The sequence below is a fragment of the Massilia arenae genome (genome assembly GCF_008014745.1).
Taxonomy (GTDB): domain Bacteria; phylum Pseudomonadota; class Gammaproteobacteria; order Burkholderiales; family Burkholderiaceae_D; genus Telluria; species Telluria arenae.
The window spans coordinates 1-57,671 of record NZ_VPFD01000018.1 but is presented as its reverse complement, the minus strand read 5'-3'; the positions used below and the strand labels follow the sequence as shown (position 1 = coordinate 57,671).

46 protein-coding genes and 3 pseudogenes (1 of these 49 running past the window's edge) are annotated in these 57,671 nt (G+C 65.0%); 19 read left to right on the top strand and 30 right to left on the bottom strand.

Annotation, left to right across the window (positions count from 1 at the left end):
• The 6 genes from FVD38_RS16985 to FVD38_RS16960 form a co-directional block, all read right to left on the bottom strand.
• Window positions 1-785, bottom strand: the beginning of a protein-coding gene (locus tag FVD38_RS16985; RefSeq protein ID WP_147935909.1) for a 2Fe-2S iron-sulfur cluster-binding protein. 1,018 nt of this gene lie to the left of the window's left edge; 785 of the gene's 1,803 nt are visible here — the first part of the coding sequence; its start codon is at window positions 783-785; the stop codon falls past the left edge of the window.
• On the bottom strand, window positions 782-1,474 hold the full coding sequence (locus FVD38_RS16980) for a PepSY domain-containing protein (protein ID WP_147935908.1): 693 nt from the start codon (window positions 1,472-1,474) through the stop codon (window positions 782-784). Before FVD38_RS16980 ends, FVD38_RS16985 begins: the two co-directional genes overlap by 4 nt.
• A 102-nt stretch (window positions 1,475-1,576) precedes the next feature.
• Window positions 1,577-4,285, bottom strand: a complete 2,709-nt coding sequence (locus FVD38_RS16975; protein WP_147935907.1) for a TonB-dependent receptor — start codon at window positions 4,283-4,285, stop codon at window positions 1,577-1,579.
• A 290-nt stretch (window positions 4,286-4,575) separates the two neighbouring features.
• Window positions 4,576-4,905, bottom strand: coding sequence for a four-helix bundle copper-binding protein (locus FVD38_RS16970; RefSeq protein WP_187271628.1), 330 nt, complete (start codon window positions 4,903-4,905; stop codon window positions 4,576-4,578).
• Between the two features lie 85 nt (window positions 4,906-4,990).
• On the bottom strand, window positions 4,991-5,731 hold the full coding sequence (locus FVD38_RS16965) for a copper resistance protein B (RefSeq protein ID WP_229493742.1): 741 nt from the start codon (window positions 5,729-5,731) through the stop codon (window positions 4,991-4,993).
• 497 nt (window positions 5,732-6,228) lie between these two features.
• On the bottom strand, window positions 6,229-8,094 hold the full coding sequence (locus FVD38_RS16960) for a copper resistance system multicopper oxidase (protein WP_147935905.1): 1,866 nt from the start codon (window positions 8,092-8,094) through the stop codon (window positions 6,229-6,231).
• A gap of 50 nt (window positions 8,095-8,144) precedes the next feature.
• Here FVD38_RS16960 and FVD38_RS26535 point away from each other — a divergent pair, with 50 nt between their 5' ends.
• A complete protein-coding gene (locus FVD38_RS26535; RefSeq protein ID WP_187271627.1) occupies window positions 8,145-8,282 on the top strand; it encodes a hypothetical protein in 138 nt (45 codons plus the stop codon).
• Window positions 8,283-8,987: 705 nt separating this feature from the next.
• On the opposite strand, the gene FVD38_RS16955 is transcribed toward FVD38_RS26535, so the two are convergent.
• From FVD38_RS16955 to FVD38_RS27220, 7 genes are all read right to left on the bottom strand, one after another.
• On the bottom strand, window positions 8,988-9,413 hold the full coding sequence (locus FVD38_RS16955; RefSeq protein ID WP_147935904.1) for a copper-binding protein: 426 nt from the start codon (window positions 9,411-9,413) through the stop codon (window positions 8,988-8,990).
• 58 nt (window positions 9,414-9,471) lie between these two features.
• Window positions 9,472-12,648 carry an efflux RND transporter permease subunit gene (locus tag FVD38_RS16950; protein WP_147935903.1) on the bottom strand — a complete coding sequence of 1,059 codons (3,177 nt, stop codon included), beginning with the start codon at window positions 12,646-12,648 and terminating at the stop codon, window positions 9,472-9,474.
• Window positions 12,645-14,240, bottom strand: coding sequence for an efflux RND transporter periplasmic adaptor subunit (locus tag FVD38_RS16945; protein WP_147935902.1), 1,596 nt, complete (start codon window positions 14,238-14,240; stop codon window positions 12,645-12,647). The genes FVD38_RS16950 and FVD38_RS16945 overlap by 4 nt, the downstream gene beginning before the upstream one ends.
• Window positions 14,237-15,571, bottom strand: a complete 1,335-nt coding sequence (locus FVD38_RS16940; RefSeq protein ID WP_147935901.1) for a TolC family protein — start codon at window positions 15,569-15,571, stop codon at window positions 14,237-14,239. The genes FVD38_RS16945 and FVD38_RS16940 overlap by 4 nt, the downstream gene beginning before the upstream one ends.
• Before the next feature lie 76 nt (window positions 15,572-15,647).
• Window positions 15,648-16,058 (bottom strand): hypothetical protein, encoded by a 411-nt coding sequence (locus tag FVD38_RS16935; RefSeq protein WP_147935900.1) that lies wholly within the window; start codon window positions 16,056-16,058, stop codon window positions 15,648-15,650.
• Window positions 16,059-16,192: 134 nt separating this feature from the next.
• Entirely contained in the window at window positions 16,193-17,308 is a 1,116-nt protein-coding gene (locus tag FVD38_RS16930) for an acyltransferase family protein (RefSeq protein ID WP_147935899.1), read from the bottom strand.
• A 170-nt stretch (window positions 17,309-17,478) separates the two neighbouring features.
• On the bottom strand, window positions 17,479-17,739 hold the full coding sequence (locus tag FVD38_RS27220; RefSeq protein WP_222706935.1) for a helix-turn-helix domain-containing protein: 261 nt from the start codon (window positions 17,737-17,739) through the stop codon (window positions 17,479-17,481).
• A gap of 48 nt (window positions 17,740-17,787) precedes the next feature.
• Here FVD38_RS27220 and FVD38_RS16920 point away from each other — a divergent pair, with 48 nt between their 5' ends.
• The 3 genes from FVD38_RS16920 to FVD38_RS16910 all read left to right on the top strand — a co-directional run bounded on the left by FVD38_RS16920 (window position 17,788) and on the right by FVD38_RS16910 (window position 20,698).
• Window positions 17,788-19,026 carry a hypothetical protein gene (locus tag FVD38_RS16920; protein WP_222706934.1) on the top strand — a complete coding sequence of 413 codons (1,239 nt, stop codon included), beginning with the start codon at window positions 17,788-17,790 and terminating at the stop codon, window positions 19,024-19,026.
• A gap of 423 nt (window positions 19,027-19,449) precedes the next feature.
• Window positions 19,450-19,890 carry a phosphohydrolase gene (locus FVD38_RS16915; protein ID WP_308616958.1) on the top strand — a complete coding sequence of 147 codons (441 nt, stop codon included), beginning with the start codon at window positions 19,450-19,452 and terminating at the stop codon, window positions 19,888-19,890.
• Complete coding sequence (locus FVD38_RS16910; protein ID WP_147935897.1) at window positions 19,883-20,698, top strand: SIR2 family NAD-dependent protein deacylase; 816 nt, start codon at window positions 19,883-19,885, stop codon at window positions 20,696-20,698. Before FVD38_RS16915 ends, FVD38_RS16910 begins: the two co-directional genes overlap by 8 nt.
• A 267-nt stretch (window positions 20,699-20,965) precedes the next feature.
• On the opposite strand, the gene FVD38_RS16905 is transcribed toward FVD38_RS16910, so the two are convergent.
• Window positions 20,966-23,062 (bottom strand): ATP-dependent helicase, encoded by a 2,097-nt coding sequence (locus FVD38_RS16905; protein ID WP_147935896.1) that lies wholly within the window; start codon window positions 23,060-23,062, stop codon window positions 20,966-20,968.
• A 378-nt stretch (window positions 23,063-23,440) separates the two neighbouring features.
• The gene (locus FVD38_RS16900) at window positions 23,441-23,659 is read right to left on the bottom strand and encodes a hypothetical protein (RefSeq protein WP_147935895.1); all 219 of its coding nucleotides are present in this window, start codon (window positions 23,657-23,659) and stop codon (window positions 23,441-23,443) included.
• A 178-nt stretch (window positions 23,660-23,837) separates the two neighbouring features.
• On the opposite strand from FVD38_RS16900, the gene FVD38_RS16895 reads away from it, so the two are divergent.
• From FVD38_RS16895 to FVD38_RS16870, 6 genes are all read left to right on the top strand, one after another.
• Window positions 23,838-24,464, top strand: a complete 627-nt coding sequence (locus tag FVD38_RS16895) for a chromate transporter (RefSeq protein ID WP_147935894.1) — start codon at window positions 23,838-23,840, stop codon at window positions 24,462-24,464.
• Window positions 24,461-25,051: a chromate transporter gene (locus tag FVD38_RS16890; RefSeq protein WP_147935893.1), complete on the top strand. Its 591-nt coding sequence runs from the start codon at window positions 24,461-24,463 to the stop codon at window positions 25,049-25,051. The genes FVD38_RS16895 and FVD38_RS16890 overlap by 4 nt, the downstream gene beginning before the upstream one ends.
• Before the next feature lie 63 nt (window positions 25,052-25,114).
• Window positions 25,115-25,957: an S-formylglutathione hydrolase gene (gene fghA / locus FVD38_RS16885; protein WP_147935892.1), complete on the top strand. Its 843-nt coding sequence runs from the start codon at window positions 25,115-25,117 to the stop codon at window positions 25,955-25,957.
• 124 nt (window positions 25,958-26,081) lie between these two features.
• A complete protein-coding gene (locus tag FVD38_RS16880; RefSeq protein ID WP_187271626.1) occupies window positions 26,082-26,735 on the top strand; it encodes a phosphoribosyltransferase in 654 nt (217 codons plus the stop codon).
• A gap of 38 nt (window positions 26,736-26,773) precedes the next feature.
• Complete coding sequence (locus tag FVD38_RS16875) at window positions 26,774-28,096, top strand: SRPBCC family protein (RefSeq protein ID WP_147935890.1); 1,323 nt, start codon at window positions 26,774-26,776, stop codon at window positions 28,094-28,096.
• Between the two features lies 1 nt (window position 28,097).
• On the top strand, window positions 28,098-29,435 hold the full coding sequence (locus tag FVD38_RS16870; protein ID WP_147935889.1) for an erythromycin esterase family protein: 1,338 nt from the start codon (window positions 28,098-28,100) through the stop codon (window positions 29,433-29,435).
• Window positions 29,436-29,444: 9 nt separating this feature from the next.
• Here FVD38_RS16870 and FVD38_RS16865 read toward each other — a convergent pair whose 3' ends face one another.
• Entirely contained in the window at window positions 29,445-31,427 is a 1,983-nt protein-coding gene (locus tag FVD38_RS16865; protein WP_147935888.1) for a diguanylate cyclase domain-containing protein, read from the bottom strand.
• A gap of 181 nt (window positions 31,428-31,608) precedes the next feature.
• On the opposite strand from FVD38_RS16865, the gene FVD38_RS16860 reads away from it, so the two are divergent.
• The gene (locus FVD38_RS16860; protein WP_123068930.1) at window positions 31,609-32,088 is read left to right on the top strand and encodes a (2Fe-2S)-binding protein; all 480 of its coding nucleotides are present in this window, start codon (window positions 31,609-31,611) and stop codon (window positions 32,086-32,088) included.
• Entirely contained in the window at window positions 32,085-34,328 is a 2,244-nt protein-coding gene (locus FVD38_RS16855) for a xanthine dehydrogenase family protein molybdopterin-binding subunit (protein ID WP_147935887.1), read from the top strand. Before FVD38_RS16860 ends, FVD38_RS16855 begins: the two co-directional genes overlap by 4 nt.
• Window positions 34,329-34,339: 11 nt before the next feature.
• Here the strand turns inward: FVD38_RS16855 and FVD38_RS16850 are convergent, their stop codons facing one another.
• Window positions 34,340-34,678, bottom strand: a complete 339-nt coding sequence (locus tag FVD38_RS16850; protein WP_147935886.1) for a hypothetical protein — start codon at window positions 34,676-34,678, stop codon at window positions 34,340-34,342.
• An 88-nt stretch (window positions 34,679-34,766) separates the two neighbouring features.
• On the opposite strand from FVD38_RS16850, the pseudogene FVD38_RS16845 reads away from it, so the two are divergent.
• A pseudogene (locus FVD38_RS16845) lies at window positions 34,767-35,581 on the top strand (APH(3')-I family aminoglycoside O-phosphotransferase).
• A 79-nt stretch (window positions 35,582-35,660) separates the two neighbouring features.
• On the opposite strand, the gene FVD38_RS16840 reads toward FVD38_RS16845, so the two are convergent.
• From FVD38_RS16840 to FVD38_RS16825, 4 genes are read right to left on the bottom strand one after another with little or no spacing between them, the layout of a single operon-like run.
• The gene (locus tag FVD38_RS16840) at window positions 35,661-36,074 is read right to left on the bottom strand and encodes a RidA family protein (RefSeq protein ID WP_147935885.1); all 414 of its coding nucleotides are present in this window, start codon (window positions 36,072-36,074) and stop codon (window positions 35,661-35,663) included.
• A gap of 19 nt (window positions 36,075-36,093) precedes the next feature.
• Window positions 36,094-37,248 carry an acyl-CoA dehydrogenase family protein gene (locus tag FVD38_RS16835; RefSeq protein ID WP_147935884.1) on the bottom strand — a complete coding sequence of 385 codons (1,155 nt, stop codon included), beginning with the start codon at window positions 37,246-37,248 and terminating at the stop codon, window positions 36,094-36,096.
• A complete protein-coding gene (locus FVD38_RS16830) occupies window positions 37,248-38,102 on the bottom strand; it encodes an enoyl-CoA hydratase family protein (RefSeq protein WP_147935883.1) in 855 nt (284 codons plus the stop codon). The genes FVD38_RS16835 and FVD38_RS16830 overlap by 1 nt, the downstream gene beginning before the upstream one ends.
• Window positions 38,103-38,126: 24 nt before the next feature.
• Complete coding sequence (locus FVD38_RS16825) at window positions 38,127-40,508, bottom strand: bifunctional salicylyl-CoA 5-hydroxylase/oxidoreductase (RefSeq protein WP_147935882.1); 2,382 nt, start codon at window positions 40,506-40,508, stop codon at window positions 38,127-38,129.
• Window positions 40,509-40,695: 187 nt separating this feature from the next.
• On the opposite strand from FVD38_RS16825, the gene FVD38_RS16820 reads away from it, so the two are divergent.
• From FVD38_RS16820 to FVD38_RS16795, 6 genes are all read left to right on the top strand, one after another.
• The gene (locus FVD38_RS16820; protein WP_147935881.1) at window positions 40,696-41,859 is read left to right on the top strand and encodes a pyridoxal phosphate-dependent aminotransferase; all 1,164 of its coding nucleotides are present in this window, start codon (window positions 40,696-40,698) and stop codon (window positions 41,857-41,859) included.
• Entirely contained in the window at window positions 41,856-44,105 is a 2,250-nt protein-coding gene (locus FVD38_RS16815; RefSeq protein ID WP_147935880.1) for a hybrid sensor histidine kinase/response regulator, read from the top strand. The genes FVD38_RS16820 and FVD38_RS16815 overlap by 4 nt, the downstream gene beginning before the upstream one ends.
• 176 nt (window positions 44,106-44,281) lie before the next feature.
• On the top strand, window positions 44,282-46,162 hold the full coding sequence (locus FVD38_RS16810) for a putative bifunctional diguanylate cyclase/phosphodiesterase (protein WP_147935879.1): 1,881 nt from the start codon (window positions 44,282-44,284) through the stop codon (window positions 46,160-46,162).
• A 73-nt stretch (window positions 46,163-46,235) separates the two neighbouring features.
• Window positions 46,236-47,882 (top strand): Na+/H+ antiporter, encoded by a 1,647-nt coding sequence (locus FVD38_RS16805; protein ID WP_147935878.1) that lies wholly within the window; start codon window positions 46,236-46,238, stop codon window positions 47,880-47,882.
• A 104-nt stretch (window positions 47,883-47,986) separates the two neighbouring features.
• Complete coding sequence (locus FVD38_RS16800) at window positions 47,987-49,165, top strand: DNA topoisomerase IB (RefSeq protein ID WP_147935877.1); 1,179 nt, start codon at window positions 47,987-47,989, stop codon at window positions 49,163-49,165.
• A gap of 21 nt (window positions 49,166-49,186) precedes the next feature.
• Complete coding sequence (locus tag FVD38_RS16795) at window positions 49,187-50,242, top strand: L-dopachrome tautomerase-related protein (protein ID WP_147935876.1); 1,056 nt, start codon at window positions 49,187-49,189, stop codon at window positions 50,240-50,242.
• On the opposite strand, the gene FVD38_RS16790 is transcribed toward FVD38_RS16795, so the two are convergent.
• The 9 genes and pseudogenes from FVD38_RS16790 to FVD38_RS16750 form a co-directional block, all read right to left on the bottom strand.
• Complete coding sequence (locus FVD38_RS16790; protein WP_187271625.1) at window positions 50,223-50,645, bottom strand: DUF4019 domain-containing protein; 423 nt, start codon at window positions 50,643-50,645, stop codon at window positions 50,223-50,225. The genes FVD38_RS16795 and FVD38_RS16790 overlap by 20 nt on opposite strands.
• Window positions 50,646-50,748: 103 nt before the next feature.
• Window positions 50,749-51,945: a nicotinate phosphoribosyltransferase gene (gene pncB / locus FVD38_RS16785; RefSeq protein WP_147935874.1), complete on the bottom strand. Its 1,197-nt coding sequence runs from the start codon at window positions 51,943-51,945 to the stop codon at window positions 50,749-50,751.
• 48 nt (window positions 51,946-51,993) lie between these two features.
• A complete protein-coding gene (locus tag FVD38_RS16780) occupies window positions 51,994-52,500 on the bottom strand; it encodes an SET domain-containing protein (RefSeq protein WP_147935873.1) in 507 nt (168 codons plus the stop codon).
• A 73-nt stretch (window positions 52,501-52,573) separates the two neighbouring features.
• Window positions 52,574-53,065 (bottom strand): annotated as a pseudogene (locus tag FVD38_RS16775) (VOC family protein).
• Window positions 53,066-53,090: 25 nt separating this feature from the next.
• A complete protein-coding gene (locus tag FVD38_RS16770; protein ID WP_147935872.1) occupies window positions 53,091-54,770 on the bottom strand; it encodes an AMP-binding protein in 1,680 nt (559 codons plus the stop codon).
• A 93-nt stretch (window positions 54,771-54,863) separates the two neighbouring features.
• On the bottom strand, window positions 54,864-56,540 hold the full coding sequence (locus FVD38_RS16765; RefSeq protein ID WP_147935871.1) for a 4Fe-4S binding protein: 1,677 nt from the start codon (window positions 56,538-56,540) through the stop codon (window positions 54,864-54,866).
• Window positions 56,537-56,986, bottom strand: coding sequence for a DUF3306 domain-containing protein (locus FVD38_RS16760; RefSeq protein WP_147935870.1), 450 nt, complete (start codon window positions 56,984-56,986; stop codon window positions 56,537-56,539). Before FVD38_RS16760 ends, FVD38_RS16765 begins: the two co-directional genes overlap by 4 nt.
• On the bottom strand, window positions 56,983-57,426 hold the full coding sequence (locus FVD38_RS16755) for a DUF3305 domain-containing protein (protein ID WP_147935869.1): 444 nt from the start codon (window positions 57,424-57,426) through the stop codon (window positions 56,983-56,985). Before FVD38_RS16755 ends, FVD38_RS16760 begins: the two co-directional genes overlap by 4 nt.
• Before the next feature lie 10 nt (window positions 57,427-57,436).
• Window positions 57,437-57,671 (bottom strand): annotated as a pseudogene (locus FVD38_RS16750) (hypothetical protein); the annotation flags it as partial.

The window sequence follows — 57,671 nt, the reverse complement described above, 5'->3', positions numbered from 1 at the left end:
AGCGCCTGGAACACCGTGTCGCCCTGTACAGCATCGATCGAACGCTGCGGCCTCCCGCTAGTGGCGACCAGGTTCACGGTCCGGCTTCGACGCCAGCGGCTGGGGATGAACTCTGCCAGGCGGACGCTCACGAACAGCAGCCATACGCCCGTCAAGGCCATCCACAAGCCGCCGATCGCGCTCGCGACCAGCAAGGGATTGTTGAAGTTTGTCCGCTCGCTGTAATCCATGATGTGGAGCATCCAGAACAGGTCGAAGAGGCGCCAGGTACTGTTCCGATGTTCGAGCACGGCGCCCGACCTGCTCGACACATAGACCGACGTCTCGTCGGCATCATCGAAGTCGATGCGCCAGACCGGTTCCTTATGGCTGCGGGCTTCCAGCGTATACGAAAGAAGCCGAGGCGCGCCGGCTTTGCCGGGGCCGGAGTAAGACGCCCGCGCGATCTTTGCGGCGAGCTGTGCGTCGACTACGATGGCGGCTCCGTCGCTCGCGCTCACCAGCCAGCTGCGCTTGTCGTTTTGCAGGCGGTAGACCGGCTGGTCGAGCACCCAGCCTGAACCGATGGTCATGATGTTTTCTTTGGTGGCAGCCAGCACCGCGTCCGTGCTCATGACATCGCGCGGCCATGCCGGCGGCGCCGGCGGCTTGACGCGAAATTCGCGTCCGGCGACTTTGTCCGCCTCGAGCAGGCTCATCATGACCCCGCTGGACATCCACAGGACGAACTGAATCGCCAGGATCAGTCCCACCCACTTGTGGAGGCGTCGCATCCAGTGACTCATACCGCCTTCCTCCGCGTGAAACTGTAGAAGAGCAGCCAGGCTCCACTCAGCGCGAACGCCAGCCCGGAGATCGAGGCGACGCGCAGGAGCGTGTTGTTCACGTTCTCTCGTTCTTCATAGTCCATGATGTGGAACATCCACAGGAAATCGAACCACCTCCAGAGTTCATGGCGCCGCGCGACGAGGTCACCGGTAAAAGGCGAAAAATACAGCGTCGTCTTGCCCGGCTCGTCGTAATGGACCGCCCACAGGGGCACAGGTCGTGCACCGACTTCCTGGGGTGCCTTGGTGACCCACTCCACGCCGCGGATGCTGCCTTCGCCGACATAGGCCGCATCGGCGAGCGCGACGATGTCCTCCCGGCCGAGCGGGCTGAGCTTTTTGCCGTCGGCGGCGTCCACCAGGGTGGTCTGCTGGCCCTGCTTGATTTCATAGGCTTCCTTCCCGAGCAGGCTCTTCATGCGGAGGGAGGTAATGCCAGGGTAGAGCTCGTGCAGGCGTGCCTGCGTGATGCGGGTTGCCGACGGGTTGAGCCGTTCAGTGGGGACGTGCGCCAGATGGTCGCCGTGGACGACCTCGAGCGGGACGACGACCATGTACAGGCCACTGATCATCCAGAGCAGTGCCTGCACCCCAATGACAAGTCCGATCCATTTATGGGCGCGTCGCACCCAGAAGGCTAATTGCATAGTGTTCGTGTTTGAGTTGTGTTACCCGGCAGGGCAGACTGTCCACCGCGCGGCCGCCGCGCATTATGCACGCGCAGCGGCCTGCGTGGTGTCACCCAGTGCCTAGAACTTGTAGCCGAGGCGAACGTGCCAGCGGCGGCCAAGCAGGTCGTAGGTCATCGTGTCGGTGTTTCCGTCTGTCCAGCTCTGGATATACGGAGGGCGCTTGTCGAACAGGTTGTCGATGCCGACCGACAGGGCAATCGCCTTATTGAATGCATATTTCAGGCTGGCGTTGTGGTAGGCGATGCTCGGCGCGCGGGAGCCGATATCGCTTGGGGCAGCGTTGATGTCGTCAGCCTTGCCGATGTACTGGACCGTGTAAGACCCCGACCACGGGCCGTTCGACGTGGTCAAGGACGCTGTCGACCGCCATTTAGCGTAGCTGCCGCGGCCGCCAGTTATCTTGCCGGCATACTCGATGACCTCGCCGCCAGGGAACGGCGTCACGTCGAACTCGCTAAGACGGGAAACGTCCGCCGTAACTGACGACGACCACCCGAACAGGTTGAAGTCATACATGGCGCCAAGGTCAATCCCGGCGACGCGCTGCTGTGCCGCATTCTCGGGCTGGGACGACAGGAAGTTGATTTCACCCGTACGCGGATCGCGCGTAAAGCTCTGCGGCCCGCAGAAGATGTGTGCCAGCCCCGGGGAGTTGTAGCAGACCGAGAGTTTGGTCGAGCCGGGGACGGTTTCGATCGCGTTGTTGATCTTGATATTGAAATAGTCGAGCGTCAGGGTCAATGCCTTGGACGGCGTCCAGACGGCGCCGACGGTGAACGTGTCCGCCTCTTCCGGTTTCAGGTTCTGGTTGCCACCGCCTGTCGTCAGGATCGACGGTCCGAATTGCCTGAATCCGGCAGGCAGGCCGGACGCCTGGCAGTTCTTGTAGACCGCGGAGTTCGCATCTAACGTATTCCAGTTGTTGCATGGATCGGTCGTCGTCAGGTTACCCTCGGAGACACCGCCGAAGAGTTCAGGGACATTCGGCACGCGGAATGCGGTCGAGCGGTTAGCGCGCATTTTCAACGTCGGGATGACCTGCCAGTCGAGACCGAGCTTGTAGGTGGCCTGCGACCCGAACAGGCTGTAGTCGGAGTACCGCGCCGCGGCGTTCAGGGTCAGGGAATCGACCAGGGGCAGCTTGGCCAGCAAGGGGACGGCCAGCTCTGCGAAGACCTCGCGCGCGCTGTACTCGCCGGCGATCGCATCCTGGGCAGGCGTATTGGCGGCGCCCGACACGATCAGGGCGTCCGGGTCACGCCATCCGCGCTCCTGCCGGTACTCGAAGCCGGATGCAAAACCGACCGGCCCCGCTGGCAACGAGAACACCTCGCCACTGATGCTTGCATTGAAGCTCTTCTGGTCGTTCCCACCATGGTCGCGGGTCGTAAAGTGGATGTATTCGAGCACCGCCGGGCTGAGGTTGCCGTAGCCAAGATAGTTGCCGCATGGGGCTGCGGCCGGCCCCCTGCCGCAGGTTGCGGCGTTGAGGGTCGCGTCGACGCGATCGAGGTTGATGATGTTCGTCATCCCGTCAACGCCGGTGTTTCGTCCCCAGTTAATGGACGCGGACCAGTCCCATTTCTCTCCGATCTCACCTTTCAGGCCGGCAAGCACCCGGAAGGTGTTCGTCTCCTGGAAGAAGTAGCGCGGGCCAACTTCGGCCACGCGGCGGCGCTCCAGCGTCAGGTTCTGCCCGGTCGGATTGGTGGGATGGTTTGCAGCGATTTCAATCGGCCGATAAACACCAATCGCGCCGGGCGTTGCAAGCTGCCTGGACTGGCGGTTGGTGAACATGAGCTCAGTGAACAGGTCGACCTTGTCGTTCAAGCGCACGTTGCCGAAGGCGCTGGCGCCGACGCGCTTGATCGGGTTCACCGCATTGAGGAACGGGTTGCTGTTATAGGCGTGCCTGGCCGCGCTGTAGGCCTCGAAACCGCGCGGATTGCCGCTGGGGTCCTGGTTGAAGTTCACCCGGCGGCCATCCGCCAGCCGCGCACGCCCGCCGATGGTGGACGAACTGCCCGAACACACCAGCTCTCCCTCGTCCTCGAAAAGTGAGCAAGGCGCGCGCGAGGCAAGGTTGACCGCTTCGCTCTCGGAATAGTTCAGGGATGCCATCAGCGAACCGCGCTCGCTCCTGGTTCCCCAGACGACGTCCGCCGACTTCTCGGCGCCGTCGCCGCGCTCGGTCTTCCCGTAGCGCACCGAGGCTTCGACGCCGTCGAAGGCCTTTTTGGTGATGATGTTGACGACGCCGGCCACCGCATCGGCGCCGTAGATGGCCGAGGCGCCGTCTTTCAGGACCTCGATCCGTTCGATCATCGCCACCGGAATCATGTTCAGGTCGACCGAGCTGTTCGCCCCCGTCCCGCCGGACACGACCCGGCGCCCGTTCAGGAGTACCAATGTCCGGTCGATTCCCAGGCCGCGCAGGTTGACCTGGGTGGTGCCGTAGCCGTTGCTGGTCCAGTACGCACTGGTCTGGCTGCCCGCCGTGCCGGCAGAGGACGGAAGCCGCTGCAAAAGTGTTTCGATCGAGATCGCACCGGAGCGCTGGATGGTTTCCGCATCGATCACGGTGACGGGACCCACCCCGGAGACTTGTTCCTGCCGTAGGTTGATACGGCTCCCGGTGACCTGGACGCGCTGCATTCCTGCCGGTTCAGCGGTATCGCCTGTGGCTGGCTGTTGTGCATATGCGCTCTGCTGCAGAACAATCATTGCAAGCGCGGCAGTCGTTCTTGGGACGTACTTGTAAGCCATTTACCCTCCGGGTTTATTTTTGTAGGAGCTATTGAACTGAAGCTGACACATTTCCGAGGCTGCGGGACCAAGCCGGAGCGGGAGAACCGACAGCCAACATGTCTATACATATTGCCGCCTTTCCAATGTAGCCAGAAGTCTACACGTTGGCAATAAAAATGTGTTTTTACAACACCCGGCCATACAAGATTCTTTTGCGCGCAAAAAGGCCGACGCATATTCGCGTCATGCATTAGTGTGAAGAAGCGCTTAACGACTGCCGAGGACAGCGGCAGTCGCCTCGCTTCAACTCAAGCGGATGCCATCTGACGGCACTCGGCGGCACACTTGCGGCATGCGGCAGCGCATTCCTGGCAATGCTGCATTTGATGCTTGCCGCACTCTTCCGCACACATGTCACAAAGCGACACGCACGCCTCGCAAACAAGCTTTGCAGCTTCGCTGCCCCTTGCCATCATTGCCGCAGCCAACCGGCACAGCTGCGCGCAATCGATGTCCAGGGCGATACAGCGCGCCATCATCTTTACGTCATCCTCCTGCAGACACGCTGCCGCACACATGTCGCATGCGTTAGCACAATCGTTGCACGCTTCAATACAGCTCTCGTAGTGTTGATGCATGATGCTCTCCTAAAAAAAGTTGGTTTCAGTGTCGCCCACAGGACATCCCTTTCCCTGGGCTGCTAACGCCTCACCCTATATAGACTCAAAACCACAGCCGCAGTCCAGCTACTGCCTGCGTCTGGCTACGTTGGCCGCCGCGCAAACGCGTGTAGTCGGCGGTTTCCCCGAACTGCCGGCCCCAGGTAACACCGATGTAAGGCGCAAATTTGCGCGTTATTTCGTACCGAAGTCGCAGTCCGAAGCCGAGATCGGAAAGGCCTTTTCCAGTGCCCCGCTCGGGATCGGCCCGGCTGTACAGGTTTGCACCCAACTCTGGTTCGAGAATCACCCTGGAAGTGAACAAGATCTCGTACTTCACCGCAAAGCGCGCCGCAAGCTCGCCTCCGGACCGCCAATACGCTGTCGCCTCGGTCTCGAACCAGTACGGCGCGAGGCCCTGCACCCCGAAGGCGAGCCAGTCCCTTCCGCCGCCTTCGCCGGCGTCGTGCCGTATGCCCAGCTGGGTGCTCCAGAACGGCGCGAATGCGCGGTCCCAGAGCAGTTCGGTACGGGCCGCTTCGAGCGCCCCGCCGCGGCGCTCGCCTTCGAGCTTCACCCAAGCCTTGTTGTAGTCGTTGCCGTACCACGCCTCGACTTCCAGGTTTTGGCCGCGTTCGCCATCGCCTTTCGCCACCTCAGCCTTGTCGACCAGCACTTTCCCGAACGGGGCGTTGTCGTGCATCTCGTGGTTGCCGAAATTGGCGTGCCGCGCCCCTTCGTTGTAGGCGTTCGGATCGCGCGCATCTGGAGGAGGCTTACCTCCCTGCATCGGTCCCATCATCATGCCGTGCCCACCCATGGGCGCAGCATTCGCCGCTGGAGCCGGTTGCCCAGTCTGGCCAGCACTGGCACCATGCCCCATCGCCGAGTGATCCATGCCAGGCATGTGGACGGGGGCGGCACTGGGCTTGGCGGCCGGCGCACTTTGTGGCTGCGTACCGTGGCCTGCATGCCCGGCATCGTGTGTTTGGGGTTCCACTTTCTGGACTGAGGTTATCGCCTGCGGCGCCGGGGCCGGGCTCCCGTGACCGGCGTGACCAGCTTCTACGGCTTTTGGTGACGCCGGGGCGGTGGGCGCCTGCTGCGATGGCGTTGCACTCGATTGCGCCGGTGGTGCGTGCCCCATCTTCGAATGGTCCATCGTCGACATGTCCTGTCCCGTGACAGGCTGGGACGGCTGGTGGTGTTGTCCCGATGGCGGCGTAGTCTGCGCCATTGCATTCGCTGACAGTAGACCAGCCAGGACAAGGACGGCGGGCATTGACTTCATCGTAGGAGTCCTCATGATACGACCACCTCCCTGAACATTCCGGCTTCCATGTGGTACATCAGGTGACAGTGGAAGGCCCAGTGGCCACGTGCGTCGGCCGTGACGCGGTAAGCGATCCGTTGGGCCGGCTGCACGTTGATCGTGTGCTTCCGGACCTGGAACTCGCCGTTTTCGGACTCCAGGTCGCTCCACATGCCATGCAGATGAATCGGGTGATTCATCATCGTGTCGTTGACGAGGACGATGCGCAGCCGTTCGCCATACCGGAAATGGATCGGCAGAGCCTCGGAGAATTTCTGGCCGTCGAACGACCACATGAACCGCTCCATGTTGCCGGTAAGGTGAAGCTCGATCTCGCGTGTCGGCTCCCGTGGATCGACCGTCCCGCCTACCGTCCGCAAGTCTGCATAGGTCAGGACACGGCGGCCATTTCCGCGCAGGTTGACGCCCGGGTCATCGAGGTTGGTGCGCGGCATATCGACGTGCATGTCGACGCCTGGTCCATATTCCGTGCGGGCATGGGTGACCTTGGGAGGCTGGACAGGCTTGGCGGGCGAGGACATCTGCGCGTGCGCGGCATGAGCGTCAGCTGGGGCAGCGGCTTGTTGCGTATGACCCTGATGGGATGACGCGGCGGCCGCTCGCGCGGGGGATGACGAGCCGCCGCCCGTCGCCTGTGCATCCGTTCCATGCCCGCCATGCCCACCGCCGTGCATGCCAGACATGGTCATCGCACCCATCATGTCCGTCATGGTCAGCCACTGCGCTTCGTCCACGGCAGGAACAGGAGCCTGCATGCCCGCTCGTGGCGCGAGCGTCGCGCGCACGAACCCCGAACGTCCTATCGACTGAGCGAACACCGTGTACGCCTTTTCTTCGCTCGGTTCGACAATGACATCGTAGGTTTCCGCGACCGAGATGCGTATCTCGTCTACGGTGACGGGCTCCACATCCTGGCCATCGGCAGAGATGACCGTCATCTTCAGGCCCGGGATACGTAGGTCGAAGATGGTCGTCGCCGCGCCGTTGATCAAACGCAGGCGGACCTTCTCGCCCGGGCGGAACAGGCCGGTCCAGTTCATCTCCGCCGTGGCGCCGTTGATCAGGTACCGAAGCGCTCCGCTGATGTTCCTGCTTGCCGTCACATCGCTGAAGTCGTTGGGCATCATGCGCATCTGGTTCCACATCTTGCGCTTGTCGACCGCTGCGGAAAACCCCATCGTTTGCACGTCACGCACGAATTCGCCGAAGGTCGGCTGCTTGTTGTTGAAGAAGTCGCTCATCTTCTTCAGGTTCGCCAGCACACGCTCGGGCTTCTCGTCGGTCCAGTCCGAAAGCATCACCACGTAGTCGCGGTCTGCAGCTACGCGCTCCCCTCCCTTCGGGATCACGACGATCGGACCGTACAGGCCGGTCTGCTCCTGGAACGCGGAGTGACTGTGGTACCAATAGGTGCCGCTCTGCTTGACGTCAAACCGGTACGTGAACGTCTGGCCGGGCTCGATGCCGGCGAAACTCAGTCCCGGCACACCATCCATCTCGGCTGGGAGGAGGATGCCGTGCCAGTGGATCGAACTGACCGTTGGGAGCCGGTTGGTGACCCGGATCGTCACGGTGTCGCCTTCGGTCCAGTAGAGCGTCGGCGCAGGAAGCTGGCCATTGACCACCGTGGCAATGCGGTCGGCGCCGGTGAAGTTAACAGCTGCGGGCCCGATCTCCAGGTCGAAATTGCTGCCGCGCAGGACCCGGCGGTCCTCCTGGGCAGCGAACAGTGCGCCCGGACTCAAACCTGCAAGCCCAGCCACAGCACCGAGGCCCTGCAGGAAGCGGCGGCGCCAACTGCTGACGCCCGCTTCAGATACATCTACATACTTCATATGGTCCTCCGATACGAATTGAAAGTTCTGGCGCAGCGGGTGCCAGACCAATGCCTACGCTCCCGGCGCGTGCGCAGGCCAGGTTCGCAGCCGACTCGGCAGGCACCGCGCGCTGCTGGTGGAACAAAGCCGCAGGGCCGCGCGCCGCCCTATGGGTCAAGGACGCACAGGCGCGCAGCAAGGGCTGAGCAGCAGGTTCAGGAAACGTTCGCCGGCACTAGCCGCGAAGAGTCGTCACGCCCGGTTGGCGTGAGAAGACGAGGTGGGCGTTCGATGCGGGCGGGGATATGCCCGGTAAAAGAGGATGGGGAGAGTTGCTGAAGTCCGTTGGCCGGTTCTTCCACTGCGGTCACAAGGGCCACGGGGGGCGGCGCGCATGCGCCAATGCTGCAGCCCGCGCAGGTACCACAACTGGACCGCTCATGCGCATCCGTGCTTGTAGACGCGCAGTCTCCATCAGGTGAAGAAGCGCCCTGCGCCGCCGCGGCGACATGTTCGTGAGTGACCGCCTGACTGCCGGCGTCTGCGGCGGCAACCGCCAATGGCGCATCCGGCTCGGTACTGGAGACGACTGAAGCATGGTGAGACATGCCGCACGCGAACCTCGCTACTCCCGCAATGCCCTGCACTGGTAAGGAAACGATTAGTAGGCACAAGAAAAATGATCGTAGCCTGCTGCACATATGGACAATGTAGCATGCTTGCAGCGACAAGCGCACACACTAGAAAGTTGAAACGAACTTGATGCAGACACCCGGCTCTGTACGGTGCTGCGCGCAGCGCGGCAGATTGTCATGTCCGGACGCGATGACATGCCAGAGCCGCGACCGCGGCTGCCCCAGCTTGTCACTGCGCTCGATGACTTGGTACGAGCATGAACGGTCGTACGCGCGTTATTTGACAGATGAGATGATGTAGTTCGACCCTTGCTGGGTGAACTCCACGTCAACCTTCTTGCCGACTGCCAGCTTTTGGAGCAATGACTTGTCCTTGACGCCGAAGCTCATCGTCATTGGCGGCCAGTTGAGCGTCTTGACCTGGTCATGTGCAAGCGTCACTTTGCCGTTGGCCTGATCCAGCGCCTTCACTACGCCTGACGTTTTATGCACTGCCCCTTTTTTTGGCGTGCCCTGGACTTTGCTATCGGACGTCTTCTCCTTCGTCATGCGCTTGCATGCCGACATATCCATGCCCTTCATATCCTTCATGTCCATGCAGCCTTGTTTCATGTCCATACCCTTCATATCACTTGCCTGGCCGAAGGCAGCGCCGGGAATGGTCAATGCAGCGATAAGGGACAGCGGGGCGAAACGTTTCATGAGATTCTCCTCAAGGTGGCTAAAGCAGAGTTTTTCGTCCGTGACCGGACGACATCGTTCATGTGCTTTCATAACTGACCTCGTTGCGTGAAGGTTTCGGGATATCCTCTTGTCGCAGCTCCCGACGGCGCATCAACATATAAACGACCGGAACCACAAACATCGACAGCAAGGGCGCGGACAGCATCCCGCCAACCATTGGCGCCGCAATACGCTGCATGATTTCGGAACCGGTGCCGTGGGCGATCATGATGGGGACCAGGCCCGCGATGATTACCGCGACGGTCATGGCTTTTGGCCTCACGCGTTGAACCGCTCCCTCCTGAATGGCATCCAACAGATCGGCTTCGGATGACTTCCCGGCAGCCAGGCGGGCTTCCCAGGCATGCTTCAGGTAGAGCAGCATGATCACCCCGAACTCGGCCGCTACGCCGGCAAGTGCAATGAAGCCGACCGCGCTGGCGACCGACAGGTGGTGTCCGAGCATCCAGAGAAGCCAGATACCGCCGGCCAGTGCGAACGGCAAGGTGGCCATGATCAGGATTGCCTCGTCGAAGCGCTTGAATGTCAGGTAGAGGAGGATGAAAATCACCAGGAGCGTTGCCGGCACGACGATCTTGAGCTTCGCACTGGCGCGTTCCAGGTATTCAAACTGACCTGACCAGGAAATCGAGTAACCCGGTTGCAGCTTGACCTCCTTTGCGACAGCCTGCTGCATGTCGCGTACCACCGAGTTCATGTCGCGTCCCCGGATGTCGACGTACACCCACCCGGACAGGCGCGCGTTTTCACTCCGGAGCATGGGTGGGCCGTCATTGATGCGAACTGCCGCCACATCACCCAGGCGAATCTGTGCCCCGCGTGGCGTCAGGACGGGCAATTGCCGCAGGTTTTCGATTGAACCACGGATTTCGCGCGGATAGCGAACGTTGATCGGGAAGCGCTGCAGGCCTTCGACAGTCTCGCCGATGTTGTCGCCCCCAATCGCTGCCGACACGATGCTCTGCACGTCGGCGATATTCAAGCCGTACCGGGCTGCCTGGTCGCGGTTGATGTCGACGTCGACATAACGTCCCCCATTGAGACGTTCAGCGAGTGCCGAAGACACGCCGGGCACCGTCTTGACGATCCGTTCGATTTCTCCAGCAACGCGATCGATCTCCTGCAGGCTGGTACCGGCCACCTTGACGCCGACCGGACTCTTGATGCCGGTGGCCAGCATGTCGATGCGATTCCGGATGGGTGGTACCCAGATGTTGGAAAGCCCGGGCACCTTGACCACGCGGTCGAGTTCCTCGACCAGCTTATCCGTGGTCATGCCCGGCCGCCATTGATCCCTGGGCTTGAACTGGATCGTGGTCTCGAACATCTCCAGTGGCGCAGGATCGGTTGCCGTCTCGGCCCGTCCCGCTTTCCCGAAGACGCTTTGCACTTCCGGTACCGTTTTGATCAGGCGGTCGGTCTGCTGGAGCAGTTGCGACACCTTGCCCGCCGATAGCCCCGGTAGCGCCGAGGGCATGTACAGAAGGTCGCCTTCGTCGAGAGGCGGCATGAATTCTGCGCCGAGCCGGGTCATCGGCCAGATAGTGATGGCCGCAATCACGGCGGCAGCGACCAGCGTCGCCTTGGGAAAGCGCAGTACGCCATCGAGCAGGGGCCGGTAGACGGCGATCAGGAAGCGATTCAGCGGATTCTTGTGCTCCTCGGGAATACGCCCGCGGATCAGGTAACCCATCAATACCGGAATCAAGGTCACGGCCAGACCTGCAGCCGCTGCCATGGAGTAGGTCTTCGTGAACGCGAGCGGCGAGAACAGGCGTCCTTCCTGCGCCTCCAATGTGAACACCGGAATAAACGATAGCACGATGATCAGCAGCGAGAAGAACAGCGCTGGGCCGACTTCCGCTGCGGCGTCTCCAATGACCCGCCAGCGAGCCTCCCCTTCCAGCTTCGCTCCCGGATGGGCGTGATCCCATGCTTCGATATGCTTGTGCGCGTTCTCGATCATGACCACGGCGGCGTCCACCATCGCCCCGACCGCAATCGCGATCCCGCCCAGCGACATGATGTTCGCGTTCACCCCTTGGTAGTGCATGACAATAAAGGCGACCAGAATACCGATCGGCAGTGTGACGATCGCGACCAGCGCCGAGCGCAGATGAAAGAGGAAGATTGCGCACACAATCGCAACGACGACAAATTCCTCGACCAGCTTGTCGCGCAGATTGTCTACCGCCCCCCTGATCAGGTGCGATCGGTCATAAGTGGGAACGATCTCCACTCCAGGCGGCAGACCTGGCTTGAGGGTCGCCAGTTTGGCTTTCACCGCATCAATGGTTTCCAGTGCATTTTTCCCTGAGCGCATGACGATGATGCCGCCTGCAACCTCGCCTTCGCCGTTGAGCTCGGAGATGCCGCGTCGCATTTCCGGACCCAGCTGGATTCGCGCTACGTCACCGAGCCGCACAGGAATACCGGCCTCGGAGGTCATCAGGGGAATCTTGCGGAAGTCGTCGAGCGATTGGAGATAACCGCTCGAACGTACCATGTATTCAGCTTCGCCCAGCTCGAGCACCGAACCACCGGCTTCCTGATTGGCCTTCTGCACCGCCTCGATCACCACGTTATGCGCGATGTTGTAGGCCCGCAGCTTCGCAGGATCGAGCACGATCTGATACTGCCGCACCATGCCGCCCAGGCTTGCGACCTCTGACACGTTGGGTACGGTCTTCAATTCGTACTTGAGGAACCAGTCCTGGAGCGCACGCAGCTGCGAGAGGTCCATCTTGCCGCTGCGGTCGACCAGCGCATATTCATAGACCCATCCGACGCCGCTCGCGTCCGGTCCGAGTGCGGGCTTCGCTTGCGTCGGGAGCCGCGACTGGACCTGGTTCAGGTATTCCAGCACGCGCGAACGTGCCCAGTACGGATCGGTCCCGTCCTCGAACAGGATGTAGACGAAGGAGTCGCCGAAGAACGAATAACCGCGCACGGTCTTCGCCCCGGGAACCGACAGCATGGTGGTCGTCAGTGGATAGGTGACCTGGTTCTCGACGATCTGCGGCGCCTGGCCGGGCCAGGTGGTGCGGATGATGACCTGCACGTCGGACAGGTCGGGAAGCGCGTCGAGCGGGGTCCGCTGGAGGGACCAGATGCCCCATGCGGTCATGCCTGCCGTAGCCAGAAGCACCAGGAAGCGGTTGGCGATCGACCAGCGGATCAGTCGGGTGATCATTTCCAGCCTTTCTTCTCCCCGGGCGTCCGGGTGATGTTGATGATCTCGTACTCGCCTTCGCCGCTTTGCCGGAACTCGAACGTCACCGGGTCTCCGACAGCGAACTCGCCCGGCAATCCGCCGGCACGCAGCTTGAAGCCCATCGTCATCGGTGGCCATTGCAGGCTTGGAATCGGCCCGTGCGAGAGTACGATTTCGTCCTTGTCGATGCTCTCGACCTTGCCTTCGCCGCGATGGCGTCCGGCCCCCGTATCTGCGCCCGTACCCGCAACCGTATCGGCCGGTCGGGGTTGCACGCCTTGCGGGGCCTGCGAGACTTGATCAGCTTTCGGGGGCTCGGCCAGGCGAGTCGCGGTTCCGCGCAGACTTGCTTCCGAATCGATCAGGAACTGGCCTGAGACCACCACTTTTTGTCCTGCCGCGAGCCCACGGCGGATCTCGGTCTTGCCATCGCCCTCGGTGCCGGGTTCGACCTCCACCGGCGCAAACTTGCCCTCCCCGAGCGCCACCATCACGACACTGCGCTGTCCCGTCCGGATGACTGCTTCGGTCGGTACGAGCAGCGTGTCCGTGCCCGCGGCCGGCGTGAAGCGCACGGTCGCGAACATGCCCGGCACGAGCCGCTGCCCCGGATTCTCTAGTTCGACTCGCGCGCGCAGGGTTCGGGTTGCCGGATCGACTTCCGGCAGGATCGCGCTGACCCGGCCATTCAGCACGGTGCCAGGCGAGGATGGGGTGCGCGCCTCTACGAGGGTGCCGGGGCGCACCTGCGCCGCGGCCGCTTCCGGCACTTCCGCGTTGACCCAGACGGTGCCCAGTCCATTGATCCGAAACATCGGTGCGCCGACGGCGACCGTCGTTCCCTCGCGTACCGACAGCTCGGACACGACGCCGCCGACCGGGGCGTTGATCGTCACGCGCGGCTGCACCTTCCCGCCGGCGTCGACAGCTCGGATCTGGGCGTCGGTCATGCCTGCAAGGCGCATGCGCTGCCGGGCGCCATCCAACAGGCCATCAAGGCCGTTCCCGGGCATGCGCTTCACCGCCAGGAATTCCTCTTGCGCCGCGACCCAGTCCGGCACATACACCGCCGCCAGCGGCTGGCCCTTTTTTACAGGGTCGAGCGGCGCCCGCACGAACAGCCGCTCGACGAAGCCGGCGCTGCGCGCCTGCACCAGCGCGACGTCGCGCTCGTTGTATGCGACAGTGCCGACGGCTTCGACGCTCATGGTCAGCTTGCCCCGCGTGACATCGGCGGTGCGCATCCCGAGATTCTGTTCCACCACCGGACTGATCGAGACCTTGCCCTCGTCCGCAGGCGCATCGGCGTACACGGGAACGAGCTGCATGTCCATGAAAGGAGACTTGCCTGGCTTATCGAATTTCTGCCCCGGCACCATCGGGTCATGCCAGTACAGCACCTTCCTTCCGGTCGCCGGATCGAGCGCGCCGCCCGCACCTGCGTGCGCCGCCGGGGCTGCTCCGGCCGTGGCTTCCATTCCCTTGTTCATCCCGAGGCGATAGACGCCATACCCCCCTGCCCCGACGACGAGCACCGCCAGCAGGGCAATCGCCATGGTTTTCCTGTTCATTGCTGCCTCCTGTCGGTACCCGGGTTAGCATTGTGTTGTCTGCCCGCAGGGACCAGGAACCGGAGCTGTGCCCAGAGACGGCCAGTGTCCGCCTCCAGCTGCAGCACCTGCAAGCGCGCATCGAGTTCACTGCGCCGCGCCGCGAGCACGTCGGCGAGCGACATCTTGCCTCCGCGGTATTGCGCGACAGCTGACGTGGTCCGTGAGCGTGCCAGCGGAAGCAGGTCCTGCTCTAGGCGCGTCTGGCGCTCCCGGTTACTCTGCCACTCATTGAGCATGGCCCCCACCTCGGCTACGTGCGCGCGCAGCGCATCCTCGCTTTCGGCCTTCGCCTGCTCGAGCTGTGCCAGCCGTGCCGATACCTCCCTGTCCTGCCGGTTACTTTGATTCCACTGCAAGGGAACGGACAAACCGACAGACAGCATGTTCGAGTACGCGTGTCCGCGCTGCTGGAATGCGACTTCGACGCTCCAGTCTGGCTTTTTGTCGGCCCGTGCCAGCGCCGCCTCGGTTGCCGCAATGTCTTCCTGCTTGCGCAGGACGGCGATTTCCGGATGATGGCCGAGCTGGGTCTCCAGCGTCCCCGGATCGAGCGGAACGGCGTCAAGCACCGGCTTGCCTTCAAGGGGGAGCTGCGCGGCCTCGCCGATCCAGCGCGCGAGCGCCAGTTTGGCGTTGGCGACGCGCCGTCCCAGCTCGCGGGCGCGATCAGCCAGGGCCACCGCTTCGCCGCGGGCGGTGAAAATGTCGGCTTGTGCGCCGCGTCCGCCACGGTATGCAGCCTCGGCCGCCGCGACCTCCTGGCCCGCCTGCTGTTCCTGTTCGGCGACCAGCCCTGCCATCGCCTCAGCGTAATAGCGTTCCAGCCAGGCCACCGCCGTGTCGCGTTCGATCGCGGCGGCGGCCGCAGTCTTTTCCGCCGATGTCTTGTCGGCTTCGCGCTCAAAGCGCTCTGCGCGCAAGCGCCGCTTGTCGGCGCGCGTCAGGTCTTGCATGAGGCCGATGCGGCGCTGGGTCATGAAATCGCGCGTCGTGCTGAACCGGTCCGGTCCTTCGACCGGTACATTGTCGACGCCGACCTTCAGGACCGGGTCGGGCAATCGCTCGGCAGCGGCCGCCTGTTCTCGCGATGCAAGGACGGCGTAGTCCTTGGCGGCAAGAAGGCGGGAGCGTTCTACAGCGCGGAACTGCGCCTCCTGCAGTGTCAGCGGACTGTTGGCCGCGCCGGCACCGCCGCACAATGCGGAGATCAATGAGGCGAGTACGAGCCGTGCGCCGTGTCGACAGGCGCGATGACGCGCCAGCACGGGCGCGATGTATGGGATAAACATGGAACCTCCAAGGATGCAACGCACAACATCGCCAGTGCGCGAGGCACAGCGACGACAGACTTGGCAAGCAGGAGGATCAGATACGGAAACAGCAGTGGCGGATCGCCAGGGGCGGTGACGTTGTTCGCGTCAGGAAAGGAGGATTAGCGGGGGTGGAGTCTGGTCGGTAAGCGACGTCCAGCGGCAGCAGCGGCAAGCCGAAACCGACGGCCAGGAACGGTTGCAGTGGTGGCACCCCTGGCTTGTCGAGCGATTGGTTGTCCGCTTGGTGGTAGGCGTGGCAAAGGCTGGGCTGCACCAGGTCCATCTCGTGGCAGGCCGGCATCTCGTCTGGCGGCACGTAGGCCGACATGCGCGCGACTTCGCTTTCATGCTGCACGCTCAGCGCCGGGCAGGCGTACGCCGCCACAGCAAGCTGCATGAACAGGATGCTGAAAAGGGTGATCGTCGCAGCGAATAGCCGCGATGGACGAGAGAGGTTCTTCATGATTAAGTGGGATGCTACAAGTGGCGTCCGTTGTTGTCAACGACGCCACTTGTCCTGCAGTTCCCTGCCCTGGCTATGCGGCGGCGCCGGAAATCAAACCCGGACGGCGCCGCTCCGGAATCGTAACGTCGTCTTCAGCCATTCCCGGACCTGATAGGTCCTGGCTTCAAACGGCAGGTGAAACAGGAAGGCGCCGACGACGAGCCCAACATACAGGAGCAGATACACCAACAAATGCAGCGGCCGGTGAGGATCGAGCTTGGCGTTGCCAAGGACGGGCGCTGCAAGGTGCAGCATCGCCCCATCAGTGGAATGTGCAGGACATACAGCGTAAACGAGAACTCCGAAAAGAATCGCCCGACGCGGTTGACCCACTCGTTAGCTCGCGTACGTGCCCACGTGACTTGCATGCTCGACAGAAACAGCACGAAGACCATGCTGAATAACAGGTACTGGACAAAGCTGTCCACACTGATGTCGCTCTTCCCTTTCAGGCGGATAGCGGCAGCCGCGCCGATGAGTCCAAGAAATAAGGTCCAGCGCAGGAACGGGCCACATTCGATCCGCACGCGTGAGAATGCTGCACCCAGCAGCCAGATCGAAAAGTACAGCAGGATTGCGCTGTTCAGCAGTTGTACGATAGCGGCAACCGTCAACAGGATCAGGACCCGGCGCCACGTGGACCGGGTACGAAATAGCATGACGAGTAGAGGAAACAGCACGTAATACCAAGTCTCGTTCGCTAGGCTCCACAACGGAAAATTACCTCCAAACTCAGGCACCAGAATATTTTGCAGTCCAAGCAGGTTTCCGATCAACGCAGTAACCGAGTACGCATTGTCCGGCGCGAATGACAGCTTCGATGGATCGAGTGCGCCTGTGGCCAGGCCGAACAGCAACATGACGCCAAAGGTCGGTATCAGCACGATCCATAATCGAGTCACCCGATCGATGGCGTAATTCGAGATGGCGTTATCGGTGTCGAGGCGGTTGAGCAGACTGCCCCCGACCAGCCAGCCGCTGAGAACGAAGAACACGATCACCGCCAGATACGCGAACCCGCTGGCGAAGGCAAGCGCCTGGAAGGCGAGCGAAGGGTCCTGGACAGTGCTGAAGCCGGGGTAGACCTGAGCGCGCAGGTGCGCGGCCGCGACCTGTAGCGCGGCAGCTCCCCGGAGAAGCGAGATGAGCATGGAATGCCACTGGTCTTCGGACAGGTTTGATCGTTGGAGCAAGGTGATCTTTGGCACGGATGGGCCTTTGGGAAAGGTCGAGGTTCATCGCATCCTAAATCACAGGAAAACTTACCTACCTGATAACGAACAAGCTCAGCGGATTGAGCTGTTCTGAAATCGGCGCCCGCGATACCGCTGCGCAATGGCTGGCTTCTGCAGCATTGAGCTCAACGAGTTGGTTTCGACTAAGACAAAAGGACTTTGGCCTCAGTTAGCTCAACCAAACGGCTTGGCGCTACCCCGAGTGCAGCTGCGAACCTAAAAATCATCCGAATGGTTGGCTGGTTCACACCTCGCTCAACCATGCTAACAAAAGAGCGATCAACTCCAGCTGCAAGGGCTAACTGTTCTTGCGTTAGGCCCGCTTCTGTACGAACTACTCGCAATACTTTTCCAAATGCTAGCCCAGGATCCAACTGAGATCTCCCAACAAAGGGAGAAAGCATGTCCTTCCGGCATCACTTAGTCTTCGGAGTATACTCAGAATTTACAACTTGACTCATAAAAGTTTCATCGAAGAAATTTTTGCCTGTCCGAAAAATTACATCATCATGACCATCGCCCGATCGCCACTTCTTTGTTTTTTTACCAATGATGACTACATCAACGAATTATGCCTAGCTTACTGGTCTTTGAACGAGCACGGAAAATGGTGTTCTAGCCTTGCCCAGCTAACAATACAGACCCGAAAGAGCCGGGCAGCTCTGCATTCCCTCACAAAAGAAAACAGCTCTGCTTATATTCTTTATTTACGTTGCGAGGAATGCACAAACCCTATACAGGTCACCAGTCGCACGCATTTTGAATCAGTGACGCGAGTAGCGAAAAGAAATAGGCAGTATCGCTGCGACAACTGCATTGATAGACAAGCAGTAAAACAAAGCAAACCGCCCGAATTGCCCCTCGATCAGGTATCAGAAGCATCTTCTCAAAAGGTTCGTACTGTCATTGATTACAATCAGCTAGATTATACTAACGCATTTCTGCTATACAGCCTCCTCTCGGCCGCTGGCGAGCAATGGAACAACAATACGATAGCTCCTATCAGTGCCCAAATCGGAACGCTAGCACCAACACCAAGTCTTACGACGGAGATATATCTCCACCTGCACAGCGAAAAAATAATCATCCCATCTCCGTCAAGCTGTAATCGTCCGTTTCCTAATATTGGAGACAACAGCTATCTCACATTTCTACCCAATGACGTAACATGGATACTAGTCCTTGACGAACGCAAAATGACCCCGGCGTCTTTAATGAACGCTCTCGAACTGATCATAGGAAAATTCGATCCTGCATCTGCTTCGGCCCTTTGGTACCTGATTGCAGAGGCGGAGTGTGAACGCTACTTCGGTGAACTTTGTGACCGCTACAGATTTAAAAGGCAAATGCTATACACGGAGAAGGTAGCCGGAGCAATTAGGTACTGTCTAGATCGGCTTTCATTGCCTCAGGTATGGAATATTCTATGGTGCACAATGCGAACCGTTGCAGCATTAGTGCAGGAAGGAACTTATTCTCACCCCCATGTGTACAACATGATCTCAACAATAATAATGCGTGATGTCGATCGCCGGATAGCAAATAATCAACAAATTCGCCCCTGGGGCCGACTACAACCACACAAGGAATCAGTAATTACGAGCGTCCTTTTCGACAAAGTTTTTCATACGGGCACGGCAGCTTTTGAACAAGTGAACGGTAAGAATTCATCTCTTTACCAGCAGCCGTAGAACGCTATCGCGAATTTAGCTAATTCTAATGTCGAGCCAAAAGCGATAACGATAGATTAAGCATCACCGACACGCGATACACTGGCGATGCTTGCAACCTTTAGGCCCACGTTTCGGCAAGTAGTTAGTAATGCGCAACGGGCTTTGTTCAATGCTAGCTCAAGGTTGACGATGTCCAGGAAGATCAAGCTGACGTGTCGCGGAAAATTTCAACCTATGCACATGTAGGTCAAAACAATCATGTAGATGTTGCATCTTCACAACACAAAGACCTGTACGCGATGCTAATGCGAAATGTTATACAAAATATTAAACATAACAATCTTGGCACCCAGCTTCGTCATAGGAGGCCTTGCAATTTGTTATAGTCTTTTGGGGGGATATAAGCATCCGCTGTCCGTCGCCCAGCACTCGATCGCGGTCATGCTGCTGCGCCGCGCCGCGGCGCCTTCCATCACGCCGCTGGAAGAATTGCGCGAGCTGCTGCACGACGCAGAGGAAGGCCTGCTCGGCTTCGATGCGATCTCGGTCATCAAGCCTTTCCTGGGCGACGCCTTCCGCGCGCTGACCAAGCGCCTGGAGCACATGGTCTTCCTGCGCTACGGCCTGCCGGCCTGGGACACGCGCGGCCACGCGGCGCACAAGCGCGCCGACCGCCTGGCCGCGGCAAGCGAGGCCGTGCACGTGGCCGGCTGGTCACGCGAGGAAGTGCGGCGCACCCTCAAGATCCGCGCCGAGGTGCTGGCCGAGGATCCGCTCGCCGCTCATTACGATTGCCGGCCGTGGGAGCCATGGCCGCCTGCCGTGGCCTGCGAGCGCTTCCTGGCCGAGCTCGAGCGGCTGAAGGCGAGTGCCCATGGATGAGATCGCGCGCGCCTGCGAACTGCTGCGGGAGGCCGACGGCCTTTTAATCGCTGCCGGCGCCGGCATCGGCGTCGATTCAGGCCTGCCTGATTTTCGCGGCAATACCGGCTTCTGGAAAGCCTATCCGCCACTGGCCGAACGCGGCCTGCCGTTTCGCGAGATGGCCAATCCGGCCAGTTTCGAACGAGATCCGCAGCTTGCCTGGGGCTTTTATGGCCACCGCCTCGACCTGTACCGGCGCACGCGTCCGCATGCGGGCTTCGCGATCCTGCGCGCGCTGGGCGAACGCATGCGGCACGGCAGCTTCGTCTTCACGAGCAATGTCGACGGCCAATTCCAGCGCGCGGGATTTGCGGCCGACAGAGTCGCCGAAATTCACGGCACCATCCACCACCTGCAATGCACTCGCCCCTGCTGCGACCTAACCTGGCCGGCGGACGACGTCGAGCCCGAGGTCGACCTGGCCCGCTGCGCGCTGTTGTCGCCGCTGCCGACCTGCCCACAATGCGGCGCCCTGGCCCGTCCCAACATCCTGATGTTCAACGACGTCGCCTGGGTCGACCTTCCCAGTGAGGCCCAGCTCGGTCGGCTGGCGCAGTGGCGCGCCGGGGTCGCCAAGCTGGCCGTGATCGAGCTCGGGGCCGGCACTGACCTGCCGTCGGTACGCCGCGTTACCGAGTCGCAGGGCGTGCACGCCATCCGCATCAATCCACGCGAACACCGGATCGTGCGTGGCGTTGGAATCCCGATGGGAGCACTCGCCGCGCTGCAGGGAATCGCTCAGGAAATGGAAATTGTGATCAAGTAATATTGAACACTAAGTGGCTGATTTTATTCAGCCTTTTGGACTATCCACAAGAATTGTGGATAAGTGTGTGGAAAAGCGCCACTTGACAAGCCGCAAGCGCAGTATCGATGCGGGTTTCAACAAAATGCCCGTTCTGAAGGCAAAAAAAACCTTCAATAAAATCAGTTACTTGCACGTGCACGACTTCCGCGCGTCCATGTCACATACGGCAAATTCCTACAAAAGCGGTGCACGGGGGATAAGTCGACAATTTACCCGCATCTGTCGTCATTTCCACGCGTTCCGGGCCCGGTCGCGCACCATTATGCGAATACTGTCGGGCATCGGCGTGCGCAGCTCGCGTTTGTCGGCGCTGAGCCAGGCGCATTCCTCGAAATGCTTGAGCATGACCGGGGTGATGAAGCGCGACCGTGCCGCATATACATGGCGGTCGCCCATGCTCGACTGCTGCTTGATGAAGAACCGGTTCGGCACCACCAGGTGCAGGTTTTCACGCGCCCGTGTCATGGCCACATACAGCAGCCGCCGTTCTTCCTCGATGTCTTCCTGGTTGCCGGTCGCCATGTCCGACGGGATGCAGCCGTCGACGACGTTCAGCACGTGCACCGAATTCCACTCTTGACCCTTGCTCGAATGGATGGTGGACAGGATCACGTAGTCTTCGTCGAGCAGCGGCGCGCCGGCGCGGTCGCTGGTGGCTTCGGGCGGGTCGAGCGTGATCTCGGCCAGGAAGCTCTCGCGGTTGCCATAGCCGCCGGACAGCGCCACCAGCTGATCGAGGTCGGCCGCGCGTACCTGGGCATCGTCGTGCAGGCGCTCCAGGTGCGGCTGGTACCACGCGCGCGCCAGCTCGAGGTCCAGCGGCCAGCGCAGGCCGGGCGTACGCAGGCGCCGGTACAAGTCGCAGAATGCTTGCCAGTCGCCCTTGCAGCGCGCCGGCACGGGAAAGACCTCCAGCGCCGTCGCCGCATCGTTGCTCGTGCCCGCGGCCTCGACCAGGCGGGTGGCGGTCGCCTGGCCGATGCCGGGTATCAGCTGCAGCGCGCGGAAACCGGCCAGGCGTCCACTCGGGTTCTGGGCGAAGCGCAGCACGGCCAGCACGTCCTTGATGTGGGCCGCTTCCAGGAATTTCAGGCCGCCGAACTTGACGAAGGGGATGTTGCGGCGCATGAGTTCGAGCTCGAGCGCGGCGCTGTGGCTGGCGGCGCGGAACAGCACCGCCTGGCTCTTGAGCGGCATGCCGGTTTCGCGCTGTTCGAGGATGCGGTTGCAGACCCAGCGCGCCTGCTCGGCTTCGTCGGGTATCAACACCAGCTGCGGCTTGATGCTCGACACCTTGTCGGTCCACAGGGTCTTGGCGTGGCGCTCGAGCGCGGCGCCGATCACCGCGTTCGACGCGTCCAGGATCGGCTGCGTGGAGCGGTAGTTGCGCTCCAGGGTGATCAGCTGCGCCGGCTGCGAGAACTGGCCGGCGAAGTCGAGGATGTTGCGCACCGTGGCGCCGCGAAAGCCATAGATCGACTGCGCATCGTCTCCCACCACCATCACGCCGCGGCCGTCGGGCTTCATGCCGGTGACGATGGCCGCCTGCAGGCGGTTGGTGTCCTGGTATTCGTCGACCAGCACGTGGTCGAACAGCGCGCCGAGTTCCGCCCCCAGCACCGGGTCGGCCGCCATCTCGGCCCAGAACAGCAGCAGGTCGTCGTAGTCGAGCACGTTCTGCTCCTGCTTGGCGTCGACATAGGCGCCGAACAGCGTCTTGAGCTGGGCTTCCCACTCGCTGCACCAGGGGAAGAATGCCTGCAGCACCTGATCGAGCGGCTCGCGGCCGTTGACCACGCGCGAATAGATCGACAGGCAGGTGCCCTTCAATGGAAAGCGTTTTTCCGTCTGGCTCAGGCCGATCTCGTGGCGCACCATGCCCATCAGGTCTTCGGAGTCGCCGCGGTCGTGGATCGTGAATTGATCGTCCAGCCCGATGCGGCCGGAGAACTCGCGCAGCAGGCGCGCGCCGATGCTGTGGAAGGTCCCGGCCCAGGGCAATGTGACCTGCGCCTGGCTGCCCTTGAGCCCGAACAGCCGGTGCAGCACGCCGCCGGCGCGCTGGGTCATTTCGGTGGCGGCGCGGCGCGAAAACGTCAGCAGCAGGATGCGCTGCGGATCGGCGCCCGACTGGATCAGGCGCGCCACCCGGTGCGCCAGCGTATTGGTCTTGCCGGAACCGGCGCCGGCCACTACCAGCAGCGGGCGCGGTGCTTCCGCGCCGACGTCGTGCTCGACCGCCGCCCTCTGTTCTGGGTTCAGGCTGGCGAACGGGTCGTCGGTGGCGGACAGGTTAGCAATCGGATCGGCGACAGCGGACATGGGGCGAAATCTGGAAATGCCATACTGTACATTTATCCAGTCATGCGCTGCAAGAAGAAAATGCAGGCACTCCGCGACGCTGTCAAGGAGTTGTCAAGAATGACATCAGCCATGACCTGAGCAATCGCTGCCAAGTCACGGAAATTCAAGACGTTTTTTGGATATCCACAAAGTCTGTGAATAAGTATGTGGAAAAGCGGGGGCTTGACACGCTGGACGCGGCCTCCCGTGCGGCTTTCAACAATTTGCCTATTGGGAAGGCAATCTCGTTTCGGCTGAAAATCAAGGGTTTACAAGATTTAGCCCTGACCGCCACAGTATGCACCACAAATAAATCTTGCGGGAACTTTGTGGGCAATCGCAAGCGGCTGCGACTGCTCAGGCGAGCGCCCGGCGGCGTTCCGGTTCGAGCAGCACGCGCTCGATCACCTGCGGGCGCACGCCATGCGCCTTGAGGTACTCGAGCGCCGGCATGGTGCCGCACTCGCCCAAAGTCGCGATGCCGCGTGCCACGATGTCTCGCTGACGGATATTCCGCCTGAGCTCGGACGATCCGGAGAGGCTTTGATTGATATCCTGGGCACGGTAGGGGCTCATGGCGCTGGTCTCCGGTGGGTTATGTCGCTGACGCACCACGAGTATTGACGATGGCAGAATGAAGTCAATGTCAAACCTTTATCAATACGCGAAAAGCTTGTCTATGCCAGATGTCGGCGCCGCTATCCAGAGCGGGTAGCACGTGACATGGCGCCGGTCGAGCGGCGATAATCGCCGGATGAGCGCCTCACCCCTGCCCTTGCCGCCTTCCGCGCCGCGTTCCGCACAGCCTGCGCCGCCGGCCGAACCCGACCGTCCCCGCCCGACGTCGTTGACCGACCTGTTCGTGTCATTCACGCTGATCGCCCTGCAGGGCTTCGGCGGGGTGCTGGCCGTGATCCAGCAGCAAGTCGTCGAGCGCAAGCGCTGGATGAGCAACGAGGAATTCATCGAGGAATGGTCGGTGGCCCAGATCATGCCGGGCCCCAACGTCTGCAACCTGGCCATGATGATCGGCACCCGCCACTTCGGCCTGGCCGGCGCCATGAGCGCCCTGGCCGGCATCCTCACCGTGCCGCTGATCCTGGTGCTGTGCCTGGCCCTGGTCTATGCGCAGTTCGCCACCCAGCCCCAGCTGCAGGGCGCACTGCGCGGCATGGCTGCCGTCGCCGCTGGCCTGATCGCCGCCACCGGCCTGCGCATGTCGGTCGCGCTGTCCAAAAACGTGATCCCGCTCGCCGTCTGCATCGCGATCGCCGCCACCGGTTTCGCGCTGCTGGCCTGGATCCGCGTGCCGCTGGCGGCCGTGATCGGCCTGCTCGGCGGCCTGGGCTGCGTACTGGCCTGGCGCCGGCTCAAGCCATGAACGCGCCCAGCCTGGTATTCGGCTGGCATGACTGGCTGAACCTGTTCGTCCATTTCCTGATGCTGTCCATGATGTCGCTCGGCGGCGCGATCTCGACCACCTCCGAGATGCAGCGGTACCTGGTCGAGCGCCAGGGCTGGCTCAGCCAGACCCAGTTCGCCGACTCGGTGGCCCTGGCCCAATCCTCGCCCGGGCCCAACGTGCTGTTCGTGGCCCTGCTGGGCTGGAACGTGGGACTCAATTCCGGCAGCATGACGGCCGCGCTCTACGGCGTGGCGATCTCGATGATCGGCATCATGCTGCCGTCCACCGTGTTTACTTACCAGGTGGCGCAGTGGGCCCAGCGCAACCGCGAGCTGCGCGCCGTGCGCGCCTTCAAGCAGGGCATGGCGCCGCTGGTGATCGCCATGCTGCTGTCGACCGCCTGGCTGCTGGCCACCGGCGGCGGCAAGGGCGGCGAACACATGGACAACTGGCCCCTATGGCTGCTGACGGCGGCCACCGCCATCGTCATCTGGCGCACCCGCCTGCACCTGCTGTGGATGCTGGCGCTCGGCGCGCTGCTGGGGGCGCTGGGCGTGGTCTAGTTGGCAAGCGCCGCCCGGAACCGGCATACTGGCGTCATCTTTTCAACTGCACCCGACACCAAGATGCCCCAACTCCTCAATGAACACGCCTGCTTCGGCGGCGTGCAGCGCTTCTACCAGCACGACTCGGCCGCCATAGGCCTGCCGATGAAATTCTCGGTCTACTTGCCGCCGGCGGCAGGCGAGAAGAAATTGCCGGTGCTGTTCTACCTGGCCGGCCTGACCTGCACCGAAGAAACCTTCATGACCAAGGCCGGCGCCCAGCGCCTGGCCAGCGAACTGGGCATCATCCTGGTCGCGCCCGACACCAGCCCGCGCGGCGCCAACGTGCCGGGAGAAAGCGACAGCTGGGACTTCGGCGCCGGCGCCGGCTTCTACCTCGACGCCACCCAGGAACCGTGGGCGCGCCACTACCGCATGCACAGCTATCTGCTGGAACTGCACGCGCTGGTGCTGGCCACTTTCCAGGCCGATCCAGGCAAGGTAGGCATCTTCGGCCACTCGATGGGCGGCCATGGCGCGCTGACCATGGCGCTCAAGCACCCCGACCTGTTCCGCTCGGTCTCAGCCTTCGCCCCGATCGCCGCGCCAAGCCACTGCCCATGGGGCAAGAAGGCCTTCGGCGGCTACCTCGGCGCCGACGAAAGCGCCTGGCAGCAATACGACGCCAGCGCCCTGATGGCGTCGCATACGAGCGCGCCGTTCCCCGGTGGCATCCTGATCGACCAGGGCCTGGGCGACAAATTCCTGGTCGAGCAGTTGTTGCCCGAGGCCTTCGAGGACGCCTGCGCCAAGGCCAATCAGCCGCTGACCCTGCGCCGCCATGCCGGCTACGACCACGGCTATTACTTCATCTCGACCTTCGTCGAAGACCACCTGCGTTTCCACAGCCGCCAGCTCGGCTAAGCTGCCAGACACCCACGCGCGGCCCCGTCCGGGGCCGCCATTCTTCACCTCGTCATTCCGCACGGCAAACGAACGACGGCCACGCTCGTCCATGTGTATGCTGGAAGTTAACAACTTCTTCATCATGCAAGAGCTAGAACCATTCATCGACCGCGTCGACGCCGGCAGGCATTTGGCCGGGGCGCTGCGTCATTACGCCGGACGCAACGATGTGCTGGTACTCGCGCTGCCGCGCGGGGGCGTGCCGGTCGCCTTCCCCATCGCCCAGGCGCTGCATGCCGAACTCGACTTGATGCTGGTGCGCAAGCTCGGCTTGCCGAACCAGCCTGAGTTCGCCATGGGCGCCATCGGCAGCGGCGGGGTGTGCGTGCTGCAGCCCGGCGTGCCGGGCCTGATGGGCGTGACCCAGGGCGAAGTCGATGCGGTCATCGCGGTGGAGCAGGCCGAACTGGCGCGGCGCGAGCGGCATTATCGCGGCGAGCGTCCGCCGGCCCGGCTTGCGGGACGCTGCGTGATGCTGGTCGACGATGGCGTCGCCACCGGATCGACGATGCTGGCGGCGGTCGAAGTCGCGCGCCGCCAGCGACCGTCCAGGCTGGTGCTGGCGGTGCCGGTGGCGGCCCAGGATGCGCTGCAGGTCTTGCGTGGCGTTGCCGACGAAGTGGCCTGCCCACTCGCCCCGCTGCGCTTTCGCGCCGTGGGGCAGTGGTACCGGCGCTTCGAGCAGACCGCCGATGAAGAAGTGCAATCCCTGCTGGCGCAGGCGTGGGCGCACTAAGGCCACGCCGCCAGTCAACCCTACCTCAAGGAGCCGAGATGAACGATACGAACAACGAACAAGCAAACAACGTGGGCAAGTGGATCGGCGCAGCAGTCGCAGGCGCCTTGCTGATGTACGCATTCGACCCGGATCGCGGCGCCAAGCGGCGCTCCCGCGCCCGCGGCGCCCTGCGCGACGCCCGCGAGCGCACCGGCAACCGCCTCGAACACGCCTGGCACGACGCCGGCGACCGCCTCGACTCGGCGCGCCTGCGCGCCACCGGCGCCGCCGCCATTGCCGGCGAACGCCTGGCCGGCGCCGCCCATGCGGCGGGCGACCGCCTGGCCGAGGTCTCGAACCGCACGCGCGACCGGCTCGAACATGCGCGCGAGCGCCTGGCCGAGGCCTCTTACGACGCGAAGGACCGGGCCAGCCACGCTGCGTTCGAGACGCGCGATCGCGTGAAGCACGCCGCCTACGAGGCGCGCGACCGCGCCGGCCATGCAGCCCATGAAGCGCGTGAACATGCCGAGTACGCCGCCGACCAAGCGCGCGACCGCGCCGAACATGCCGCCGAACGCGCCCGCGAACGTGCCGACCACGCGCGCGAACGCCTGGAGCAAACCGCCCACGGCCTGAAAGCCGACGCCCGCTCGCGCGCCCACGCCGCCGGCAACCAGGTGCGCGCCTGGACCGACCACCTGAGCCAGGTGTTCGGTTCGCGCAGCCCGACGCTCACCAATTCCGCCCTGCTGGGCACCGGCGCCCTGAGCGTGGTCGGCCTGGCGCGCCGTTCGCCGCTGGCTGCCGTGCTCGGCCTGGGCGCGCTGGCGGTGCTGCTGCGCAGCGACCGCGGCCGCCACCTGGTCGATTCGCTGCGTCACCGCGGCGCCGCCAGCCAGGTCGAGGTGGAGAACTCAGTCCACATCGACGCCTCGCCGAAAGAAGTGTTCGACGCCTGGTCCGAGGTCGAGAACTTCCCGCGCTTCATGTCGCACGTGACCGAGGTGCGCGACCTTGGCCACCGCCGCTCGCACTGGGTGGTGCGCGGCCCCGGCGGCATGGAATACGCCTGGAACGCCGTCATGACCGAGCAGTCGCGTCCCGAGCGCCTGTCGTGGCGCAGCGAGCCGGGTTCGGAGATCGAGCAAGAAGGCACGGTCACCTTCGAGCCGTCCGGCAACGGCACCCGCGTCACGGTGCACATGACCTACTCGCCGCCAGCCGGCGCGCTGGGCCACGGCATCGCGCGCATGCTGGGCGCCGATCCGCAGCGCCAGATGGACGACGACCTGGCGCGCATGAAGGAGTTCATCGAGCGCGGCGGCGCCCACTACGCCGGCCATCAAGCGCCGCCGAGCCACAGCGTCCTGCACTGATGTGACCATCCTCACCAATGCCACCCTGGACGCGGTGCGCGCGTCGGCCCGCCCCCTCACCGGGGGCGCGGACGACTACGACGCCCTGCTCGACATGGTCGGCAACGCCCGCTTCGTGCTGCTCGGGGAGGCCACCCATGGCAGCCACGAGTTCTATGCCGAGCGGGCACGCATCACCCGACGCCTGATCGAAGAGAAGGGCTTTACCGCGGTGGCGGTCGAAGCCGACTGGCCCGATGCCTGGCGCGTCAATCGTTATGTGCGGGGCGAAGGTGGGGACACCGACGGCCGCGCCGCCCTGGCGGGCTTCGAACGCTTCCCGGCCTGGATGTGGCGCAACACGGCCGTGCTCGACTTCGTCGAATGGCTGCGCACGCACAACGAAGGACTGGCCGCCGGCGCCGCAAAGACCGGCTTCTACGGCCTGGACCTGTACAGCATGTACACCTCGATCCACGAGGTGCTGGGCTACCTCGAACGGGTCGACCCGAACGCCGCGCGCGAGGCGCGCAAGGTCTACGCCTGCTTCGACCACTACGAGCGAGACAGCCAGCAATACGGCTACCAGGCCAGCTTCGGCATATCGCCTTCCTGCCAGGAAGGCGTGATCGCCACCCTGCGCACCCTGCAGCAGCGCGGTTTCGACTACGTGCAGCGTGAGGGCGGCGACGACGCGTTCTTCTACGCCCAGCAGAACGCGCGCCTGGTCAAGAACGCGGAAGAGTATTACCGCACCATGTTCAAGGGCCGCGTCTCGTCCTGGAACCTGCGTGACAGCCACATGGCCGAGACCCTGGACGCGGTGACGCGCCACCTGTCGCAGGGCGGCAAGCCCGCGCGCATCGTGGTGTGGGAACACAACTCGCACATCGGCGACGCGCGCGCGACCGAGATCGGACGCCAGGGCGAATGGACGCTGGGCGAGCTGGCGCGCAAGGCGCACGGCGCCGACACCGTCCTGGTCGGCTTCACCACCTACGAGGGCCGGGTCACGGCGGCCTCCGAATGGGATGGCGAAGGCCTGCACAAGCACGTGCGGCCGGCCCTGCAGAACAGCTACGAGCACCTGCTGCACAGCACCGGCATCGAGCGCTTCTTCCTGCCGCTGCGCGAGCCGTCGGCGGCGCGCGACGCGCTGATGGAAGAGCGGCTGGAGCGCGCCATCGGCGTACTGTACCTGCCGAGCAGCGAGCGCCAGAGCCACTATTTCATGGCCCAGCTGCCGCGCCAGTTCGACGCCGTGATCCACATCGACCGCACCACGGCGGTGGAGCCGCTTGATGCGACCAGCGGCTGGCATTCGGGCGAGCCGCCAGAGACGTATCCGGGCGGATTGTAACGCCGGCGGCTACGCTGCCTCCCCCACCGCATACCTGTCCCGTCCATTCGCCTTGGCCACGTACAAGGCCCCATCCGCCGCCGCCAGCAGCGCGTCTTCACCCTGTCCAGGACGCCACAAGGCGACACCGACGCTTGCCGACACCGCCAGCATGCCGGCGCCGGTAGTGAACGGCGCGCGCATCGCGGCCACGATCTTGGCGGCGATGCGTTCTGCCTCTGCGCCACTTCCGATCTCTTCGAGGATCACCACGAACTCGTCGCCCGACAGCCGCGCCGGCAGGTCGCTGGCGCGCACGCAGGCGCGCAGACGTTCGCCGAATTCCTTCAGCACCTCGTCGCCCACGCCGTGGCCGTGGCTGTCGTTGATGCGCTTGAAATGGTCGACGTCGAGGTAGGCCAGCGCCAGCGCCCGGCCGTGGCGCGAGGCGCGCGCCAGCGCCTGCTGCAGGGTTTCGTTGAAGCTGCGCCGGTTAGCCAGGCCGGTCAGGGTATCGATGCGCGCGAGCCGGCTCAGCTGCTCCTCGACCTCCTTCACGTGCGTCATGTCGTGCTTGAGCGCGTACACCCCGGCCACGCTGCCGTCAGGCTGCAGGTCGGGGATATAGACGCCTTCCAGCACCCGCGGCGCGCCCCCGATCAGCAGCCGCATCTGGCAGGTGGTCGCATGGCCGGCGAACGCGCCGTCCAGGCCCTCCGCGCCCTGGCGCGCGGCATCCTCGCCCATCAACTGGGCGATCGACATGCCCACCAGCCGCTCGGGCGTGACACCGAACCAGCGCTCGAAGGTCGCGTTGCCGAACCTGAAGCGCCGGTCGCGGTCGAGGTAGGCGATCAGCACCGGCAGGTTGTCGGTGATCAGGCGCAGGCGCTTCTCGCTGGCGGCGCGCAGGCCTTCGGCGTTCTCGCGCTCGGCCATCAGCTGGTAGAAGGCATTGCCCAATTCCCCAATCTCGTCGCGCCGGGTGTCGTGCCGCACCGCGATGTCGGCGCCGTCGTGGCGGATCGCGCGGATGCGGTCGCGCAGGCGCTGCAGCGGCGCCAGCAGCCGGAACACCAGCGCCCAGGCCAGCACGCCGGACGCCAGCGCCAGGCCGCTCGCGCCATAGATGGCGTTGCGGCGCATCTGCGCCAGCGGAGCGAAAGCTTCCTCGGTGGGGTAACGTGCCCCGAGAATCCAGCCCGTCGTACGCAGGCGCTTGTAAGCGTAGATATACGTCCTGCCATCCCGGTCCCTGCCTTCCAGCCAGCCTTCGAAGCCATTGAGCGCGGGATCGGTTTTTGCATTGACATAAGGAGCCTGCTCGGCCGTCTGCAACAGCCGTCGGCGATCGGGATGATCGATCATGGTCCCGTTGTCGGTCATGAGGAACAGATAGCCCGACCCACCCGGCCTTAACGCCGATATCTGGCGCAGGAATCCCGAAGACTGCAGGTCCATGCTGGCAGTAAGTACTCCACTTGGCTTGCCGGCCCTGTCACGTACCGGTGCACTCACGATGACAACCTCGCGTTCAGAGATGCGACTGAAGAAAGGCTGCGACATATAACCGCGAAGCGTTGCCATGGGGCGTTCGAAATAGTCGCGGCCCGAGGCATCGAGCCGCTTGTTGTCGCCGACTGGACGCATCGACACGGTTTGCCGGCCCGCGGCATCGAGCAGGATCAAGTTGAGGTATTCATGCTCCCAGGTGGGCGCCTGGGCCTCGAGATAAAGTCGCGCACGGTCGTTCGCGCCCGTCGATGGCGGCATGCGGGAAGCCAGCGCTTCGACCTGGGTGATACGCGTCACAATGCGGTCATCCATGAATGACGCGGCATTGGACAGCATCGCATACTGCTGGTCGCCGATTACCGACTTCATGCCACGCTCAGCCACCGCAAGGGTCGACAGGGTGACCAGCAAGGTGGCCACGAATACCAGGACGGCGGCGACGCACGCCATGCGCAGCTTCAGGGTTGCCGGCACCAGGCGCAGACCACGTTTAAACATAGCGGTGATTATCAACGACAATGCAACAAAGTATCACATACTAATCCGTACCTCCCAAGCAAGCCAGGGAAACGAGACAGAATCTGTTCAAGGCTTAGCGAGACCTGTTCAGCAAGACTGTTGAATTACTGAAATTTCAGCTAGCATTGTCAGCTTGTTCGGACTGCCTTGAAGGAGCGTCATGAGTACTTACACCCTGAATGTCAACGGCAAGGCGCAGGCGGTGGACGTCGAAGCCGACACCCCGCTGCTGTGGGCCCTGCGCGATACCCTGGGCCTGGTCGGGACCAAGTATGGCTGCGGCCTGGGCCAGTGCGGCGCCTGCACCATCCACCTCGACGGCGTGGCGACCCGCGCCTGCGTGCTGCCGGTGTCCGCCATCGGCAACGCCAAGATCACCACCATCGAGGGCCTGGACGCCAATGCCCGCCATCCGCTGCAGGTGGCCTGGCAAGAGCTCGACGTGCCGCAATGCGGCTACTGTCAATCGGGGCAGATCATGAGCGCCTGCGCCCTGCTCAAGCAGCATCCGAAGCCGACCGACGCCCAGATCGACGACGCCATGGCCGGCAACCTGTGCCGCTGCGCCACCTATATGCGGATCCGCAAGGGCATCCACCGCGCCGCCGAGATCGCATCGACCGAAGGGACCAAGGCATGACGCTCGCATCCACCTCCCGCCGCGGCTTCCTGCGCGCCGGCGCCGCCGGCGGCGCCTTCCTGATCGGCATGTCGGCGCAAGGCGTGCTGGCCGCCGTGACCGATACCAAGACCGGATCCGCCAACCCCGACTTCGTGCCGAACGCCTTCATCCGCATCGCGCGCGATGGCAGCGTGACGCTGATTTCCAAGCAGCCCGAGATCGGCCAGGGCATCAAGACCTCGCTGCCGATGGTGATCGCCGAGGAACTCGACGTCGCCTGGGAAAGCGTGCATGTTGTTCAGGGCGACCTGAACCTGGAAGCCTATGGCAGCCAGGGTGCGGGCGGCTCGAACTCGACCCCGAACAACTACGAGAACTTCCGCCGCCTGGGCGCCACCGCGCGCGCCGTGCTGGTACAGGCCGCGGCCCAGTCCTGGAAAGTACCGGCCGCCGAATGCACGACCGACGGCGGCCATGTCCTGCACGCGGCCAGTAAAAGGCGCCTGGCTTACGGCGACCTGGTCGAGGCGGCGGCGAAGCTGCCGCTGCCTGAAGCGGCAAGCGTGGCGGTCAAGGACCCGGCCACCTTCAAGCTGCTGGGCAAGCGCATCGGCGGCGTCGACAACCCCGCCATCGTCAGCGGCAAGCCGCTGTTCGGCATCGACGTCCAGCTGCCGGGCATGCTGCACGCGCAATACGTCAAATGCCCTGTCTTCGGCGGCAAGCCGCTGCGCGCCAACCTGGACGCGGTGCGCGCCCTGCCCGGCGTCAAGGACGCCTTCATCCTCGAAGGGACCGATAACCTGAACGGCCTGCGTCCCGGCGTGGCGATCGTCGCCACCTCGACCTGGGCCGCGATCCGCGCCCGCCGCGCGCTCGAAGTGACGTGGGACGAAGGCGGCGCCGCAAAGCACAGCTGGGCCGACTTCACGGCCCAGGCCAAGGCGGCCGCCCAGAAGCCCGGCGCCACCGTGCTGCGCAAGGATGGCGACGTCCCCAAGGCCCTCAAGGGCGCTGCGAAGACGGTGGAAGCGGCCTACAGCTATCCATTCATCTCGCACGCCAGCATGGAGCCGCAGAACTGCACCGCCTGGATCAAGCCCGACGGCGCGCTCGAACTGTGGGCCCCGACCCAGAACCCGAACGCGGGCCAGGCGCTCGTCTCGAGCACCTGCGGCATCCCCAAAGAGAAGATCACGATGCACATCATCCGCAGCGGCGGCGGCTTCGGCCGGCGCCTGAGCTCGGACTTCATCGTCGAAGCCACCGCGATCGCCCAGCGCATGAAGGACAAGGCCCCGGTCAAGCTGACCTGGACCCGCGAGGACGACCTGCAGCACGACCACTTCCGTCCGGGCGGCTTCCACTTCCTGCGCGGCGGCGTCGACAAGGCCGGCAAGGTGGTGGGCTGGCATAACCACTTCGTCACCTTCGCCAACCGGGTGGAGCAAGACGGCAAGAGCACCCTGCGTAACGGCAGCGGCGGCAGCCTGTCGCCCGACGAGTTCCCAGGCCGCTGGCTGGCCAACTGCCAGCTGGAGCAGACCGCGCTCGAATGCAGCGTGCCGATGGGGCCGTGGCGCGCGCCGGGCAGTTGCGTGTTCGCCTGGGCCTTCCACAGCTTCATCGACGAGCTGGCGCATGCGGGCGGACGCGATCCGCTGGCATTCCGCCTCGAACTGCTGGGCGACAAGGACGTCATGCCGCCGAGCGTCGAGCGCGGCCAGCCCTACAACGTTGCGCGCATGCGCGCGGTGCTGCAGACGGCCGCCGACAAGGCCGGTTGGGGCAAGAAGAAATTCGCACGCGGCCAGGGGCAAGGCATCGCCTTCCACTTCAGCCATCGCGGCTACGTAGCGCAGGTGGCCGAGGTGACCGTCTCGAAGGACGGCACGGTGAAGGTCGACCGTGTCGTGGTGGCGTCGGACGTCGGCCCGACCATCATCAACCTGTCGGGCGCCGAGAACCAGGTCGAGGGGTCGGTGATCGACGGCCTGTCGACCTTGATGTTCCCCGAGCTGAACCTCGAGAACGGCCGCATCGTGCAGAGCAACTTCCACGACTACCAGCTGCTGCGCATCGGCGACGCGCCGGCGAAGATCGAGATGCATTTCGTGAAGTCGGATCAACCGGTGACGGGCCTGGGCGAGCCACCCCTTCCGCCGCTGGCGCCGGCGGTGTGCAATGCGATCTTCGCCGCCACCGGGAAGCGGGTGCGCGAGCTCCCGCTCAGCAAGGTCGACTTGAGCTGGAGCTGAGGCGTTAAATCCTAGGGCACGCGCTGTTCGCTCAGCGCGTGCGGGTTCGCCGCGCGGTGGCGTTCGACGATGGCCCGCGCCAGCTCTTCCTCGCGTGGATTCTGGGCAAGCACCCTGAGGATGCAGGCGCCGTGAATATCGCCTTCGGGACGATAAACGTCGTCGTAATCGGTACCGCCCTTGGCCGACGGCGAGTCGCCGACCGTGAAGTTGGATTGGCCCGGGCCCGCCTCGTCTCCGATGGGCGACAGGGCAACGCTGTCCTGGGACAGGCCGGCGGCCAGCAAGTCGGCCCGCAATTGCTCTGCGATGGCGAAATCCTGGATGACGTGCACGATGGGATTGTTCATGGGTTGCTCCTTGGTTCACTATTGAACCAAGTTACCAGAATGACCGGGGCGGTGGCGCTCGGTCGAGACGACTACTTGCAAATCAAGGATGTCCGATATGAACCGTGAGGAAGCCTGTCCAACCGTGCGCGTTCCAGAGAGCATGTCGGCCGTGGTGGCCGGCTATGTGTGGAAGCGCGACAAGGTCGGCGAATCGGGCGGCGCCGTCTACCGGCTGCACGGCAAGCCAGGTGCGCCCGATCTCTACCTGAAGCACGGCAAGAGTGCCGTTGCCGACGCCATCGCCGATGAGATGGCGCGGCTGCGCTGGCTGGCCGGACGCCTGCCAGTGCCCGCTGTCGCGCATTTCACCTGCACCGTCGACGAGGCCTGGCTACTGATGACGGCCGTGCCAGGCCAGACCGCATACCAGCTGCTGCTAGCCGACCCCGGCCAGCGTGACGTGGTGGTGGATGCCCTGGCCGAATTCCTGAAGCGTCTGCATGCGATCCCGACGTCCTCCTGCCCGTTCAACAGCGACCATGCCTATCGCCTTGGCCTGGCGCGCTCGCGCATCGAGGCGGGCGTTGTCGACGAAGAAGATTTCGACGACGAGCGCGCCGGCTGGACCGCGCAGCAGTGTGGGACGCGATGCAGGTCCTGCTGCCGCTCGCGCCCGATCAGGTAGTGACCCATGGCGACTATTCGCTCGACAACCTTCTCATGGTCGATGGCGAGGTGGCCGGCTGCATCGACGCCGGTCGGGTCGGCATCGCGGACCGCTACCAGGATCTCGCCATCGCCTGGAACTGTCTCGGCGAGTTCGGCGGCGCGCTACAGGATCGCTTCCTGCGGCAATATGGCGTCGCCACGCCCGATCGACGCAAGCTGCACTTCCACCTGATGCTGGACGAGCTGTTCTAAGCGTCTTGCGCCCCGCGATTACCGCGCGCGGCAAACTGTCGTCATTCTCGTCGGCGCTCCAGAAGGCCAGGCGCTTTAGTTAAAGCATCGATTCCGCCTCTCGATCCGGTATGACCGCGGTTACCTCGATCTCGACGCGCGCGCGATCCTCCATCAGTCCCGCCACCTGGACGGCGCTCATGGCCGGATAGTGACGCCCCAGCACCTCGCGGTAAGCGGCGCCGAGTGCCGGCCCCGCATCGAGATACTCGCGCTTGTCGACCACATACCAGGTCATGCGCACGATGTGCTCCGGCCCGGCGCCCGCTTCGCGCAGCACGGCGACGATGTTTTCCAGCGCCTGGCGTGCCTGCCCGACGAAGTCGTCGGTGTGGAAGCGCCCTTCGGCATCCCAGCCGATCATGCCGCTGACGTAAATCTGCCGTCCGCGGCAGGCCACGCCATTGGCATAGCCCCTGGGTCGCGGCCAGCCCGGCGGTTGAAGAATGTCCATTCCTGCTCCAGACCTTGGGTTAAACCTTCGGCGCGAGCAGCTCGCGCGCGATGATCAGGAGCTGCACCTCGCTCGCTCCCTCGTAGATGCGCAGCGCGCGGATTTCGCGGTACAGGCTTTCGACCACCTGCCCGCTCTGCACGCCCTGTCCGCCGAACAGCTGCACCGCGCCGTCGATGACGCGCTGCGCCGATTCGGTGGCCGCCAGCTTGGCCATCGCCGCTTCCTTCGTCACCCGCCTGCCGCTGTCACGCAGCCAGGCCGCGCGGTAGGTCAGCAGCGCGGCGGCGTCGATCTCCAGCGCCATCTGGGCCAGCCTGGCCTGGGTGAGCTGGAAGTCGGCCAAGGTCTTGCCGAACATGGGCCGCGCCTGGACGCGCGCCAATGCTTCTTCCATCGCGCGTCGCGCAAAGCCCAGCGCGGCGGCGGCGACCGAGGTGCGGAATACGTCCAGCGTCGCCATCGCCACCTTGAAGCCCTGGCCTTCGGCCCCGACCAGGCAATCGGCCGGCACCCGACAATCGGTGAACCGCAGGCGCGCCAGGGGATGCGGAGCGATCACGTCGATGCGCTCGGCGATCTCCAGGCCGGGCGTCGTGGCGTCGACGATGAAGGCCGAGATGCCTTTCGAGCCCCGCCCCTCCTCGCCGCCGCCGTCGCCGCTGCGGGCGAAGACGACGTAGAAATCGGCGATGCCGCCGTTCGAGATCCAGGTCTTCTCGCCATCGAGCACCCAGTCGTCGCCATCGCGCCGCGCGGCGCACTGCATGGCGGCGACGTCGGAGCCGGCGCTTGGCTCCGACAGGGCGAAGGCGGCAATCGCTTCCCCGCTGGCCACCGGCGGCAGCCAGCGCCGCTTCTGGTCCTGGGTGCCGAACAGCGAAATTGCTCCGCTGCCCAGGCCCTGCATCGCAAAGGCGAAGTCGGCCAGGCCGGCGTGGCGCGCCAGGGTTTCCCGGATCAGGCAGATGGCGCGGGTGTCGATTGCCCCATTTCCGCTGCCGACGGCGTGGCGCAGCCAGCCGTCGCGGCCCAGGCGGGCGACCAGCGCGCGGCACACTGCATCGACGTCGCCGCCATGCGCATCATGCAGATTGTCCGCCGCCCAGGCGTCGAGTTCGCGCGCCAGTGCGCCATGCCGCTGTTCAAAAAAGGGCCAGTCCAGGTAGTCCATCAATCCCCCTCGAAGCGCGGGCGCTCCTTGGCCACAAAGGCGTGGTAGGCGCGATGAAAATCATTGGTCGCCATGCAGATCGCCTGGGCCTGGGCCTCGGCTTCGATCGCCTCGTCCACGCCCATATTCCATTCCTGCTGCAGCATCTTCTTGGTCATGCCGTGGGCGAAGGTCGGTCCATTGGCCAGCGTGGCGGCGAACGCGGTCGCCTCGCCCAGCAGTTCCTCCGGCGCGCACAGGCGGTTGAAGAAGCCCCAGCGCTCCGCCTCCGCACCATCCAGCGAGCGGCCCGTGTACAGCAGCTCGGCGGCGCGGCCCTGGCCGATCACGCGCGGTAGCAGCGCGCAGGCGCCCATATCGCAGCCGGCCAGGCCCACCCGGGTGAACAGGAAGGCGGTGCGGCTGCGCGCCGTGCCGTAGCGGATGTCGGAGGCCAGCGCCAGGATCGCGCCGGCGCCGGCGCACACGCCGTCGACCGCCGCCACGACCGGCTGCGGGCAGGCGCGCATCGCCTTGACCAGGTCGCCCGTCATGCGGGTGAAGGCCAGCAGGCCGGGCATGTCCAGCTTCGTCAGCGGACCGATGATCTCGTGCACGTCGCCGCCGGAACAGAAGTTCTCGCCGGCGCCGGCGATCACGACCGCCTTCACATCGTCGGCATACGCCAGCGCGCGGAACAGGTCGCGCAGCTCGGCATAGGAATCGAAGGTCAGCGGATTCTTGCGCTCGGGCCGGTCCAGGGTGATGGTCGCGACGCCAGCGTCAAGCGCAAAGCCGAAATGCTGCGCCGCATAAGCTGCAAGGCTGTGACGCCCGCCCGGCAGGCGGTGCGACTGCCCCGGTAAATAGTGCATGGTTGACTCCTGATGATTGACTGGTCAGCCTTCGAGCAGGCGCGCAGCCACCTGCTGCGGCGACAGGCCGTTCGATGCCGCCTGCAGCTGGCGCTCGCGCTCCAGGTTGCGCTCGAGTTGCTGTTTGCCTGCCACGTACTGGCGCGGCCAGGCGGCGCCAGTGTAGCCGATGCGCGCCGCTTCCATCAGCGTCCAGGCCGGGTTGGCCAGGTGCGGGCGCGCCACCGCGCACAGGTCGGCGCGGCCGGCGGCGATGATGCCGTTCACGTGGTCGGCCTCATAAATGCTGCCGACGGCGATGGTCGGAATGCCGGCCTCGTTGCGGACGCGGTCTGCGAACGGGGCCTGGAACATGCGGCCGAACACAGGCCGCTCCTGCTTGCTGACCTGGCCCGACGAGCAGTCGATCATGTCGGCGCCCGCCGCGCGGAACAGGCGCGCGATCTTCACCGCGTCCTGCGGCGTGATGCCGCCCTCGACCCAGTCGTGGCTTGAGATGCGCACGCTGATCGGCAGCCCGGCCGGCCAGGCCGCGCGCACCGCCGCGAACACGGCGAGCGGATAACGGCAGCGATTCTCAAGGCTGCCGCCGTAGGCATCCTGGCGCCGGTTGGTCAGGGGAGAAATGAAACTCGACAGCAGGTAGCCATGGGCGCAATGCAGCTCGAGCCAGTCGAAGCCGGCGTCACAGGCTGCCCGGGTGGCGCGCACGAAGTCGTCCTTGATGCGTTCCAGGTCACCCTGCGTCGCTTCCAGCGCGATCTGCGAGACGCCCTCGATGTACTGCTGGCTGGACGCCGACAGCAGCGGCCAGTTGCCGCTTTCCAGTGGCAGGTCAATGCCGTCCCACATCGGCCGGGTCGAACCCTTGGCGCCCGCATGGCCGAGCTGGATGCCGATCCTGGCATCACTGGCCGTGTGCACGAAGTCGACGATGCGCTTCCAGGCCAGCATCTGCTCCTGCGTGTACAGGCCCGGGCAGCCGGGCGTGATGCGGGCGTCGGCCGAGACGCAGGTCATCTCGGCCATCACCAGCGCCGCGCCGCCCAGCGCCCGCGCGCCGAGGTGGGCCAGGTGAAAGTCGCCGACCACGCCATCCACGGCCGAGTATTGCGCCATCGGCGAGACCACCACCCGGTTCTTCAGCACCACGTCGCGCACCTTGTAGGGCGTGAACATGGGCGGCACCGCCCCCGCGGGCGGCGGCAGGCCGGCCTGCTCGGCCGCCGCGATGGCGAAACGGCGCTCGAAACCGTCGACATAGGCGGCGTCGCGCAGGCGCAGGTTTTCGTGAGACAGCCGCTGGCTGCGCGTGAGCAGCGAATAGGCGAACTGCTCGGCCTCCATGCCCGTGTAGCGCGCCACGTTCTCGAACCATTCCATCGAGTTGCGCGCCGCGCTCTGCAGCTTCAGCACCTCGACCAGGCGCGCCTCGTGGTAGCGCGCCAGCGCCGATGCTACATCCTTCTCGTCATCGAGCGCATCGGCCAGCCCGATGGCATCTTCCAGCGCCAGCTTGGTGCCGGAGCCGATCGAGAAGTGGGCAGTATGGGCGGCGTCGCCCATCAGCACCAGCGGCAACTGGCGCCCATCGACCTCGAGCGGATGCACCCACTGGCGGCAGGCCAGGCGTGGGAAGCGGATCCACATGCTCGATCCGCGCAGGTGGGCGGCGTTCGCCATCAGCGGCTGGCCGTCCAGGTGGCGCGCGAACACGCGCTCGCAGAAGGCCAGCGCTTCGGGCTGACTCATGTCGGCCAGGCCGCTCGCACGCCAGGTGGCGTCGGGCGTCTCGATGATGAAGGTCGAGGTCTCGCCATCATACTGGTAAGCGTGCGCCTGGAACCAGCCGTGCTCGGTTTCCTCGAAAGCGAAGGTGAAGGCATCGAAGCGCTTCTTCGTACCCAGCCACACGAAGCGGCACTCACGCTCCTCGACCTCGGGCTGGAACGCCGCGCGGTACTGCTGGCGGATGGCGCTGTTCACGCCGTCGGCGGCCACCACCAGGTCGGCGCGGTAGCGGCGCGCCAGCTCGGGCACGTCCTCGACCCGGGTCTCGAACACCAGCTCGACGCCCAGCGCCCGGCAGCGCGCTTGCAGGATGTCGAGCAGGCGCTTGCGCCCGATGCCGCAAAAGCCATGGCCGTGCGAAGTGACGGTGGCGCCCTTGATGTGGACGTCGATCACGTCCCAGTGATTGAACGATTGCAGGATGGCGCGCGCGCTCGGCTCGTCGGCCCGCGCCAGGTGGCCCAGCGTCTGGTCCGAGAACACCACGCCCCAGCCAAAGGTGTCCCCCGGCCGGTTGCGCTCGACGACGGTCACCGCATGCGTCGGATGGCGCAGTTTCATGAGCAGGCCGAAATAGAGACCGGCCGGGCCGCCGCCCACGCAGACGATGTTCATTTTCCCTCCCGGTGCTGGTATACGGGATAGTTTAGCCGCCCCAATGCTTGAGGTGTCAATCTCTTGTTGCTCATTTAAGAATCCCCCTCTGAAAATCGCCAGTTTTTAGTACAATCAAGAAAGAACGTACCGAGAGCCCGGATGATGCGCAGCCGGCCACCCAACTTGGATAAACGACACCGACAAGATGAAGATCTCAGACCGAATCGCGCACTCCCGTCCCCTTGCCACCACCGCCATGCACGGCCGCGCCGAAGCGCTGCGCAATGCGGGGGAACGCGTCATCGATTTCTCGATCGCGATTTCGCACTTCCCGGCCCCGCCCACCGTGCTGGACGCGGTCTCGGGCGCTATCGAGCGCGAACGCACCTTGCCGTATACCGAGGTGGGCGGCGCGCTGAAGGTGCGCGAGGCGCTGCGCGCCAAGCTCGCGGCCGAGAACCGGATCGAGGCGCAGGTGGCTGAGATCATCGTGACCAACGGTTGCAAGCAGGCGTATTACCAGGCCTTGTACGCGATGACCGATCCGGGCGACCGCATCGCCGTATTCCGTCCGCACTGGCCGGCCTATCTCGCGACCGCCGAGCTGCTGGGACTCGAGGTGGTGCTGGCCGAGCTGCCGGAGACGCTCACCGAAGCCTGCCTGGCGGCCCTCGGCCGCGTCAAGGTGCTGGTGCTGAACAATCCGCACAACCCGACCGGCAAGGTGTACACCCGGCACGAGCTGGAACTGGTGCGCGACTGGGCGACGGCCGGCGGCGTGCACGTGATCGTCGACGAGAGCTACGAACACCTGATCTATGACGGCGAACACGTCACGCTGGCGGCGCTGTGCGACTGGCGCGAAGTGGGCGTGGTCACCCTGTTCTCGGCCTCGCAAAGCTATGCCATGATGGGCTGGCGGGTCGGTTTCGCGCTTGCCCCCGCCGCGCTGGTGAATGCGATGCAGACCCTGCAGGGACCGATCACGGCCGCCGCGCCGCACCTGTCGCAGGTGGCGGCGGTGGCGGCCTTCGCCACCGGCACCCCGCACGCGCTGCTGCGCGACTACCGCGCGCGGCGCGACCTGGTGGTGGGCCGCTTCGCCGACGTGCCCTGGATCACCATGCATGCGCCGGCTTCCGGGCCCTATCTGTGGGGTGACGTGCGCGGGCTCACCATGGACACGGTCGGCTTCGCCGAGCGCCTGCTGGATGAGGAAAGGGTGGCGCTGATGCCGGGCGATGCGCTCGGCGAGCCCGGCTTCATCCGCATTGGCTACATCTCCGACGACGAAGACACGCTGGTGGAAGGCGTGCGCCGCATCACTGCATTCGGCACGCGGTTAGCGGAGTTGGCGGAGACTCGATGAGCAATTTGCTGGGGCGCTTTCGCCTGAATAGCCTGCGCAGCCGCCTGATGCTGCTGGTGCTGCTGGCGATCACACCGATCGCCATCGTCACCGTATTGGGCGGCCTGCGCGAGCGCGAGGCGGCGATCCGCGCCTCGGAAGAAAACCTCAAGCGCCTCACCGCCCTGGCGGCAGCCAACGAGGCGCAATCGATCGACCGCGCGCGCCAGATCCTGGTCGACCTGGTCAGCGTGCCTGCCCTGATGGGCGACACTGCCGGCTGCAATGCCCTGCTGTCCAATGTCCTCGACCGCAACGAGGGCTACGTCAACTTCGGCCTGATCCAGCTGAACGGCGAGGTCAGTTGCAGCGCGGTGCCGATGCTGCACCCGGTGAACCTGGGCGACCGCAGCCACTTCAAGCGCGCGATCGCCGAACGCCGCTTCATCGCCAGCGACTACGTGTTCGGGCGCGTGATCCGCAAGCACACGATCAATCTCACCTATCCCGTCATCGACCGCTCGGGCGACGTGGTGGCGGTGGTGTTCGCGGCCATGGACCTGGCCGGCCTGGACACCTTCGTCAACGACATCAGCATGCCGCCCGGTTCGATCCTGGAGACGGCCGACGCCTCGGGCAACCTGATCTCGCGCCGCCCCGATCCCGAGCGCTGGTTCGGCAAGCGCGTCACCGGTGAGATGCTGGACGCGATGCGCGGGCCGCACGACCGCGCGCTGGTGGTGCGCGGCGAGGACGGGATTGACCGCCTGCACGCCTTCGCCCGCGTCGGATCGCCGACCCTCACCGACTACACCATCACCATCGGCGTGCCGACCGACCTGATCACCCAGGTCGCCCGCGACGCCCAGTTCATGTCCCTGCTCGGCCTCGGCGCCACCACCCTGCTGGCGCTGCTGGCAGCCTGGCTGGCCGGCGAAAAACTGATCGTGCAACGGGTGCGCGGCCTGACCACGGTCGCGCGCCGCATCGCCGCCGGCGAACTCGATACGCGCACGGGTATCGAATACGGCAACGAGGAAATCGGGCGGCTGGCGGCGGCGCTCGACGAAATGGCCGAGAACCTGCAGAAGAAGGAAGCCGCGCGCGGCCAGGCCGAGCGCGAACTGCGCGCGGCCGACCAGCGCAAGGACGAATTCCTGGCGATGCTGGCGCACGAACTCCGAAATCCGCTGGCGCCGATCAGCACCGGCGCCCACCTGCTCAAGCTGCTGCACTCGGATAACGCCCAGATCACCCAGACCTGCGCCATCATCGCGCGCCAGGTCGAGCACATGACCAGCCTGGTGGATGATTTGCTGGACGTGTCGCGCGTGACGCGCGGCCTGGTGTCGCTGTCGACCCAGGTGCTGGACTTGCGCAACGTGGTCGACGACGCCGCCGAGCAGATCCGCCCCCTGATCGGCGCGCGGCGCCACAAGGTGGTGCTCGACCTGCCGACCGGCCCGGCCCACGTCAAGGGCGACCACAAGCGCCTGGTGCAGGTGGTGGCCAACCTGCTGGGCAACGCCACCAAGTACACGCCGGAGGGCGGCCACATCCAGTTGCAACTGGTCGACGCGGGCGACGACTGGGAACTGAGCGTGAGCGACGACGGCATCGGCATGGAGGCGCGCCTGGTCGAACGCGTGTTCGACCTGTTCACGCAGGCCGAGCGCACCCCGGACCGTTCGCAGGGCGGCCTGGGCCTGGGCCTGGCGCTGGCCAAGAGCCTGGTCGAGCTGCACGGCGGCAGCGTCGGCGCACGCAGCCCCGGCCTGGGCCACGGCAGTACCTTCACCGTGCGGCTGCCGCGCCACCGCCAGGAAAGCCTGCCGCTGGCCGCTCACTTGCCGGGCCACCTGCCCGCAGGCAGCCCGCTTCTCGATGCGACTCCACCGAATGCGCTGCGCATCCTGGTGGTGGACGACAACCTCGACGCCGCGCACACGCTCAACCTGTTCCTGCGCGCCACCGGCCACGAGGTCGAGATCGCCTATTGCGGCGTCGACGCGATCGAGATCGCCAAGGTGTTCGCGCCCCAGGTCTGCATCCTCGACATCGGCCTGCCCGACATGGACGGCAATGAACTGGCGCGCCGCCTGCGCCGCCTGCCGCAGACCAGCGACGCGACCCTGGTGGCCGCCACCGGCTACGGGCGCCAGCAAGACCGCGAAGCGGCCAGCCAGGCCGGCTTCGACCATTACCTGGTCAAGCCGGTCAATACGCTGCAGCTGGGCGAGCTGCTGGCCACGGCCGCCGCCCGCTGAACAGGTCCGCATCGTGTCGACGCGGGCCTGTTGTCATTTCACCTTCGGTCGTTCCGGAACAACAAGGCGGTAAATATCGCGTGACAGGGTACATCCTGCGTGCATAGAATTTGCCAACGAGCAAATTTATGCACTCCGGAGAAATTCTGTGGGCATGCTGACCTGGATGCTGCCTGATGGTTCCCACTGACGATATCGCGCAATGGCGCGAGCGTGTTTTCTCTACCTTGCTGCCAATCGTGCTGGTGCTGGGCATCGGCGCAGCCTTGCCGAGCATCGCCGTGGCGCTGCGCCAGGGCCTGTGGCAGATCGCGTTGATGGATGCGCTGGCCCTGGCCTGGATCTTCGCCATCTGGCGCCTCGACCGGCTGCCCCACACCTTCCGCGTGCTGAACTTCCTGGCCGTGCTGTTCATGGTCGCCATCGGACTGATGCTGGCGGTAGGGCCGGTAAGCCTGAACTACCTGATGGCGCCGCCCATCATGGCCGTGATCCTGCTCGGCAACCGGCCCGGCATGCTCACGCTGGCCCTCGGCGCGCTCTGCATCGTGGCCTTCGGCGTAAACGGCTACGCGAAGCTGTACGTACCGGGGCTGGAGACCGATCCGCTGTTGTCATCGCTGGTGGTGGCGATCAACTTCAGCTGCGTCGGCGCCCTCGTCACCTTCGCCGCCGGCTTCCTACTTAAAGGGCTGGCAAGCTCGGTGCAGGAAGCGCGCACCGCCGCCGATGCCGTCAACCGCCTTGCCTTCTACGACGTGCTCACCGGCCTGCCGAACCGGCGCCTGCTGATGGACCGCCTGGCCGAGCTGGCCGAGCGCGCGCGCCACGGCAGCACCCTGGGCGCCGTGCTGTACGTCGATATCGACAATTTTAAGAACGTCAACGACGCGCGCGGCCATGCCGTCGGCGACGAGCTGCTGCGCCAGGCCGCTGAACGCCTGGCCATGGTGGCAGGAGAGCATGCCTGCGTGGCGCGCCTGGGCGGCGACGAATTCGTGGTGCTGGTGGACGACCTGGGCCCGAACGGCGACGCCGCTACGGCGCGCGCGCTGGCGCTGGCCGAGGAGATCCGCGGCGCGCTGTGCGAGAAGATGATCATCGAGGGACAGCGCTACTATGCCACCACCAGCATCGGCGTCGCGCTGACCGCGACGGCGGACGCGCAGCCACCGCTGCACGACCTGCTGCGTGAGGCCGATACCGCCATGTACCACGCCAAGGCGCGCGGCCGCAACGGCGTCGCCCTGTTCGAGGCCGGCATGCTGCGCGACGCAGAACGCCGCCTCACCCTCGAACGCGACCTGGGCCTGGCGCTGGACCACGGCGAGCTGTCGCTGCACCTGCAGCTGCAGGTGGACGGCGCGCGCCGCCCGAGCGGGGCCGAGCTCCTGATGCGCTGGCGTCGCAAGGACGGCAGCAGCGTGCCACCCGACCAGTTCATCCCGGTCGCCGAGTCGAGCGGCCTGATCGTGCCGCTGGGCGAATGGGTGCTGCGCGAGGCCTGCCTGGCCTGGCATGTGCTGGCGCGCGCCGGCCATCCGCTCCCGCTGTCGGTCAACGTCAGCCCGATGCAGTTCCGCCAGCCCGACTTCGTGGCGCGGGTGGAAAGCATCCTGCAGGAGACCGGTGTGCCGCCCGGCCAACTGGTGTTCGAGATCACCGAAGGGTTGCTGGTCGATCGGCGCGACCGCACCATCGAGCGCATGCACGAACTGGCCGCGCTCGGCATCCGGGTCTCGGTCGACGATTTCGGCACCGGCTACTCGAGCCTGGCCTATCTGACCCGCATGCCGCTTTACGAACTCAAGATCGACAAGAGTTTTATTCGCGACACCCCGCATGACAAGGACGGCACCGCGATCGTGCAGTCGATCCTGTCGATGGCCGGCCACCTGGGCCTGCGCGTGGTCGCCGAGGGCGTCGAGACCGAGGCCCAGGCCGGGTATCTCGCGCGCCATGGCAATGCCAGCATGCAGGGTTATCTGTTCCACCGGCCAATGCCGCTGGACGATCTGTTAGCGCATCTGCGCGGTCTTCCCGAATTACTGGACTGAGCGTCCAACGTAAATCGACGCGATCCCGTATCATTTCATTTTGTCATGCGATGCTTGAACGGGGGGAAGGTCGATGGATGAGGTAGGAATCGTACTGGCAATGCTGCTGGCGGTGGTGGCGAGCGGCTACCTGGTGCGGATGCTGCCGTTCGCCGTCCCCCTGCCGCTGGTCCAGATCGCGCTCGGCGCCGCCATCTCCGGCACTACCAGCCATGGAGTGCGGCTCGAGCCGCACATCTTCTTCCTCGTGTTCCTGCCGCCGTTGCTGTTCCTGGACGGCTGGCGCATTCCCAAGGTCGGCCTGTTCCGCGACCGCTCGACCATCCTCGAGCTGGCGCTCGGCCTGGTGCTGTTCACCGTGATCGGGGCCGGTTTCCTGATCCACTGGCTGATCCCCTCGTTGCCGCTGGCCGTGTCGTTCGCGCTGGCCGCGATCCTGGCCCCGACCGACCCGGTCGCGGTGTCGTCGATCGCGGCGCGCGTGCCGATTCCGCCGCGCCTGATGCACATCCTCGAGGGCGAGTCGCTGCTCAACGACGCCAGCGGCCTGGTGTGCTTCCGCTTCGCGGTGGCGGCCGCGCTCACCGGCACCTTCTCGCTGGGCGACGCCACCCTCACCTTCCTGTGGGTGGCGCTCGCAGGCATCGCAATCGGCGTCGGCCTGACGGTGGCGGTCAGCGCCGCCCAGCGCGTCCTGGCGGCCCGTATCGGCGAAGAAAGCGGCTCGCCAATCCTCATCAACCTGCTGCTGCCCTTCGGCGCCTACCTGGCGGCCGAGCACCTGCAGGCCTCGGGCATCCTGGCCGCGGTGGCGGCCGGCGTCACGATGAGCTACGTCGAGCTGAGCGGCCGAGCGCTGGCCACCACCCGGGTGCGCCGCGCCGTGGTCTGGGATACCGTGCAGTTCGCGCTGAACGGCGTGATGTTCGTGCTGCTGGGCGAGCAGTTGCCGAATATCGTGAAAGCGGCGCTGGTCGCGCCCGAGCTGCCGGCGGCACACGACGTCTGGTGGCTGCTGGGCAATGCGCTGGCCATCAGCGTCGGCCTGATCCTGCTGCGCTTCATCTGGGTCTGGATCTCGCTGCGCCTGACCCTGCTGGCCGCGCGGCGCCAGCAGCAGGCCGTGTACCGCCCCAATCCGCGCCTGATCCTGGCCACCTCGCTGGCCGGCGTGCGCGGCGCGATCACCCTGGCCGGCGTGCTGACCCTGCCGCTGGCGATGCCGAATGGGACACCATTCCCGGGACGCGACCTGGTGATTTTCCTGGCCAGCGCGGTGATCGTGGTATCGCTGGTGCTGGCCAGCATCGGCCTGCCGCGCGTGCTGCGCGGCCTGGAACTGCCGGCCGAGGCGGCCCACGAAAGCGAGGAAGACCAGGCGCGCCACGCCGCCGCGCTGGCCGCGCTGGAAGCGATCGCGACGGCGCCGCCGCCACCGCCGACCGCGGGCTGCGATGCCGAAGGCGCGGCCGAGATGCATGCCAGCGCGGCCGACCAGGTGCGCAGCCTGTACCAGTATCGCCTTGACGGAGGCACTGGCGCCGACATTGCCCCGGAGCGCGCGCGCGCCGCCGAAAACGCCGAACGCCATTACCGCCTCGCCGCGCTCGAGCAGGAACGCGCGGTGCTGCTGCGCATGACGCGCCACAACCAGCTGTCGGACGAGATCGCACGCAAGCTGCTGCGCGAGATCGACCTGGTCGAGGCGCGTTACCGCTGAGCGCGCAGCCGGCACCGGGCTGCGCCTACGTTACTTCGCGTACAGTGAGCGTAGGAATGCAGGGGTAGGATCGACTGGAAGATCCACCTTCCAGCGAACCTGCCATGCCCAGTGAAAAACCGGACGCCGACGCCGTCCCCAGCGATCCACCCGCCGCCGCGCGCGCAGCCGGCCTGCGTTACGTCCATGACGACCGGCCCGGCATCCGGCGCGAAGCCGTCAAGGATGGTTTTCGCTATCTAGACGCCCGCGGCGAACCGGTAACGGACGAAACGGCCCTGGCACGCATTAAGAGCCTGGTCGTGCCGCCCGCCTGGACCGAGGTCTGGATCTGCCCCCAGGCCAACGGCCACCTGCAAGCCACCGGACGCGACGCGCGCGGCCGCAAGCAATATCGCTACCACCCCAAGTGGCGCACGGCGCGCGACGAGGTCAAGTACGAGCGCATGCTCAAGTTCGGCCAGGCCCTGCCGGCCATCCGCGCCGAAGTCGACCGCGCCCTGAAACTATCCGGCCTGCCGCGCGAGAAGGTGCTGGCCACCATCGTCTACCTGCTCGAAGCGACCATGATGCGGGTCGGTAACGAGGAATACGCGCGCACCAATAAATCCTTCGGGCTGACGACGCTGCGCAACCGCCACGCCAAGGTCGACGGCAGCGACGTCGAATTCAGCTTCCGCGGCAAGAGCGGGGTCTATCACAAGGTTAAGGTGCACGACCGGCGCCTGGCGCGCATCGTCGCGCGCTCGCGCGACCTGCCGGGCCAGGAACTGTTCCAGTACGTGGGCGAGGATGGCGAGACACACGCTATCGATTCGAGCGACGTCAATGACTACCTGCGCTCCATCACAGGGGAAGACTACACGGCCAAGGATTTCCGCACCTGGTCGGGAACCGTGCTGGCCGCGCTGGCCTTGCAGGAGTTCGAGAAGTTCGATTCCGAGGCCCAGGCCAAGAAGAATATCGTGCGCGCGATCGAGTCGGTGGCCGAGAAGCTCGGCAATACGCCGTCGATCTGCCGCAAGTGCTATGTACACCCGGCGGTGCTGGACGCCTATCTCGACGGCGCCGCCCTCGAGGTGCTGCGCGAGCGCACCGAGGAGACGCTGCAGGAAGACCTGCACGCCCTGCAGCCGGAGGAAGCGGCGGTGCTGGCCATGCTGCAGCAGCGCCTGCGCCACGAGCAGGAGAATCCGAGGCCGCCGGCGTCACGCAAGAAGCGTGCGCCGGCGAAGGCCGCGACCCGCAAACCATCACGCCCGGCCGCCCGCGCGGCAGCCTGAACGCATCACGAAAGGAATCGCATGACCGCACACACGATCGAACTCGTCGCCCGTTTCGAACACCAGGTCACCGGCGTCTCGGTGTCCGAGGATAACCGCATTTTCGTTAATTTCCCGCGCTGGACCGAGGATAACGCGGTCTCGGTGGCCGAACTTCAGAAAGACGGCACGCTGCGCCCCTACCCCGACCAGGAATGGAACGCCTGGCGCAATGCGCGCAAGGACGACGTATCGCCAAACGACCACTGGGTCTGCGTGCAGAGCGTGGTGGCCGATGGCCGCGGCAGCCTGTGGGTGCTCGACCCGGCCGCGCCGGCCCAGGCCCACCTGGTATCCGGCGGCGCCAAGATGGTGCAGGTCGACCTGGCGGGCGACAAGGTCGTGCGCACGGTCGCCTTCGACGAGAACGCGGCGCCGCAGGGTTCCTACCTGAACGACATGCGTTTTTCCGACGATGGCAAATACGCCTACATCACCGACTCGGGCGTGGTCGGAGCCATCCTGGTGGTCGACCTCGAGCACGACAAGACGGTGCGCCTGCTCGACGGTCATCCGTCGACCCAGATGAAGAAGGGCTTGAACGTAAAGGCCGATGGCGAGGTGCTGCGCCGGCCGGACGGGCGCGGGGTCGAGTTCTCGGCCGACGGCATCGAACTGTCGGGCGACGGCGCCTGGCTGTACTGGCAGGCGATCAAGGGCGACACCCTGTACCGAATTTCCACGCAAGTGCTGATCGAGCGCGGCTTGAAAGGCGAGGACGTCGGCGACGCGGTCGAGGAATACGGCCACAACGGCGTCAACGACGGCCTGCTGTTCGACCGCGGCAGCAACCGCATGTACCTGACCTCGGTGCAGGACGACTCGATCAAGATGCGTGATCTCGACGGGGGACCGCAGGCCGAGTTGCGGGTGGTCGTGCAGGACGAACGCCTGCGCTGGCCGGACACCTTCACCCAGGGGCCAGACGGCACGATCTACGTGACGACCTCGCACATCCAGGATTCGGCCTTCTTCAAACCGGAGGCGCCGGCGGCGCTGCCGACCGAGCTGTGGAAGCTTATTGAATCAGATAGGTGATGACCTTCCAGCCGCCCTCGGCTTCCCGGGACGTGACCACGGTTTCGGTCACGCCTGGCCGGTTGGCGTACACTGCCCCGTATTGGATCACCACATAGTCGGCTTCCGGTGCGCCGGGCAGTGTGCGGGTATAGCGCGCACTGGCGAGGGTGCGCGACTTCAGTTCGCCCAGCGGTGCGCGGGCGCCCGCCAGCATGCCGTTCCACTGCTCGGCAGTGACTGCGCTGCGAAAGACCGTGCCGGCGCTGCGCCAGCTTTCGGCACCGTTGCCCGTGTCGGCGAGCTTGAGCCAGTCTTCGGCGGCCGCCACCCCGGCCTTGGTGTGCTCGGTTTCCTGCGCATGCACGGCGGCGACGGGCATGGCGAACATCATGGCGAGGGCGATCGGTGCGAGCTGCTTCATGGCGGTCTCCAAAGGTTTGGAAAATCGGTAAACCCACAGCATAGCGCGTCGGACGACGCACAGTCTCACACATTCTCGCGGCCCCGCCGGGCTCAGTCCCCGCTCAGTCGCCTGCGTCGTACTTGTTGAACACCTGGCGCAGGTAGGCGATGAAAGTCTCGTCCGTGCTCTGCGACTTGCCCTTGGTATCGGACAGCTTGGCCACCGGCTGGCCGTTGCAGCGCACCAGCTTCATGACGATGTTCAGCGGTTTATGGGGCGTGTCGTTGGTGAGCCTGGTGCCGATACCGAAGCCGGTCATCACGCGGTCGGCGAAGTGACGGTACAGTTCCAGCGCCCTGGGCACCGTGAGCGAGTCGGAAAACACCAGGCGCTTGGTGCGCGCGTCGATGCGCAGCTTGGCGTAGTGCGCCAGCGCCTTCTCGCCCCACACGACCGGGTCGCCCGAATCCTGGCGCAGGCCGTCGAACAGCTTGGCGAAATACAGGTCGAAGTCGGCCAGGAAGGCGTCCATGCCCACCACGTCGGTCAGGGCCGTGCCCAGGTCGCCGCGGTATTCCTGCACCCAGTTCTCGAGCGCGGCCTTCTGGAAGTCGCGCAGGCGGGTGCCGAAGGACTGGTGGGCCTGCAGGTATTCGTGGGCCATGGTGCCGATCGGCGTCAGCTTGAGTTTATAGGCGAGGTACACGTTCGAGGTACCCTTGAAGTACTCGGGCAGCTCGCGCGCCATGGTCGCCACCACTTCGTCGTGCCATTCGCCGGAATAGCGGCGGCGCACGCCGAAATCGAAGAACTCGAAGGGATTGGCGCGCGGCGCCTCCTTGCCGAAGGCGCGCAGCTCGTCGATCTTCTGCTGCAGGCGGCGCCGTGCCTCGGCCAACGTCTCTGCCTGGTCGAAGCGGCGGAAGTACAGCTCGTTGACGATATAGAGCACGAAGATCTCGAAGCCCATCACGTGCACCAGCGGACCGCTGGCGCGGATCACCAGGTGCGGGCCGTCGGTGTCGACCCGGATGAACTTGCGCTGGAAGCGAAACAGGGTGAGGAAGTCGGCGAAATCGCTCTTGATGAAGCGCAGGCCGCGCAGATAGGCCACCTCGCCCTCGGTGAACATCATGCCGCACAGGTAGTCGAGCTCGCGCTCGACGTCGTCCTTGAGTTCGGCCAGTGGATAGGCCGGCTCGTTACGGCAGCGGAATTCGTAGTCGCCGATGGCGCCCGGATGGCTGTGCAGGAGGGCCTGCCACATCGTAAACTTGTAAAGATCGGATTCCAGCAGGCTGCGGACTACGGGTTTCATCAAGGCTCCAGGCATCTGCGCAACAGGCGCGACAGGCTGTATTGTCGCCTACTTCTTTGCGCGGCGCTTTGGAGCCAGCATGGTGCCGGTGCAATCGGGCGCGCCGCAGCGGCAAGCGAACAGCTTCTTGAGCGCGGGCGTGTGGCGCTCGTCGTAGATCAGCGCGTAGTTATAGTTGAGCTCTTCGCCGGCTTCGATGTCTTGCATCGCGTGGATATAGACCTTGCCTTCGTCCTCGAAAGCTTCGCAGTTGGGCGTACAGGCGTGGTTGATCCAGCGCGCGTCGTTGCCGTCGCGGCCGCCGTCGATCACGCGGCCGTCGGCCAGGCTGAAATAAAAAGTATGGTTGATCGGCCCACCCGCTTTCTCGGCGCGCCGTGTGGCCTTGTCCCAGCTGATGCGCTGCCCCTTGTACTGGATGATGCGTTCGCCGGCAGCGATCGGGCGGCGCGCGAAGACGCCGTTGCCATGAACGGGCGACTGGCGCACCTCGTACATGCGGTCTTTATCGGCGGATTTGCTGCCGCCCTTGGTGGCGCTTTTTTTGCTGGTCATCTGATGCCGAATGGATGTTTGATGGAATGCATCCATTATGGCCGCATTCGCTGCTCAGCGGCAGCACGCTTCATCAAGAAAGCCCGGCCGCGGCGCGCAAGGCGGCGACGTCGATCTTCTTCATCGGCAGCAGTGCCGTCATGACGGCGTCGGCTTGCGGACCGGACGTCAAGGACATGATCTCGGTCGGCGTCACCTGCCACGACAACCCGAACCTGTCCTTCAGCCAGCCGCACTGGCGCGCCGCCTCGTCCCCGCCCTCGCCCAGGCGCTCCCAGTAATAGTCGATCTGCTCCTGGCTGTCGCACATCACCATGAACGAGACGGCTTCGGTAAAGTGGAACAGCGGCCCGCCGTTCATGGCGATGCAGGGTTGGCCGTCGACCTCGAACTGCACCGCCATCACGCTGCCCGGCGTCATGCGGTGCACATCCTGGCCGGCGGCGCTGTAGTGCGACACGTGCGTGATGCGCGAGTCGGGAAAGATCGAAACATAGTGCTTGACCGCTTCCTAGGCCTGGGTGTCGAACCACAGGCAGGGCTGGATCGGCGCGTGCAGTTGCATGATCGTTCTCCTGTCAGGTCTGCTGCTAGCCCGGAAAATCCTCTGCCCGGTATTCGACGGTATCCGCGGCCCCGGCGTCGCGCCCCGCTTCTTCGCGGCGCAGCTCGACGCGCCGGATCTTGCCCGAGATGGTCTTGGGCAGCTCGCGGAAGGCGATGCGCCGGATCCGCTTGTAGGGCGCCAGGCGTTCGCGCGTGAAGGCGAACAGCGCGGCGGCCATCTCGCGGCTCGGCTCCACCCCGGCGCGCAGGGTCACGAAGGCCTTCGGCACAGCCAGGCGCAGCGGATCGGGGCTGGGCACGATGGCCGCCTCCAGTACGCTCTCGTGTTCGATCAGCACGCTCTCGAGCTCGAACGGGCTGATACGGTAGTCGGACGACTTGAACACATCGTCGTTACGGCCGACATAAAAATAATAACCGTCGCCGTCCACGCTCGCCGTGTCGCCCGTGTGGTAGTGGCCGGCCCGCATCGCTTCCACGGTCTTGTCCTCGTTGCCTTCGTAGCCGACCATGAGACCGATCGGATTCGCCGCAAGTTCCACCGAGATTTCACCCTCCACCGCCGGCCGGTCGTCGAGGTCGAGCAGCGCGATGCGGTAGCCCGGCAGCGGACGGCCCATCGAGCCCGGCTTGATCGGCTGGCCCGGCGAATTCCCGATCTGGCAGCTCGACTCGGTCTGGCCGAAACCGTCGCGGATACGAATGCCCCAGGCGCGCTCGACCTGCTCGATCACTTCGGGATTGAGCGGTTCGCCGGCGCCGACCAGCTCGCGCAGCACGGGCTTCCAGGCCGCCAGGTCTTCCTTGATCAGCATGCGCCAGGCCGTTGGCGGCGCGCACAACGAGGTCACGCCGCAGCGCACGAGGGTGTCGAGCACGGCGCGGCTGCTGAAGCGTTCGAAATTGAACACGAATACCGTGGCGCCCGCGTTCCACGGTGCGAAGAAGCAGCTCCAGGCGTGCTTGGCCCAGCCGGGCGCGCTGATGTTCCAGTGGACGTCGCCCGGCTGCAGGCCGATCCAGTACATGGTCGACAGGTGGCCGACCGGATAGCTCTGGTGGGTGTGCAGCACCAGCTTCGGTTTCGCGGTGGTGCCGGAGGTGAAGTACAGCAGCAAGGGATCGGTGGCGCGGGTTTCGCCTTCGGGGACGAACACGCTGGCCACGTTCTCGCTGTCCGCGTAGTCGTGCCAGCCGGCCGGCGCGCCACCGACGGCGATCCGGGTGTAGCTGCCGGCCATCGTCTCGAATTTATGGGCTTCGCTGGCCTGGGCGATCACGTGTTTGACCTGTCCGCGCTCCAGGCGGTCGGCCAGGTCGTCGCCCGCCAGCGCCATCGTGGTCGGCACCAGCACGGCGCCCAGCTTGATCCCCGCCAGCATGATTTCCCACAGCTCGACCCGGTTCGGCAGCATCAATAGCACGCGCTCGCCGCGCCGCACGCCGAGATTGCGCAGGTATTCGGCCACCTGGCTCGAGCGCGCCGCCATGTCGGCAAAGGATATCTTGCGTTCGCGGCCGTCTTCCTCGACCACCCACAGGGCGGGAGCGTGATTGTCCCGGGCCTGGTGATCGAAGAAGTCGAGCGCCCAGTTGAAACGATCGAGTTCGGGCTGCTCAAAATCGCGGTAGGCGGTGTCGTAGTCGAGCCGGTGCCGCTGGAGAAAGTCGCGCGCCTGCACGAAGCGCTGGGTTGGCGTCATGGTGTCTCCTGGTCGCAATGCCATGTGGATGGCGGGATGCTGACGCCCCCGCCTCGCGACCATTCTGCCACCGATTCGGTGGGCGGTGATGCCTTAGTTACGACGCAGCGACGTCACCTGCATCTCGTCGGTGGGCGCCATCATGTCGATCACGCGGCAGTCGCCGCACATGCGCAGGCGATCGAGGTTGGCCGCGAACGCCGGGTGGGAGCCCAGGCGCCCCAGCATGTTCTCGACCATCTGCAGCGTACCGAACGGCTTGCTGCAGCGGATACAGTGGAAGGGCTGCGATTCATTCAGCACCACCGCCGCCATGCGCTCGGGCGCGAACGAGATGCGGGGCAGCAGCGCGATCGCGTTCTCCGGGCAGGTATTGGCGCACAGCCCGCACTGGACGCAGTTCTTTTCGATGAAGCGCAGCTGCGGCGCGCCCTGCCCGTCCTGCAGCGCATTGGCCGGGCAGACGCCGACGCAGGACATGCACAGGCTGCAGGCCTGGCGGTCCACAAGCAGCGCGCCGAACGGCGCCTTGACGGGCAAGCCGATATTCGACGGCTGTTGCGGGGCATGGCGGTGCAGGTGGTCGAGCGCGTAGTCGAGGGTGTTGCGCTTCTCGACCGAGAGGTGGAACACGGCCGGCGTGGCCGGCGTATCGCCGCGCGGCGCATGGCGCAGGGCCAGCGCCAGTTCCTGGGCCGCCTCCAGTGGAGAGTTCCCCAACTGGAGCAGCTGGAAGTGCGGTCCGGCATAGCCCAGGCCATCCAGCACGGCCTGGGCTATATGCATCTGCTCACCCAGCGCCTGCACGTATTGCGGCGCCTCGTCACCCGTCGTCAACACGGCGACGCCGGCCGCGCCATAGGCCAGCGCCGCCAGCCAGACGTCGATGCCGGTCGAGGCGACGTGGTGCAGCGAGAACGGCAGGATGCGCCCCGGGACGCTGTCGCCAAGGCGATTGAGCACGTCCTGGCCCTGCGCATCGTGCAGCAGCAGCACCGGCTGCGCGCCGCCCGCCTCGCGGAAGGCGCGCAGGGCAGCCTGGATGCGCTTGCCGGTGAGCGGCACCGGCGGATAGGCATAGCTCATGGCCCCGGTCGGGCACACCGTGCCGCAGGCGCCGCAGCCGGCGCACAGGTAGGGGTTGATTTTCACCCGGTCGCCGTCGCTGGCGATCGCCTGCGCCGAGCAGATGTCGACGCAGGCGGTGCAGGCGTGGATGCCGTTGCGGCCGTGGGCGCAGATGCGCTCCTTGTAACTGAAGTATTTCGGTTTCTCGAAGTCGCCGACCATGTCGAGCAGGGCCTCGACCGCAGCCAGGCGCGCCGCCTCGTCCAGGCCGGGCGCGTGATAACCATGCGGGCGCTGGTGGCTGGCGATCAGGCGCGCCGCGCACAGGTCGAGCACCAGGTCGAACCTGCCCTCGCCCACCGGCTCGCCCGCCGCGCGCCAGCGCGCCTCGAAGGCGCCCAGCCAGCCGGCCACGGCCACTGTCTGCGCCCTGTGCACCGGATACAGGCGCGGCTGCCCGTCCGATTCGTCCAGCAGGAGGACGGTGACCGGCAGCGTGCCGGCCAGCCGGTCGGCCAACGGCAGCGCATCAGCCGCGCTGCCCACGACCAGCGTGCGGCCGTGCGAGCGATAGTCGACGGTGACGGCCGCCTCGAAGTCGGGAAAATCCCGGGCCGCCTGCAGCGCGGCCAGGCGGGCGGCCGCGTCGCGGCCGTCCTGGGCGGGGTCGGAAGCCGCCCCGTCGTTGAATCGGATATTCATGTGGTCTCTTGTGTTGGCGCGCCCTCGCCCTCGGCTGGCGGGTGGTCGTCTTCGTCCTCGCCCAGCAGGCGGTCCAGCACGCCCGGTGCGTGCTTGAGCGCCGCCAGCATGGCGTCGGTGAGCGGCGCGGCCTTGTTGTAGTCGCTGATATAGATGTCCAAACCATCCATCACCGCGAAGTTCGGATCGGCGAACAGTTTTTTGAGCGCCATGCGCTGCACGGCCTTGTCGACGCCCTTGGCGACGAAGGCCGAGTAATCGGATTCCGGCGTCAGGCGCGCCACGTCATCCAGGGTCGGCAGCGGCCGCGCTTCTTCCACCGGCGGCGGCTGGACGGCGGGAACCGGCGCCTCGACCGCCACCGCCTGTTCCACCGGCTCCGGCGACGATTTCATTCGCGCCCAGCGGCGCAGGAAACCTTCCTCTGCAATGACGTCAGCGCTCATCCGTGCTGCCTTCCCTTGCGCGGGCGCGGCGTGAAATGCTCACGCAGATAGCCCGCGACCCAGCTGTAGATCTCGGCCGGCATGGTCACGCCATCGGCCGCTTCGCCCGAATCGAACATACGCGTGCCCTCGATGTAGCTCACCGAGGCGCGCGCCGGCATCGCGCGGTCGCCTTCCATCCGCCACAGCACGAACACCTTCGATTCGGGCGCCATGATGTTCTCGTAATAGCCTTCGTTCTCGTCGGTGTACAGTTCGAGCTCGAGGCCGGAGACCAGGTAGTAGTCGCGTTCCGCGCTTTCGCTCAGCACCGACAGGCGCGGCAGTTCGCCACGGTCCGGCACGATGCCCACCGCGGCCCAGCTGTCCATATCGCCCCAGCGGTGCTGCACCGCGCGCCGCTGCATGATGATGGCGACCGGCATGCTTCCCATTTTCATCGTCGTGCCTTCACTGTTTGGGGGCGTTCTCGGGGATGCCTTTCTTGTTCATCGTCTGCGGCGTGCCGGGCGGCTCGGCGCGGGTCGGGCCCTGCTTGACGTCCTCGCTCGGACGCGCCGTGCCCAGCTTCTCGCTCTTGACCGGCACATTGGCCGCGTGCAGCGCACGCGCCCCGAGCGGCGCGGCGGCCGTGGCGGGCGCGGCGCCCGAGGTGCCCGGGGCGCCGCCTGCAGGGGCAGGCGCC

Coding starts and splice junctions, on each gene's coding strand:
- FVD38_RS16895 (WP_147935894.1), top strand. CDS start 23,838: ATGAGCGCCTCACCCCTGCCCTTGCCGCCTTCCGCGCCGCGTTCCGCA.
- FVD38_RS16915 (WP_308616958.1), top strand. CDS start 19,450: ATGCTGCTGCGCCGCGCCGCGGCGCCTTCCATCACGCCGCTGGAAGAA.
- pncB (WP_147935874.1), bottom strand. CDS start 51,945: ATGAAACCCGTAGTCCGCAGCCTGCTGGAATCCGATCTTTACAAGTTT.
- fghA (WP_147935892.1), top strand. CDS start 25,115: ATGCCCCAACTCCTCAATGAACACGCCTGCTTCGGCGGCGTGCAGCGC.
- FVD38_RS16890 (WP_147935893.1), top strand. CDS start 24,461: ATGAACGCGCCCAGCCTGGTATTCGGCTGGCATGACTGGCTGAACCTG.
- FVD38_RS16875 (WP_147935890.1), top strand. CDS start 26,774: ATGAACGATACGAACAACGAACAAGCAAACAACGTGGGCAAGTGGATC.
- FVD38_RS16800 (WP_147935877.1), top strand. CDS start 47,987: ATGCCCAGTGAAAAACCGGACGCCGACGCCGTCCCCAGCGATCCACCC.
- FVD38_RS16865 (WP_147935888.1), bottom strand. CDS start 31,427: ATGTTTAAACGTGGTCTGCGCCTGGTGCCGGCAACCCTGAAGCTGCGC.
- FVD38_RS16755 (WP_147935869.1), bottom strand. CDS start 57,426: ATGAAAATGGGAAGCATGCCGGTCGCCATCATCATGCAGCGGCGCGCG.
- FVD38_RS16900 (WP_147935895.1), bottom strand. CDS start 23,659: ATGAGCCCCTACCGTGCCCAGGATATCAATCAAAGCCTCTCCGGATCG.
- FVD38_RS16855 (WP_147935887.1), top strand. CDS start 32,085: ATGACGCTCGCATCCACCTCCCGCCGCGGCTTCCTGCGCGCCGGCGCC.
- FVD38_RS16765 (WP_147935871.1), bottom strand. CDS start 56,540: ATGAATATCCGATTCAACGACGGGGCGGCTTCCGACCCCGCCCAGGAC.
- FVD38_RS16760 (WP_147935870.1), bottom strand. CDS start 56,986: ATGAGCGCTGACGTCATTGCAGAGGAAGGTTTCCTGCGCCGCTGGGCG.
- FVD38_RS16935 (WP_147935900.1), bottom strand. CDS start 16,058: ATGAAGAACCTCTCTCGTCCATCGCGGCTATTCGCTGCGACGATCACC.
- FVD38_RS16965 (WP_229493742.1), bottom strand. CDS start 5,731: ATGATGATGGGACCGATGCAGGGAGGTAAGCCTCCTCCAGATGCGCGC.
- FVD38_RS16945 (WP_147935902.1), bottom strand. CDS start 14,240: ATGAACAGGAAAACCATGGCGATTGCCCTGCTGGCGGTGCTCGTCGTC.
- FVD38_RS16975 (WP_147935907.1), bottom strand. CDS start 4,285: ATGGCTTACAAGTACGTCCCAAGAACGACTGCCGCGCTTGCAATGATT.
- FVD38_RS16780 (WP_147935873.1), bottom strand. CDS start 52,500: ATGACCAGCAAAAAAAGCGCCACCAAGGGCGGCAGCAAATCCGCCGAT.
- FVD38_RS16835 (WP_147935884.1), bottom strand. CDS start 37,248: ATGGACTACCTGGACTGGCCCTTTTTTGAACAGCGGCATGGCGCACTG.
- FVD38_RS16850 (WP_147935886.1), bottom strand. CDS start 34,678: ATGAACAATCCCATCGTGCACGTCATCCAGGATTTCGCCATCGCAGAG.
- FVD38_RS16790 (WP_187271625.1), bottom strand. CDS start 50,645: ATGAAGCAGCTCGCACCGATCGCCCTCGCCATGATGTTCGCCATGCCC.
- FVD38_RS16840 (WP_147935885.1), bottom strand. CDS start 36,074: ATGGACATTCTTCAACCGCCGGGCTGGCCGCGACCCAGGGGCTATGCC.
- FVD38_RS16950 (WP_147935903.1), bottom strand. CDS start 12,648: ATGATCACCCGACTGATCCGCTGGTCGATCGCCAACCGCTTCCTGGTG.
- FVD38_RS16905 (WP_147935896.1), bottom strand. CDS start 23,062: ATGTCCGCTGTCGCCGATCCGATTGCTAACCTGTCCGCCACCGACGAC.
- FVD38_RS16805 (WP_147935878.1), top strand. CDS start 46,236: ATGGATGAGGTAGGAATCGTACTGGCAATGCTGCTGGCGGTGGTGGCG.
- FVD38_RS16825 (WP_147935882.1), bottom strand. CDS start 40,508: ATGAACATCGTCTGCGTGGGCGGCGGCCCGGCCGGTCTCTATTTCGGC.
- FVD38_RS16860 (WP_123068930.1), top strand. CDS start 31,609: ATGAGTACTTACACCCTGAATGTCAACGGCAAGGCGCAGGCGGTGGAC.
- FVD38_RS16980 (WP_147935908.1), bottom strand. CDS start 1,474: ATGCAATTAGCCTTCTGGGTGCGACGCGCCCATAAATGGATCGGACTT.
- FVD38_RS16910 (WP_147935897.1), top strand. CDS start 19,883: ATGGATGAGATCGCGCGCGCCTGCGAACTGCTGCGGGAGGCCGACGGC.
- FVD38_RS16830 (WP_147935883.1), bottom strand. CDS start 38,102: ATGCACTATTTACCGGGGCAGTCGCACCGCCTGCCGGGCGGGCGTCAC.
- FVD38_RS16960 (WP_147935905.1), bottom strand. CDS start 8,094: ATGAAGTATGTAGATGTATCTGAAGCGGGCGTCAGCAGTTGGCGCCGC.
- FVD38_RS16810 (WP_147935879.1), top strand. CDS start 44,282: ATGGTTCCCACTGACGATATCGCGCAATGGCGCGAGCGTGTTTTCTCT.
- FVD38_RS16820 (WP_147935881.1), top strand. CDS start 40,696: ATGAAGATCTCAGACCGAATCGCGCACTCCCGTCCCCTTGCCACCACC.
- FVD38_RS16880 (WP_187271626.1), top strand. CDS start 26,082: ATGCAAGAGCTAGAACCATTCATCGACCGCGTCGACGCCGGCAGGCAT.
- FVD38_RS26535 (WP_187271627.1), top strand. CDS start 8,145: ATGCCTACGCTCCCGGCGCGTGCGCAGGCCAGGTTCGCAGCCGACTCG.
- FVD38_RS16815 (WP_147935880.1), top strand. CDS start 41,856: ATGAGCAATTTGCTGGGGCGCTTTCGCCTGAATAGCCTGCGCAGCCGC.
- FVD38_RS16955 (WP_147935904.1), bottom strand. CDS start 9,413: ATGAAACGTTTCGCCCCGCTGTCCCTTATCGCTGCATTGACCATTCCC.
- FVD38_RS16940 (WP_147935901.1), bottom strand. CDS start 15,571: ATGTTTATCCCATACATCGCGCCCGTGCTGGCGCGTCATCGCGCCTGT.
- FVD38_RS16970 (WP_187271628.1), bottom strand. CDS start 4,905: ATGCATCAACACTACGAGAGCTGTATTGAAGCGTGCAACGATTGTGCT.
- FVD38_RS16770 (WP_147935872.1), bottom strand. CDS start 54,770: ATGACGCCAACCCAGCGCTTCGTGCAGGCGCGCGACTTTCTCCAGCGG.
- FVD38_RS16795 (WP_147935876.1), top strand. CDS start 49,187: ATGACCGCACACACGATCGAACTCGTCGCCCGTTTCGAACACCAGGTC.
- FVD38_RS27220 (WP_222706935.1), bottom strand. CDS start 17,739: ATGCTTTCTCCCTTTGTTGGGAGATCTCAGTTGGATCCTGGGCTAGCA.